Source organism: Heyndrickxia ginsengihumi, assembly GCF_011008565.1.
Lineage (GTDB): Bacteria > Bacillota > Bacilli > Bacillales > Bacillaceae_C > Weizmannia > Weizmannia ginsengihumi.
Genome location: NZ_JAAIWK010000011.1, coordinates 1 through 57671, shown reverse-complemented (window position 1 = coordinate 57671; position 57671 = coordinate 1). Strand labels below are relative to the sequence as shown.

Annotated in this window: 53 protein-coding genes, 1 rRNA gene and 2 riboswitches (1 of these 56 running past the window's edge); of the genes, 15 read left to right on the top strand and 39 right to left on the bottom strand. The window is 37.8% G+C overall.

Features of this window, described 5'->3' with window-relative positions; all coding sequences use genetic code 11:
• The 3 genes from G4D61_RS08490 to G4D61_RS08480 form a co-directional block, all read right to left on the bottom strand.
• Window positions 1-955, bottom strand: the 5' portion of a protein-coding gene (locus G4D61_RS08490) for a sugar ABC transporter ATP-binding protein (RefSeq protein ID WP_163173709.1). The gene continues 584 nt to the left of window position 1, outside the view; 955 of the gene's 1539 nt are visible here — the first part of the coding sequence; its start codon is at window positions 953-955; its stop codon lies beyond the left edge, outside the window.
• Between the two features lie 81 nt (window positions 956-1036).
• Window positions 1037-2068 carry a substrate-binding domain-containing protein gene (locus G4D61_RS08485; RefSeq protein WP_163173707.1) on the bottom strand — a complete coding sequence of 344 codons (1032 nt, stop codon included), beginning with the start codon at window positions 2066-2068 and terminating at the stop codon, window positions 1037-1039.
• 219 nt (window positions 2069-2287) lie between these two features.
• On the bottom strand, window positions 2288-3283 hold the full coding sequence (locus G4D61_RS08480; protein ID WP_163173705.1) for a LacI family DNA-binding transcriptional regulator: 996 nt from the start codon (window positions 3281-3283) through the stop codon (window positions 2288-2290).
• A 235-nt stretch (window positions 3284-3518) separates the two neighbouring features.
• Here G4D61_RS08480 and G4D61_RS08475 point away from each other — a divergent pair, with 235 nt between their 5' ends.
• The gene (locus G4D61_RS08475; RefSeq protein WP_163173703.1) at window positions 3519-4295 is read left to right on the top strand and encodes an acetoin reductase; all 777 of its coding nucleotides are present in this window, start codon (window positions 3519-3521) and stop codon (window positions 4293-4295) included.
• A gap of 55 nt (window positions 4296-4350) precedes the next feature.
• Here G4D61_RS08475 and G4D61_RS08470 read toward each other — a convergent pair whose 3' ends face one another.
• The 5 genes from G4D61_RS08470 to G4D61_RS08450 form a co-directional block, all read right to left on the bottom strand.
• A complete protein-coding gene (locus tag G4D61_RS08470; RefSeq protein WP_035349248.1) occupies window positions 4351-5661 on the bottom strand; it encodes a PTS sugar transporter subunit IIC in 1311 nt (436 codons plus the stop codon).
• A 37-nt stretch (window positions 5662-5698) separates the two neighbouring features.
• Complete coding sequence (locus G4D61_RS08465; protein WP_163173693.1) at window positions 5699-7078, bottom strand: glycoside hydrolase family 1 protein; 1380 nt, start codon at window positions 7076-7078, stop codon at window positions 5699-5701.
• A 68-nt stretch (window positions 7079-7146) separates the two neighbouring features.
• The gene (locus G4D61_RS08460) at window positions 7147-7458 is read right to left on the bottom strand and encodes a PTS sugar transporter subunit IIB (RefSeq protein WP_205603244.1); all 312 of its coding nucleotides are present in this window, start codon (window positions 7456-7458) and stop codon (window positions 7147-7149) included.
• 160 nt (window positions 7459-7618) lie between these two features.
• Window positions 7619-7948, bottom strand: a complete 330-nt coding sequence (locus G4D61_RS08455) for a PTS sugar transporter subunit IIA (RefSeq protein WP_025731410.1) — start codon at window positions 7946-7948, stop codon at window positions 7619-7621.
• Window positions 7949-8087: 139 nt separating this feature from the next.
• On the bottom strand, window positions 8088-10022 hold the full coding sequence (locus G4D61_RS08450; RefSeq protein ID WP_035353442.1) for a BglG family transcription antiterminator: 1935 nt from the start codon (window positions 10020-10022) through the stop codon (window positions 8088-8090).
• Window positions 10023-10214: 192 nt separating this feature from the next.
• Here G4D61_RS08450 and G4D61_RS08445 point away from each other — a divergent pair, with 192 nt between their 5' ends.
• Entirely contained in the window at window positions 10215-10703 is a 489-nt protein-coding gene (locus tag G4D61_RS08445; RefSeq protein WP_025731408.1) for a hypothetical protein, read from the top strand.
• Between the two features lie 246 nt (window positions 10704-10949).
• Here the strand turns inward: G4D61_RS08445 and G4D61_RS08440 are convergent, their stop codons facing one another.
• Window positions 10950-12797: an Ig-like domain-containing protein gene (locus G4D61_RS08440; protein ID WP_081979027.1), complete on the bottom strand. Its 1848-nt coding sequence runs from the start codon at window positions 12795-12797 to the stop codon at window positions 10950-10952.
• 424 nt (window positions 12798-13221) lie between these two features.
• On the opposite strand from G4D61_RS08440, the gene G4D61_RS08435 reads away from it, so the two are divergent.
• The 3 genes from G4D61_RS08435 to mngB all read left to right on the top strand — a co-directional run bounded on the left by G4D61_RS08435 (window position 13222) and on the right by mngB (window position 18658).
• Window positions 13222-13950 carry a MurR/RpiR family transcriptional regulator gene (locus G4D61_RS08435; RefSeq protein WP_035353445.1) on the top strand — a complete coding sequence of 243 codons (729 nt, stop codon included), beginning with the start codon at window positions 13222-13224 and terminating at the stop codon, window positions 13948-13950.
• A gap of 137 nt (window positions 13951-14087) precedes the next feature.
• Complete coding sequence (gene mngA, locus G4D61_RS08430) at window positions 14088-16052, top strand: PTS 2-O-a-mannosyl-D-glycerate transporter subunit IIABC (protein ID WP_052137791.1); 1965 nt, start codon at window positions 14088-14090, stop codon at window positions 16050-16052.
• Window positions 16049-18658, top strand: a complete 2610-nt coding sequence (mngB, locus tag G4D61_RS08425) for a mannosylglycerate hydrolase (protein ID WP_025731402.1) — start codon at window positions 16049-16051, stop codon at window positions 18656-18658. The genes mngA and mngB overlap by 4 nt, the downstream gene beginning before the upstream one ends.
• A gap of 184 nt (window positions 18659-18842) precedes the next feature.
• Here the strand turns inward: mngB and galU are convergent, their stop codons facing one another.
• The gene (galU, locus tag G4D61_RS08420; protein WP_025730903.1) at window positions 18843-19727 is read right to left on the bottom strand and encodes a UTP--glucose-1-phosphate uridylyltransferase GalU; all 885 of its coding nucleotides are present in this window, start codon (window positions 19725-19727) and stop codon (window positions 18843-18845) included.
• Window positions 19728-20250: 523 nt separating this feature from the next.
• The gene (locus tag G4D61_RS08415; protein WP_035355170.1) at window positions 20251-21162 is read right to left on the bottom strand and encodes an LCP family glycopolymer transferase; all 912 of its coding nucleotides are present in this window, start codon (window positions 21160-21162) and stop codon (window positions 20251-20253) included.
• A gap of 231 nt (window positions 21163-21393) precedes the next feature.
• Between G4D61_RS08415 and G4D61_RS08410 the strand changes: the two genes are divergently transcribed.
• Window positions 21394-22182: an SGNH/GDSL hydrolase family protein gene (locus G4D61_RS08410; RefSeq protein ID WP_035355168.1), complete on the top strand. Its 789-nt coding sequence runs from the start codon at window positions 21394-21396 to the stop codon at window positions 22180-22182.
• Window positions 22183-22193: 11 nt separating this feature from the next.
• On the opposite strand, the gene G4D61_RS08405 is transcribed toward G4D61_RS08410, so the two are convergent.
• A complete protein-coding gene (locus G4D61_RS08405) occupies window positions 22194-22688 on the bottom strand; it encodes a sigma-70 family RNA polymerase sigma factor (RefSeq protein WP_035355165.1) in 495 nt (164 codons plus the stop codon).
• Between the two features lie 360 nt (window positions 22689-23048).
• Here G4D61_RS08405 and G4D61_RS08400 point away from each other — a divergent pair, with 360 nt between their 5' ends.
• Complete coding sequence (locus G4D61_RS08400; RefSeq protein WP_025730896.1) at window positions 23049-23522, top strand: competence protein ComK; 474 nt, start codon at window positions 23049-23051, stop codon at window positions 23520-23522.
• Here G4D61_RS08400 and G4D61_RS08395 read toward each other — a convergent pair.
• Entirely contained in the window at window positions 23508-24071 is a 564-nt protein-coding gene (locus G4D61_RS08395; protein ID WP_035355162.1) for an REP-associated tyrosine transposase, read from the bottom strand. The genes G4D61_RS08400 and G4D61_RS08395 overlap by 15 nt on opposite strands.
• 111 nt (window positions 24072-24182) lie before the next feature.
• Window positions 24183-24968 carry a glucose 1-dehydrogenase gene (locus tag G4D61_RS08390; RefSeq protein WP_025730895.1) on the bottom strand — a complete coding sequence of 262 codons (786 nt, stop codon included), beginning with the start codon at window positions 24966-24968 and terminating at the stop codon, window positions 24183-24185.
• A 182-nt stretch (window positions 24969-25150) separates the two neighbouring features.
• On the opposite strand from G4D61_RS08390, the gene G4D61_RS08385 reads away from it, so the two are divergent.
• Window positions 25151-25336: a CsbD family protein gene (locus G4D61_RS08385; protein WP_051476307.1), complete on the top strand. Its 186-nt coding sequence runs from the start codon at window positions 25151-25153 to the stop codon at window positions 25334-25336.
• Between the two features lie 192 nt (window positions 25337-25528).
• Here G4D61_RS08385 and G4D61_RS08380 read toward each other — a convergent pair whose 3' ends face one another.
• The 5 genes from G4D61_RS08380 to G4D61_RS08355 form a co-directional block, all read right to left on the bottom strand.
• A complete protein-coding gene (locus G4D61_RS08380) occupies window positions 25529-26476 on the bottom strand; it encodes an LCP family protein (protein ID WP_025730891.1) in 948 nt (315 codons plus the stop codon).
• Between the two features lie 279 nt (window positions 26477-26755).
• Window positions 26756-27721, bottom strand: coding sequence for a 2-hydroxyacid dehydrogenase (locus tag G4D61_RS08375; protein WP_035355159.1), 966 nt, complete (start codon window positions 27719-27721; stop codon window positions 26756-26758).
• 1175 nt (window positions 27722-28896) lie between these two features.
• Window positions 28897-29496, bottom strand: a complete 600-nt coding sequence (uptA, locus tag G4D61_RS08365; RefSeq protein WP_025730888.1) for an undecaprenyl phosphate transporter UptA — start codon at window positions 29494-29496, stop codon at window positions 28897-28899.
• A 52-nt stretch (window positions 29497-29548) separates the two neighbouring features.
• Window positions 29549-30826 (bottom strand): VTT domain-containing protein, encoded by a 1278-nt coding sequence (locus G4D61_RS08360; protein ID WP_025730886.1) that lies wholly within the window; start codon window positions 30824-30826, stop codon window positions 29549-29551.
• Between the two features lie 238 nt (window positions 30827-31064).
• Window positions 31065-31313 carry a YbyB family protein gene (locus tag G4D61_RS08355; RefSeq protein ID WP_025730884.1) on the bottom strand — a complete coding sequence of 83 codons (249 nt, stop codon included), beginning with the start codon at window positions 31311-31313 and terminating at the stop codon, window positions 31065-31067.
• A gap of 312 nt (window positions 31314-31625) precedes the next feature.
• Here G4D61_RS08355 and G4D61_RS08350 point away from each other — a divergent pair, with 312 nt between their 5' ends.
• Window positions 31626-31946, top strand: a complete 321-nt coding sequence (locus G4D61_RS08350) for a winged helix-turn-helix transcriptional regulator (RefSeq protein ID WP_025730882.1) — start codon at window positions 31626-31628, stop codon at window positions 31944-31946.
• A 39-nt stretch (window positions 31947-31985) separates the two neighbouring features.
• On the opposite strand, the gene G4D61_RS08345 is transcribed toward G4D61_RS08350, so the two are convergent.
• The 4 genes from G4D61_RS08345 to G4D61_RS08330 form a co-directional block, all read right to left on the bottom strand.
• Window positions 31986-33062: a DUF1648 domain-containing protein gene (locus G4D61_RS08345; protein ID WP_035355156.1), complete on the bottom strand. Its 1077-nt coding sequence runs from the start codon at window positions 33060-33062 to the stop codon at window positions 31986-31988.
• A gap of 16 nt (window positions 33063-33078) precedes the next feature.
• The gene (locus G4D61_RS08340) at window positions 33079-33459 is read right to left on the bottom strand and encodes a GntR family transcriptional regulator (RefSeq protein ID WP_025730878.1); all 381 of its coding nucleotides are present in this window, start codon (window positions 33457-33459) and stop codon (window positions 33079-33081) included.
• 129 nt (window positions 33460-33588) lie between these two features.
• A complete protein-coding gene (locus G4D61_RS08335) occupies window positions 33589-34614 on the bottom strand; it encodes an AI-2E family transporter (RefSeq protein ID WP_025730877.1) in 1026 nt (341 codons plus the stop codon).
• Between the two features lie 170 nt (window positions 34615-34784).
• On the bottom strand, window positions 34785-35585 hold the full coding sequence (locus G4D61_RS08330; RefSeq protein WP_035355154.1) for an alpha/beta hydrolase family protein: 801 nt from the start codon (window positions 35583-35585) through the stop codon (window positions 34785-34787).
• Window positions 35586-35680: 95 nt separating this feature from the next.
• Window positions 35681-35785: riboswitch (SAM riboswitch) on the bottom strand.
• 130 nt (window positions 35786-35915) lie between these two features.
• Here G4D61_RS08330 and G4D61_RS08325 point away from each other — a divergent pair.
• Window positions 35916-36371: a GNAT family N-acetyltransferase gene (locus G4D61_RS08325; protein WP_025730874.1), complete on the top strand. Its 456-nt coding sequence runs from the start codon at window positions 35916-35918 to the stop codon at window positions 36369-36371.
• A gap of 51 nt (window positions 36372-36422) precedes the next feature.
• On the opposite strand, the gene G4D61_RS08320 is transcribed toward G4D61_RS08325, so the two are convergent.
• Window positions 36423-36608 (bottom strand): twin-arginine translocase TatA/TatE family subunit, encoded by a 186-nt coding sequence (locus tag G4D61_RS08320; protein ID WP_025730872.1) that lies wholly within the window; start codon window positions 36606-36608, stop codon window positions 36423-36425.
• Between the two features lie 154 nt (window positions 36609-36762).
• Between G4D61_RS08320 and G4D61_RS08315 the strand changes: the two genes are divergently transcribed.
• Window positions 36763-37593: an undecaprenyl-diphosphate phosphatase gene (locus G4D61_RS08315; RefSeq protein ID WP_025730871.1), complete on the top strand. Its 831-nt coding sequence runs from the start codon at window positions 36763-36765 to the stop codon at window positions 37591-37593.
• Window positions 37594-37992: 399 nt separating this feature from the next.
• On the opposite strand, the gene G4D61_RS08310 is transcribed toward G4D61_RS08315, so the two are convergent.
• Together G4D61_RS08310 and G4D61_RS08305 are read right to left on the bottom strand one after the other, a co-directional pair.
• Complete coding sequence (locus G4D61_RS08310) at window positions 37993-39813, bottom strand: potassium transporter KimA (RefSeq protein ID WP_025730870.1); 1821 nt, start codon at window positions 39811-39813, stop codon at window positions 37993-37995.
• A 110-nt stretch (window positions 39814-39923) separates the two neighbouring features.
• Window positions 39924-40070, bottom strand: a riboswitch (cyclic di-AMP (ydaO/yuaA leader).
• 225 nt (window positions 40071-40295) lie between these two features.
• Entirely contained in the window at window positions 40296-41678 is a 1383-nt protein-coding gene (locus G4D61_RS08305) for a glycine--tRNA ligase (protein WP_025730868.1), read from the bottom strand.
• Between the two features lie 403 nt (window positions 41679-42081).
• Here G4D61_RS08305 and G4D61_RS08300 point away from each other — a divergent pair, with 403 nt between their 5' ends.
• On the top strand, window positions 42082-42867 hold the full coding sequence (locus G4D61_RS08300) for a MurR/RpiR family transcriptional regulator (protein ID WP_025730867.1): 786 nt from the start codon (window positions 42082-42084) through the stop codon (window positions 42865-42867).
• Between the two features lie 50 nt (window positions 42868-42917).
• Here the strand turns inward: G4D61_RS08300 and lacD are convergent, their stop codons facing one another.
• From lacD to G4D61_RS08275, 5 genes are all read right to left on the bottom strand, one after another.
• Entirely contained in the window at window positions 42918-43904 is a 987-nt protein-coding gene (gene lacD, locus G4D61_RS08295) for a tagatose-bisphosphate aldolase (protein WP_163173691.1), read from the bottom strand.
• 15 nt (window positions 43905-43919) lie between these two features.
• Window positions 43920-44375, bottom strand: a complete 456-nt coding sequence (locus G4D61_RS08290) for a PTS sugar transporter subunit IIA (protein ID WP_081750067.1) — start codon at window positions 44373-44375, stop codon at window positions 43920-43922.
• A gap of 20 nt (window positions 44376-44395) precedes the next feature.
• A complete protein-coding gene (locus G4D61_RS08285; protein WP_025730862.1) occupies window positions 44396-45829 on the bottom strand; it encodes a PTS fructose transporter subunit IIC in 1434 nt (477 codons plus the stop codon).
• A 1-nt stretch (window position 45830) separates the two neighbouring features.
• Window positions 45831-46763 carry a 1-phosphofructokinase gene (gene pfkB / locus G4D61_RS08280; protein WP_025730861.1) on the bottom strand — a complete coding sequence of 311 codons (933 nt, stop codon included), beginning with the start codon at window positions 46761-46763 and terminating at the stop codon, window positions 45831-45833.
• 167 nt (window positions 46764-46930) lie between these two features.
• The gene (locus tag G4D61_RS08275) at window positions 46931-47377 is read right to left on the bottom strand and encodes a hypothetical protein (RefSeq protein ID WP_025730859.1); all 447 of its coding nucleotides are present in this window, start codon (window positions 47375-47377) and stop codon (window positions 46931-46933) included.
• Between the two features lie 135 nt (window positions 47378-47512).
• Between G4D61_RS08275 and G4D61_RS08270 the strand changes: the two genes are divergently transcribed.
• Complete coding sequence (locus G4D61_RS08270; protein WP_025730857.1) at window positions 47513-48622, top strand: NADH-dependent flavin oxidoreductase; 1110 nt, start codon at window positions 47513-47515, stop codon at window positions 48620-48622.
• 273 nt (window positions 48623-48895) lie between these two features.
• Window positions 48896-49432: a YceI family protein gene (locus G4D61_RS08265; protein ID WP_025730855.1), complete on the top strand. Its 537-nt coding sequence runs from the start codon at window positions 48896-48898 to the stop codon at window positions 49430-49432.
• A 93-nt stretch (window positions 49433-49525) separates the two neighbouring features.
• Here G4D61_RS08265 and larC2 read toward each other — a convergent pair whose 3' ends face one another.
• From larC2 to G4D61_RS08230, 7 genes are all read right to left on the bottom strand, one after another.
• Complete coding sequence (gene larC2 / locus G4D61_RS18340; protein WP_035349038.1) at window positions 49526-49987, bottom strand: nickel pincer cofactor biosynthesis protein LarC2; 462 nt, start codon at window positions 49985-49987, stop codon at window positions 49526-49528.
• A gap of 19 nt (window positions 49988-50006) precedes the next feature.
• The gene (gene larC / locus G4D61_RS18335; RefSeq protein ID WP_268978352.1) at window positions 50007-50831 is read right to left on the bottom strand and encodes a nickel pincer cofactor biosynthesis protein LarC; all 825 of its coding nucleotides are present in this window, start codon (window positions 50829-50831) and stop codon (window positions 50007-50009) included.
• Between the two features lie 19 nt (window positions 50832-50850).
• Window positions 50851-51651 carry an ATP-dependent sacrificial sulfur transferase LarE gene (gene larE, locus G4D61_RS08250; protein ID WP_035355151.1) on the bottom strand — a complete coding sequence of 267 codons (801 nt, stop codon included), beginning with the start codon at window positions 51649-51651 and terminating at the stop codon, window positions 50851-50853.
• A gap of 74 nt (window positions 51652-51725) precedes the next feature.
• The gene (gene larB / locus G4D61_RS08245) at window positions 51726-52508 is read right to left on the bottom strand and encodes a nickel pincer cofactor biosynthesis protein LarB (RefSeq protein WP_035349033.1); all 783 of its coding nucleotides are present in this window, start codon (window positions 52506-52508) and stop codon (window positions 51726-51728) included.
• A 76-nt stretch (window positions 52509-52584) separates the two neighbouring features.
• Window positions 52585-53847 carry a nickel-dependent lactate racemase gene (larA, locus tag G4D61_RS08240; RefSeq protein ID WP_025730846.1) on the bottom strand — a complete coding sequence of 421 codons (1263 nt, stop codon included), beginning with the start codon at window positions 53845-53847 and terminating at the stop codon, window positions 52585-52587.
• Between the two features lie 101 nt (window positions 53848-53948).
• On the bottom strand, window positions 53949-54941 hold the full coding sequence (locus G4D61_RS08235) for a 2-keto-3-deoxygluconate permease (protein WP_025730844.1): 993 nt from the start codon (window positions 54939-54941) through the stop codon (window positions 53949-53951).
• Window positions 54942-55100: 159 nt separating this feature from the next.
• Complete coding sequence (locus G4D61_RS08230; protein WP_163173689.1) at window positions 55101-56255, bottom strand: glycerate kinase; 1155 nt, start codon at window positions 56253-56255, stop codon at window positions 55101-55103.
• A 140-nt stretch (window positions 56256-56395) separates the two neighbouring features.
• Between G4D61_RS08230 and G4D61_RS08225 the strand changes: the two genes are divergently transcribed.
• A complete protein-coding gene (locus tag G4D61_RS08225) occupies window positions 56396-57490 on the top strand; it encodes a CdaR family transcriptional regulator (RefSeq protein ID WP_025730840.1) in 1095 nt (364 codons plus the stop codon).
• An 85-nt stretch (window positions 57491-57575) separates the two neighbouring features.
• Here the strand turns inward: G4D61_RS08225 and rrf are convergent.
• Window positions 57576-57671 (bottom strand): 5S ribosomal RNA (gene rrf, locus G4D61_RS08220); the annotation flags it as partial.

Below are 57671 nucleotides of genomic sequence, written 5' to 3'. Positions count from 1 at the left end.
CAATCTCCCCAGTTGTAACATCTTCCAATCCATACAATGCTCTCGTTAGTTCCCTTCTTCCCGACCCAATTAATCCCGCAACGCCTAATATTTCACCACTTCTTACAGAAAAACTAATATTATTGACAAATTTGGGGACAGTTAAGTTCTTAACTTGGAACATAGGAGAAGCGTCATGTTCATCTAAAAAAGTTGATCGTAATGCAGATTCACTATCAAGTTTTCTCCCAATCATTAGTGTGACTAATTCTTCTTCACTTATCTCACCGGCTGATTTTAAGGCCACTCGCTGTCCATCACGAAATACAGTTATAGAGTCACATAACACAAAAATTTCATTTAATCTATGGGAAACATATAATATTCCAGTTCCATCATTACGTAATTCCTTAACAAGATTCATTAACCTTTCAACCTCTGCAGCATTTAAGGAAGCAGTTGGTTCATCCATAATGATAAGTCTTGCCTCTTCTGCTAATGCTTTTGCAATTTCAACCAGCTGCTGATCTGCGATGCTTAATAGTTCTACAGGTTGATTCACAGATACTTTCATTCCAATCCGATCAAGAATTTCAGAAGCCTTTTTCTTTGCTGTTTTCCAATCAATTTGGCCGAATATTCCCCTTGGTTCTCTGCCTAAAAATATATTTTCAACAATAGATAATTGAGGTACTAATTGAAACTCCTGTGAAATTACACTAATACCAGACTTTTGTGATTCTAAAGGATTACGAAATTTAGTAGGTGTTCCATCGACTCTGATTTCGCCGCTTGTTGGCTGATACAGCCCCGAAAGGATTTTAATAATCGTACTTTTCCCAGCACCATTCTCCCCTACTAGCCCATGCACTTGACCAGGATAAATAGCTATATTTACTCCTTTTAAAGCACGGACTCCAGGAAATTCTTTTACTATATCCGTGGCTTCCAGTATCGGAATATCATCACGTTTCATACGCTTCCCCCTTCTGCTGTTTTTTCATAACCAATACATATTTTAAAGTCATCTGCCTAACGGCAGGTGGACAGGGCAAAATTATTTAAGATATTCATTTATGTTATTAGAGTCCACTAATGTCGTTGGTACGTTATAAACCTTTTTAGCTGAATCTGTAAATTCAACTTTCTTTCCTTTCAGTAAATCTAAAGAAATTTCAACAGTCTTCTTTCCTAAATCTACAGGATGCTGCGCAATCGTTGCTGTCATTTCACCTTTTTTAATAAGTTCCAAAGCAGGTGCATCACCATTAAAGCCAATAACTTCTACTCTTTTTTTACCTTCCAATCTTCCCGCTTGTTTAAGTGCTTGCACAGCCCCTTCAGCCTCCGGATCATTTGCTGCAAAAATAACTGAGATATTTGGGTTCGCTGCCAGTAAGCTTTGAGTTACCTTGAATCCACCATCAACAGAGTCATCACCATTAAGCTGGCCAACTATTTTGAATCCACTGTATTTTTTAATCTTATCGACGAACCCATTAACACGATCCTCACCAACTGCTGATCCAGGGTGAAGTTCAATAACGCCAATTTCCTTCGTTCCTGATTTAGCGCCTAACTTTTTATTTACATATTCAGCCGCTGAAGCTCCCCCACCTTTATTATCAGATAGAACGTAGGCATCATACTTTCCTTCGGCACCTATATCACCAATAACAATAGGTATTTTTGCATTATGTGCCGCTGTAATAGTTGCAGGGAGTGCTGATGGCTGAACAGGTGAGACGATTAAAGCACTTATATTTTGATTAATGAGATTCATTGATCCTGATACTTGTGTTTCTTGACTTCCCTTTTGGTCAGATACAACAACCTTATATCCCTCTTTTTTCGCCGCTTGTTCAATTCCTTTTTCAAAATCCTGCCAGTAAGGTTGTTTCAAATCATATGTTGAATAGCCAATAATTTTATTTCTTTCCTTAAATGTGGAATCGTTTCCATGTTTAGTCGTACTAGTGGCTTGACTTCCACATGCAGCTAATCCTAATGACATTGCACCTACTGCAAAAATTATAGAAAGGGCTTTCATTTTTCCACGTATTTTGCTATTGTTAACTTTTTTACTCATCTTATTTCCCCCTTTTTTCTACCTTTTAATGATTTATAACTTAAAATAGTAAACTTACTGATTCAGAGTATTTCTCTGGTGTATGAAAGAATATAAATAAGTGAGTGAGTTTCTTCGTAAGTTGTTCGAGGCCGAAATAATATATTAAGATTATAACGTATTATGCTTCGTTACCAAATTTGCAGTTTTTCATGAAGGAATAACATAAAAGAAAGGACTTTATCTCATTGTAGACTGTCTTACTATTAATTTAGGAACAAATTCTAATTCTATGTGATTTCGTTTATCAGAAGACATCATATCCATTAACATCTGCCAGCTAGTATTCCCCATTAAATATGCTGGCTGGTCAATCGTTGATAACTTTGGAAAAGTATACTCTCCCATATCGATGTTGTCATATCCAATAATTGCAAGTTCCTCTGGTACAGAAATACCTAACGTTTGTGCTGCTTGGATGACGCCAATCGCCATAATATCATTCGCAGCAAAAATACCATCTGGTTTGTTATCAGACTTCAATAATTTAGTCGCTAAATCAAATCCACCTTTATAGCGAAAATCTCCTTGTAAAACTTCTCCAGTAACATCCATTCCTTCTGACTTGGCTTTTTCTATTGTACGAATAAAGCCTTTTTTTCTTCCAAAAGCAGATGGAGAAAGCCTCGGACCAGACAGATGAATTAATTTTTTACAGCCTATTTCGAATAAGTGCTGTGTGGCAACTTCTCCACCGACTTCATTATTCATCCAAACGGCTCCACCAACAGGATTATCGCGTCTATCAATAACAACAGAAGGTACATCTCCGATTAAATCAAGCAAACTATCAAATTTACTGCGGCTCCCGGCAATAACAATGCCATCCACACGCATTTGCTGGAGTTTTGCTAAATACATTTTTTCACGATCTAATTTCCAATCATAGTTGCAAAGAATTGTTGCAAATCCATTTTGAATAGCAGAGTCCTCAATACCTCTTGCAATTTCTGCATAAAACGGGTTAGCAACATCTGGAATAAGCAATCCTACCGTTTTTGTAGCTCCATTAACCAACCCCCTTGCAACTTCACTCGGTGAAAAATTCAATTTAAGCATAGCCTGATTAACATTTAACCGTGTCTTGTTACTAACATATCCACTGTTATTAATAACACGCGAAACAGTTGAAACAGATACACCTGCTTCTTTTGCTACATCTTTTATAGTTGCCAAAAAATATCACCTTACCTTGTGGAAACGTTTCCTTATTTCGAATAATATCACCGCGATTCTAACAAGTCAATATATTTTGATTTAAAATTATTTTCTAAAAAAGGCGCCTGACCCCTTTTATGCGATCAAAAGGGGTCAGGCACCTTTTTTATGAACGATATTTTATTTAAAAGTTATATTTTTCAACTCTCAATTGTAATTATAGTAAGAATAGATTACAAAGGAGTTGGGAAATATGACGAATTCAAAAGTGGCAGTAGTAACAGGATCTGGTCAAGGTATTGGGAAAGGTATTGCGGAAAGATTAGCTCAAGATGGTTTTGCAATTATTTTAAGTGACCGCAATGGAGAAGTACTTGAACAAACAACAAAAGAATTTAAAAATCAACATGATCAAGTTGCTTCTTTTATTGGCGATGTATCAAACCCTGCGGATCAAAAAGCACTAGTGAAAACAGCGGTTGACCAATTTGGCAGCGTAGATGTGTTTGTCAATAATGCTGGCATCGAGTTAGTATGCCCTTTTGAAGAAATTGCTCCTGAAAACTTAGAAAATATTTTTCGAATCAATGTATTCGGTGTCGTATACGGCATTCAAGCCGCAGCCGAACAAATGAAAACTCAAGAGACAGGTGGAAAAATTATTAACGCCTGCAGTATCGCTGGGCACCAAGCCTTTGACATGTTAAGTGCATACTCGGCTACGAAGTTTGCAGTCCGCGCCTTTACACAAGCAACTGCAAAAGAATATGCTAAATACAATATTACCGTAAACGCGTATTGTCCTGGTATTGTTGGGACAAGCATGTGGGATCGGATAGATGAGGAAATGGTGAAATATATGGGGCTCCAAAAAGGAGAAGCGTTTAAAAAATATGCAGAAGGAATTGCTTTAGGCAGAACAGAGGAACCTACCGATGTTGCAGATTTCGTATCCTACTTAGCCTCACCTGGCTCTAATTACATGACAGGACAATCTATTATGATTGATGGCGGAATTGTCTTTAACTAATAAAAGGTGCCTGACCCCTTTTGTGCTTTATCGCACAAAAGGGGTCAGGCACCTTTTAAAGCTGATTTATGCGTTCGCTAATTTTCATAAATGGCAAGTAGAAGAATGCCCCGCCTACAATGATGATGAGTTGCACGATGACTGCTCTCCAATCACCAGCTGTTGCTAAGTAAGCACTTAGTAACGGAGGCGTCGTCCATGGAATGTACACGACACATTTGCTCATAAAACCTATTACTGTGGCAAAATAGGCAATGATAATGCCAAATGCAGGCAATAAGACGAACGGAATCATCATAGGTATATTAAAGACGATTGGATAACCAAAGATGACAGGCTCATTAATATTAAAGATTCCTGGAGCGGTTGCTAGTTTTGCAATATCTTTCGAAGCTTTGTTCCTGCCAAATAGGAAAGTTGCAATAATTAATGAAATGGTGCTCCCTGTTCCGCCAATCATGCCGAACGTCGGTACGAAAGCGCTATTGATAATATGCGGAATCGCCTGGCCGTGCGCATACGCTAACATATTTTCATTCATATTTGCCAGTAATAATGGATCTAATAATGCTCCATTTACGACACTTTGATGTATCCCTACCGAAAAAAGAAAGTTCCCAATACTATAAATGACGACAGTACCTATTAAACTAGTATTAATCTTTCTTAATGGTTCTTGAATCATCGTGGAAACTAAGCTAATTAAATTTGTATGGAACCCTACTGATAAAATCAAGGAGATGATGCCAAAGAAGGATAACACTAATATAGCAGGAATCATTACACTAAATGATTTTCCTACTGCAGGAGGAATATTTTCTCCTAAGTTTATTTGGAGTTTCTTAATATTAGATATTTTCATGAACAATTCTGTAGACACTAGCCCAACAATGATACCAGCAAACATCCCTGTCGTTCCAATATTTGTGAACGTTAGAACAGCTGATACATCTACAGCTTGTTTCGCTCCATCTGGGATGACCGAAACAGTATTTGGCATAATAATAATGAGTGTTGCCAATGAAATCACTGCCGAGGCTAAAGGATCTTTATAGGATTTATTTCTAGATAAACAGTAAGCAATCATAGGAGCAATTAACAGCCCTGAAATATTTAATGTACCATTTGTAATGACAGTGCCCCAATATTGTACGTTTTTCAGCATTTCTCCTTTAAAAAACCAAGGAAATACAACATTGTTCACTAATACTGCTAAACCAGCCAAGATGAATAGCGGCATAATAACGGCAAAAGCGTCTCTTAGTGAACGTAGATGAATCTGGTTTCCTAATTTCGCAGCAAACATGGTAAATCTATCTAATAATGATAATTTTTCAGTGGATTCCGTCTGTATTTGATTGTTCATCTCCATTATCCCCCTGTGTTTTTCATAGATTCATTATCTAGCTTAGATTCTCACCATTATTTTTAATGACATTTTGCAACCACCAGAAACTTTTCTTCGGCACCCGCTTTAAATCTTTTAAATCATGGTTTTCCCGATTCACATAGACGACTCCGTACCGCTTACGCATATCTCCTTGAGAACTCAATATATCAATCAATCCCCATCCTAAATAGCCAATGACATCGACCCCATCTATGAAAATAGCATCCTTCATTGCTTGAAGATGATCCCGATGATAATTGATTCGATAATCATCCTGAATTTCATGTTCCCCATCCCAAGATTCAATGACGCCAATCCCGTTTTCAATTGGAAAAACCGGAAGCTTATATCTGTTGTATATCTTATTCAAAATATCTCTGAATCCTAGAGGATCGATTTGCCAATTCCATTCAGTTGTATCTAAATAAGGATTATCCTGTTTTCCCTTTTCTAAATAATCATTCACCGCTGTATTCTCCGGAACGAGATCACTATTGATTGTCGTACTTGCATAGTAGCTAAAAGATAGGAAGTCACTTTTCAACTTTGCGATTTCTTCAAGATCCCCTTCTTGAATCCCCATATCAACGCCTTCATTGCGAACATATTGCATTACTTCGCTTGAATACGTTCCGTTCGTAAACGCCTCTAAAAGATTATGGTTGAAAAACTCATCAATCTTCCTTGCATATAGAATGTCCTTCGGTTTACAAGTTGCCGGGTATACTTCTGAATAGGCGAGCATCCCGCCAATTAATGCATCTTGAATGTGATCATGAATATAATTGGCAATGTAAGTGTGGGCCATCATCACATGATGCTGGATTTTATAAAGCTCATCTAATGTTTTCTCACCATTCATGTAGCCACTAATTCTAAACGCAACAGGCATATGGTATAAATTTTGTTCATTGAATGTGATCCAATACTTCACTTTATGTCCGAAGCGATTCACCATTTCCTTGCCGTATTTTACAAAAGCATCCACTACTTCTCTGCTGAGAAATCCATTATATTTTTCTGCAAGATGAAGCGGCATATCAAAATGGTATAAGCAAATCATTGGCTCAATTCCACGTTCAATTAGTGCGTCAATAAATGTATCATAAAATACGATTCCCTCTTCATTAAAATCCCCATCGCCTAAAGGATTTACTCGGCTCCAAGATATTTGAAAGCGGAAACAATTCATCCCAAGCTGCTGCATGAAATCAAAATCTTCTTCGTATCTGTGATAGCTATCTATTGCAACTTTCCAATCTGATGCATGTGTTGATGACTTTCGAATATCGTAAACAGACATTCCTTTTCCACCTTCGTTCCATGCTCCCTCTGTTTGCATACTAGAAACTGAATTGCCCCATAAAAAGTCATCTCTTAATCTATTAGCCATCGTTCATCCTCCTATTTCAGATCGTTTTAATAAAAATCATTTTCACCATACAATAAAGTGCTTATAGCTTAGCCAATCATACTAAGCGCTTGTTCTAACACCTTTTCCCCATTCATCATGCCATAATATTGCATATTAATAGAATCTACTGGAATATTCTTGCTGGCCAATTTCTTTTGAAATTGATTTTTCAAAAATTTAACTTGCGGTCCTAAAAGCAGGACATCAACATTCTTTTGTTCTAAAACTGAATCTGCTTCAGATGCCGAAACAGCAAAAATATCTGTCTCCAATCCTTTTGCCTCTGCTGCTTTCTTCATTTTCATTACTAATAGGCTAGTGCTCATACCTGCCGCACAAACTAACATGATTGTTTTCATCTTTATTCCCCCTAAAGAAATGATTTCCTTTGTACGTTCATTATAATTTAAAGCGCTTTCAATTAAGAGTGGATAAATTTCCGTTTCATAACGGAAATGACTGCAATATAAAATTTTTCAAGAAGCGCCCTTTCGAAAAGAAAACAACTAGTTTCCATCTTTATTTTCCAGTTGTGCTGCCGAATGTTTTATACATGTCAATCATTTCCTTTACTAATTCAGAAATCGTTTCGGCACTCATTAGCTGGTCTTCCGCATGCATAAATATCATCGATAGTTCCAATCGGTCACCGGCAGCTTCTTTTTGAATGAGTGATGCATGAACTTTATGGCCTTCTACAAAAAATTGTTTAGATTCCTGCAATTTTTCTTCTGCCAATTTGAAATCGCCGTCTTTTGCCGCATACAGTGCCTCCATTACACAGCTCTTTGCCATACCAACATTGCTGATAATCTGAAAAGCGATCATCTCCGTTGTTTCCTCGTTCATTGTCTCCACATCCTTTTATCGTCCTTTGTAAAAACATTTACTTTTAATCATTCATTGATTACTGATCTTAATACGATTATTTTATATGAAAAAACGTGAGCGTTACATTTCTTCCATTTCCGTTGAATAGCGGAAAATGTTACCCTTTTTTATATTCCTCCCTGAGGAACAGTTTGATCAAGTCTTCAGCCGAAGCCGTTTGAATGATTTTTTGCACTGTCACTTGATTCTCGATAATCGATATTAAATGCTGATACATGGGGGCAAGGTCGCCTTTTGCATGTTTTGAAATATTTAATAGACAAACAAATTGAACCATCTGTCGTTCATGCCAAATGACTGGCCGCTTCAACGTGCAAACAGTCCAAAATGTTTTTTCTGTGACAGGCGTCATCGGATGTGGAATTGCGACTAAATTACCAAAGCAAGTTGGCGCGAGCATCTCCCGTTCTTGAACAAGATTGATGTAATCTTTTGGGACAAGTCCTTGTGTCAACAATTGATCACATAAAAAAGCAAGCACTGAATCCTTATCATGAAAATCCTGATGAATGAATACTCTCGAAATATCTAAATAAGCCGCAAGTGAACCGTCCGTGGATGCATACAGTTTCCGGTTGATATGCTGAATATCTTCTTCTTCCAGAAAGGTATGAACTACTTGAACAGGAATGCCTAAATCTTCGTGAATAGGGACGGTACTAATAATAAGATCAATAGACGATAAATTAAATTCCCTTAATTTGTAATAGTGAATGGTATCTACAATATCCAATTCATTCCCGAACATACGCTGAAGCCGATAATAAAGCAGTTTCGCACTTCCTACTCCGGACGCACATACAATCAGCACTCTTTTAGCCTCTTGTTTTCTGGCGCTTTTTCTTTCCAAGGCGACACCAATGTGAAGAGCAATATAGGCAATTTCATGTTCTCCTACTTCCTGCGCCAAATACTCTTCCATACATGTACTAGCAACAGCAGCACCTTCAAAAGCAACAGGATATTTCATTTTAATTTCCTTTAGGAAAGGATTGCGAATGTTCATATGGTATCTTAATCGGTTCATCGCCGGCCGAATATGCAAAGTAAGTGCTTGGATGAGTTCATGATCATCCCGAAAATCCCAATTCATCTCTAATCGCAGCTTTTCTAACATGTTTGAAACAATATGGCTAACTTCATCATACTCACCATATTCCGTCAGTTCATCTTGATGTAAAAGTTTCGTTCCTACCAAATGGACAATAATGTAGTCAATCTCAGCATCTGGAAAATGTAAACCCGTCAATGCTTCGACCTCTTTCACTATTTCATGGGCTACAAGCTTCTCAAAAGGATATGTTTTATAAAAATCATGTTCTAATGTTCCAATTAAAAAGCCCTCTTCAATTCGTTTACAGGCAATAGTCAAATGTGTTGCCAAATTTTCAAGGGCAATGTCGGATATTTCTATCTTATAATCATTGACTTTCATAATAATGATATCTTTAATCTTTTTATACAATTGCTCATCCAATAATGAAAATCCATCACGACTTGCACTGAAATCAATATTACGGAAAATATAATTGGATAAACATAGTCTTTTCATATATTCATCCCCTACTACCTTTGTTCCATAATGGGGGCGATTCATTAATGTTAACTGATACTTCTCCAAAACCTCTTTCACCATTTTTAAATCGTGCTGAACAGTAGACTTTGAGATAAACATTTCATCCTCAAATGTTTCTAGTTTAATAAACTCCTTCTCTAGCAAAAATCGTCTAATCATATAGACGACACGGCTTTGCTGATCAGAATAATCGAAACCACTTTCATTTCCATCGTTTCCAATGGTTTCACAAGCCGCTTGGAATTTATTTGGATCAACCATTTTAATCTGATATCCTTTTCCCCTAATGGAATGAATAGCAATACCAAATTGTTCACACTCTGATTGCAGTGCTTTTACCTCACTGCGAATCGTACGATCACTCACCCCAATTTCCTTCGCCAGCCAATCTGCCGTTACTGGCTCACTTGTCTTTATCAATAATTGCAAAATCTCCTTTTGACGGTTTGAAATCATGCAAATTCCTCTTTTCTTTGGTGCCTGACCCCTTTCGTGCGATAAAGCACGAAAGGGGTCAGGCACCTTTGGGGGCTAATTTATTCCATTATACATAAAAAGATGAAAAAGTAACTAACCACTCTTTCATGTTAAAATATCAAATATAAGTGTAGCGATTACAAAACGATGTATGAGCAAAGGAGAATGGTGATGAGTGAAAAAGATGTTGAAGTGTTAAAAAGAGAATTCGTTAGTTTGCAAGAAAAGAATACAAAGTTATTTGAACAAGATGTCCTACCAGCAATTGCTCAGAAAAAACAGGCATTTCTAGATGCATTTGAGGATTATTTTAGAGAACGAGGATTTATCGTAAAGAAAAGAAATGGTGCTGTAAGAGTTTCCTACGATTATACATTGCAATTTAAAGCTTTTTCAAACGAAAGCGACGAGTTATTCATCATGAAGGGAAAAGAACAAATTGCTTGTATTAGCCTTCATTTTAAAGGTGAGGAAAATTCTCAGATCAACAGCCAGCGAAACAATCCAACTGATTCGATCCATCTCCTTGAAAAGGAAATCGAGCGAGAAAAAATGTTATCGATGGATCTTGTTGAACCCGAGATTTATTATGCTCCAACCAATTCACAAATTTTCTTTGATAACCCATACGCCATACTTGAGAGTATTTTTCAAATATAATCCGATAAATCTCCTGTCACTTTAATCCATAAACACAAACGATGTGACGGGAGCTTACCATGGATAAATCCTTTTATCACTTCCGAAATCAGCTATGTTTCATCATATTTGGAGACAGCTTTAATGCTATATCAGGGTATGTCGTTTCGGTGTCTACCCTATAGGAACCCAATGTGAACAATTCTGATGGAGCTGTTACTAAGGAAAAAGGATAGCCATTTAGGCTATCCTCAAACTCTCAAATATCTAGTAAACTGTTACACTTTTAGCTTTACTACTGTTACCTGCTGCGTCTTTTACATAAACGGTAAGTGTTGATTTTTTCTTTTGTGCTTTTATTTTCACTTTGAAATGTCCTTTGCTATCCACTTTTCCAGATCCAAGCTTTTTGCTTTTATTGTAAACATAAACCGTTGCTGATTTTTCGGCACTTCCAGTAATAGTTGTTGATTTGCTTGTTACTTTATTTACTGATGGTGTTGCCGGCGGTGTTTTATCAAGGACTTTAACCGTTCTACTGCCACTCTTATTCCCTGAAGGATCGACTGCATATACAGTAATCACGGTTCCAGCTTTTTGCTTTGAAAGTTTAAGTGAATATTTTCCGCTTTTCGCTGTTGCTTCACCTAGTTTCTTACTTTTTGCATATGCATACACCCTCGCATTTGATTCTGCTGTTCCAGAAATGACAGTAGACCAATCTGAAACGGAACTTACCGTCGGCGTTGTCGGCGGTGTTCTATCAAGGACTTTAACGGTTTTATCAGCACTTCTGTTTCCTGCTGCATCCACTGTATATACAGTAATGACTGTTCCGGCTTTTTGCTTTGGAATTTTTATCGAATATTCTCCGTTAGTTGCTGTTGTTTCCCCTAGCTTCTTACCATTTGCATAAGCATATACTTTTATTTTGGACTCTGCTTTTCCAGTAATTGCAGTAGAATGATCTGATATCGTATTTACTGTCGGTGCTTTATCTAAAAAGGAAGCTTTTAGACGATAACTTGCACTTGTTAGTCCATCCCAATAATACGGTGTGATCACGATATAATATTTACCTTTTTTCAAGCGGTCATTAATGGCAATCGTTTCCCCCGCTGAACTAATACTCTCAGAATCTACATAATTCCCATTTGCATCCTCAATTTCTAATGAAAAACTGCCTGTTGTATGATCAAGGGTGATACTCGCATTTCCGTCTTGGTTCGTTGTAAATTGATACACATCGCGATCAATTTCAGAATAACTGCTAGAACTATAGTATTTTCTGGAAGTAATAGGAAAAGATGTCTCCAATGTATCATTAGACTCAAAGCTTGAAGAATCCCTATTAATTGATCCAGGGTATGTGGCCTTTACGCGATAAGTCGCACTTGTTAGTCCATCCCAATAATATGAATATGGCTTGATCTGTACATAGTACGTTCCTTTTCTCAAGTGCTCATAAAGCTTTGTCGTTTCTCCTGCTGAACTAATACTCTCAGAATCTACATTGTTTCCATATACATCATCAATCTCCAGCGAAAAACTACCTGTTGCATGATCAAGCGTAATATACGCTTCACCATCTTGAGTAGTTGTAAATTGGTATACATCTTTATCAATATTAGATTCACATGTTGACGAATAAAATTGACCTGATTTAATAGCAAAGCTTGTCTCAAAAGTGTCATTAGGTTCAAAACTCGTATTATCCCTTTTTATAGAACCGGGATATGTAGCTTTCAATTGATAACTCGCACTTGTAATTCCATCCCAATAAAACGATGTGATCTTTACATAATACGTTCCTTTTTTCAGGTGTTCATCAAGCTTAATCGTTTCTCCTGCTGAACTAATACTCTCAGAATCTACGTAGTTCCCATTTGCATCATCAATTTCCAGCGATAAGCCGCCTGTTGCATGATCAATTGTGATGTACGCTTCACCATCTTTAGTGGTTGTAAATTGATAAGTGTTCTCGGAACTACTTGAAGCCAACTTACCATTAACAGAAACTCCCGAAGAAATACTTGTATTTGCTGCATATGCAAAATGGCTGAAAAAAATAGTGAAAAAAAGGACAAAAAAAGCTGATCCTACTATTTGCTTCATAATTTATAAACTCCCCCTTTATATTCCATTTTTCTGTGAATGTTGAATATCTAATTGGAAGCATTAAAAAGCCTATATTTAACTATGACCTATAACGATTATTTTGCTTTAGATAGTTCGAACTCTCCCCCCTATTGATTTAACTCTCACTTCCAAATCCTACATTATGACCATTATGAAGTTTTATGACGTGAACACCCCGTCCACTCTTTAATTTTTATAGAGTCATCCCTTAATGGCCTAAAGTTTCAACAATATTCAACCATTCAAATATAGGAAAATTATACCATATATTTAACCAGATTTTATTACTCTTTTATTTAAAGTGCCTGACCCCTTTCGTGCTTTATCGCACGAAAGGGGTCAGGCACCTTTTTGGAATATTTGTTATAATAAGTTAATGCTAATGCTGGGGGTGAGCTGCATGCGCTTTGAAGAACGTATACATAAGTTTGAATACAAGTTAAATGATACAGATGACCAAATTATTGAATATATTATGAGAAACAAACAAGGTTTCGTTCATCAATCCATTCAGGCAATCGCGGCTAATCTGTTTACAGTCCCAAATACGATTACAAGGCTTTCTAAGAAGCTGGGATATGATGGGTTTTCCCACATGAAAAATAGTTTAAAAGAAGAGCTTGATGTAACAACTATTCAAGAAAAGGAAAGCTCCTTCCTTCATATTCAAAAAACATTTGAGCTGATTGACCAAGAAATGATTGAAGCAGCAGCTAAAATGATTCATGATGCGAAGCATGTCCTGTTCTTTGCAGTTGGCGACACAGCCAACTTCTGCGAAATGATCGTCCGGAACTTGCGCGTCGTTGGCAAAATTGCAGAATTTTATCATCATCGTCATGAAATGGTTCGTACGCTTAATGAGTACACGAAGCATGATGTGCTATTTTTAATCAGTCTGACCGGAGAAACTCAGCAAGTGCTTGAAATGGCAGAACTAGCAAAAACGCGGCAAATTCCGATCATTTCGCTGACTCATTTTAGCCGTAATTCTCTACAGCAGGCGGCTGAAATCAATCTATATTGCGATGCACCAAAAAAGATGAAAAACGGCTACAATATTACGGACAGAACGCCAGTGATGATTATTTTACAAACATTATCTCAATATTATTGGGAACATTATTAAATCTGTGTAAAAATACACGAAAAATACGAATCACTGATTCTATATGTGTAAAAATACGAAGAATACCTCTTCTTATTTTTTTATTTGTTAAAATCAAAAATGTAAACACTTACAAATATAAAAAAGGGGGTATTACAATGAAACTACAAGCACTCACCTCGCCAAGCTTAATCAGCACTGGGAATGTATTCCATTCAAAAGTAGAAGTCATTCAGCACTTGGTGAACAAACTGGCTGAGGCTGGAAAAATAGATTCTAAAGAAATATTTTTACAAGCGGTATTAGATAGAGAAACGCATTCCCCTACAGGATTCGAGGGCGGCCTTGCCATTCCCCACGGTAAATCATCAACTGTCAAGGAAGCAGCTTTTGCAGTTGCAGTACTCAAGTCACCGCTGACAGATTGGGAGAGCATCGATCCGAACAATCAAGTACAGCTCGTCATCCTATTAGCAATACCAGAAAGCGAAGCAGGTTCTACACATCTTGCATTATTATCAGAATTAGTAACAAGACTGTCGGATCCATCCTATAAAGAGAAACTATTACACTCAAAAACAAATACTGAGCTATATATGCGGCTAGATAATATGAATACAGCAGAAACAAAGAAAAACGTAAAGAAGCTTGATAAAACAATCATTGCGATTACAGCCTGTCCAGCGGGGATCGCTCACACTTATATGGCTGCTGAGGCACTTGTAAAAGCAGGAAATGAACTAGGTGTCGATGTTTTTGTCGAAAAGCAAGGAGCGAATGGCATTGAAGATCGCCATACAACTGCGCTCTTGAAAAAGGCAGATGCTGTTATTTTTGCCACCGATGTTGCCGTTAAAGATGAGGGGCGCTATGCTCACCTTCCAAAAATGAAAACATCTGTTGCCGCTCCTTTACGAAATGCGAAGGAAATCATTCAACAAGCACTCGAAAAAGCAGAAAGGGAGCCAAAAAAAGAATACGATCCAACTAAGAACACGTCATCTTCTTCCGATGATCTCGGGGGAAAAACCTTTAAAAATGAAATAAAAGATTCGATTTTAACTGGTGTTTCCTATATGATTCCGATCATTGTAGCCGGCGGTATGACATTAGCTGCAGCAGTCCTCATTTCTCAAGCTTTTGGTCTGCAAGATGTATACAATCATGAAGGTTCATGGCTTTGGCTTCTTCGCCAATTAGGCAGCGGGCTGCTTGGACAACTGATGGTGCCGATTTTAGCTGCTTATATGGCCTATTCAATCGCTGATAAACCAGCACTTGGTCCCGGATTTGCAGCCGGTGTCGCCGCAAATCTAATTGGGAGCGGATTTCTTGGCGGGATGCTCGGCGGTTTCTTAGCAGGATTTTTCTTGAAATTTATGAAGAAAAATATCCAGCCAAAAGGAACATTTGCAGGCTTTGTGAGCTTCTGGGTGTATCCCGTTGTCGGCACACTTGTCGTCGGTTCGATTATGCTATTTGTCATTGGCGAACCGCTTGCTTGGATCAATCAAGGATTAGTCAAATGGTTAGGCAGTATGTCTGGCACGAATGCGATTATTTTAGGCGCTATTATCGGGGCGATGGTTTCCTTCGATTTAGGGGGGCCAGTAAACAAAGCCGCCTACACTTTCTGTATTGGCGCAATGGCAAGCGGCAATATCGTTCCTTACGCAGCATTCTCCTCTGTTAAAATGGTTTCGGCCTTTTCAGTTACTGCTGCAACGATTATCGGAAAACAATATTTTAATAAGCAAGAGAAAGAAATCGGCAAACAAACATGGTTGCTTGGACTCGCAGGTATTACGGAAGGGGCCATTCCTTTTATGATTAATGATCCATTCCGTGTCATCCCTTCCTTAATTGCCGGTTCCGCTGTTACAGGCGCCATTGTCGCATACTTTCATATCGGTTTAAGTGTCCCAGGAGCTGGTATTTTTTCCTTAGCATTAGTAAAAGGACAGCCTATCCTCCTAGCCGCCAGTATTTGGCTTGGCGCTGCATTAATTGGTGCACTCATCTCTATGATTCTATTAATTATTACTAGAAAGAACAAACTAAAAAAAGAAGTTCGCAATAACCAATCAGTCGCACTTAATAAAAAAGTTGGAGGGGCATCATGAAAAAAGTTCATATTGTACCACATATGCATTGGGATAGAGAATGGTATTTTTCAACAGAAGAATCGCAAATTTTACTCGTCAATAATATGGAAGAAATCTTAAATATGCTAGAGACAAACCAAAACTACCCTTACTACGTACTGGACGGGCAAACAGCAATTCTTGAAGATTATTTTAAAGTAAAACCAGAAAACAAAGAACGGGTAAAAAAGCTAATCCAAGACGGCCGTCTCATTATCGGCCCTTGGTATACACAAACAGATGAAATGATCGTTGGCGGGGAATCGATTGTTCGCAATCTCCTCTACGGCTTAAAAGATAGTGAAGCATTCGGAACAGCGATGAAGATTGGCTACCTTCCCGACTCGTTCGGCCAATCTTCGCAAATGCCGCAAATTTTAAATGGCTTTGATATTCAATATTCGATTTTCTGGCGCGGCACATCTGAACGTCATGGTACGGATAAAACCGAATTTTACTGGGAAAGTGTTGATGGATCTAAAGTGCTTGTCCAACTGTTTCCGCTTGGCTACGCAATTGGCAAATATTTACCTGAGAACGAGGAACAACTTCAAGAACGAATGAACAAATACTTTCCTGTCTTGGATCGGGGAGCTACGACAGAAAATATTATTCTTCCAAATGGTCACGATCAAATGCCTATCCAAAAAAATATTTTTACCATTATCGAGAAGCTGCAGCGTTTATATCCCGATCGTGAATTTTTCTTAAGTAAATATGAAAATGTTTTTGCGGAATTAGAACAGCATCATGCACTGCCGACGATTCAAGGCGAATTTTTAGACGGCAAATATATGCGGGTTCATCGCAGTATTTATTCAACACGGATGGATATTAAAGCGGCAAACACCCGCATTGAAAATAAAATAACGAACATCCTTGAACCGCTCGCATCTATTGCCTATTCTTTAGGATTCGACTATCATCACGGCTTAATCGAGTCGATATGGAAAGAAATCATGAAGAATCACGCCCATGACAGCATCGGCTGCTGCTGTTCTGATAAAGTTCATCGTGAAATCGCAAATCGCTTTTTCCTTGCAGAAGAAAAGACTGATCGTCTCATTGAATTTTATAAACGAAAAATGACTGATGCGATTAAAACCGATCGTTCTGAAGATCTTCTGACCGCCTTTAATCTGCTTCCATATGACCGTGAAGAAGTCGTTACAACAACTGTGACCACAAAGCTTCATTCTTTTACATTAGAAGATGCAGACGGAACGATCATTCCATTTGAGGTCATCAGCAAAGAAGAATTAGATCCAGGATTAATCGATCGCCAAATCGTTCATTACGGAAACTATGATCCATTCTACAAATATACAATTCAACTAAAAGATTCAATTCCAGCGATGGGCTATAAAACTTATTTTATCGTTCCTACAGATACAGATATGACGCATTCCTTTGCCGAAAAAGAAAGCATCGAAACTGATTATTATCAAATTACCGTTAATCCGAACGGGACACTCAATATATGGGATAAACAGCTGGAAAAGCAATTTAACAATATCCTGCTATTGGAAAATGGCGGAGATGACGGAGATGAATACGACTTCTCTCCCCTGCCAAACGAAACGCTTATCTACAGTGATCAAGTCAAAGCAGATGTACACATCGTTCAACATATGTATGAAGCAGAAATTGACATTCAGTTCAAACTCAATATTCCGCGCAATTTAGACGAACGGAAAAGAAACAATCATAATAGTTTCATAGACGTTCATTGGAAACTAACAATTCCAAAGCACAAGCCAATGATCAACATCAAAGTTGAACTCGATAATCATGCAATGGACCATCGCCTACGCGCATTAATTCCAACAGGGATCGCGTCTAAATGTTCAATTGCGGACAATCAGTTCGGCTTCATTAAGCGCAACGTCTATGACCCTGCGATGGATTACTGGCAAGAGGAAAACTGGGGTGAACGGCCAGACTCCATCTATCCGATGCTTTCATTCGTAGGTTTATGTAATGACGAATATGGTGTGAGCGTCTTAACGAATAGCACGAGAGAATACGAAATAATCGGCAGTCATCATGACACGATTGCGATCACACTTTTCCGCAGTGTCGGTTTTTTAGGAAAAGAAGAAATGTTAAGAAGACCTGGCCGGCCATCAGGAATTAAACTGCCGACTCCCGATTCACAAATGTTAGGGACATTAACGATGGAATTCGCGATCACAACACATCAACAATCAACAACTGCTGCAAATGTCGGCAGAATTGCAAAGCAATATACAACAGCCATTGAAACATATAACAAAATCCCGTTCAATGCGATGAAATTAAATCCATCCAGTGTGCCGACACCGCTGACATATAGCCTGCTGCAAGAAAAGAGCAGCAATACAGTGATCAGCACATTGAAAAAAGCAGAAAAAGAAAACAAACTAGTTTTACGCATATACAATCCAACCGAAACAATCAGCAACAGCACATTCCAATTCAAACAGCCGATTGAACAAGTTGTAGAGGCAAACTTAAATGAAAAAAGCATTGCTCCATTGAACGTAGAACAGAACGAAATAAAGGTTGCTTTAAAGGCGAATCAGGTGAAAACAATTTTGTTTTAAATTAAGAAAAGGCTAATCATATGTGATTAGCCTTTTCTTAAAATATGCTTATAAAAGATGATATTATTCAAACATTTCAAATATACTTGTTCCCCAATCATGAGGTTATTTAGCCATCGCATAAAAAAAGAAATAATAAGAAGGATCTTATGCTGAAGTAATTTATCAGAGCCCTTCTCTTTTATTAGCTTTCTATATGGCTCTTTCGTAAAGTCTTCTCTAAATATGCTAGAAGTTCATCTTTGATTTCCTCATGTTGCAAAGCAAATTCAACTGTTGTTTGCACAAATCCTAATTTTTCACCAACATCATATCTTTTTCCCTCAAATTGATAAGCAAACACACGTTGAATTTGATTCAACTGTTGAATTGCATCTGTTAATTGTATTTCTCCGCCTGCACCTTTTTCTTGTTTGTCAAGAAACATAAAAATTTCTGGAGTTAGTAAATACCGTCCAATAATTGCAAGGTTAGATGGTGCTGTCCCAGGCGCTGGTTTTTCCACAAATGTATCTACTTGATATCTTCTTCCCGCTTGTGATGATGGTGCGATCACACCATAGCGATGTGTTTCATTTTCTGGTACTTCTTGTACACCAATAACAGAAGAACGTGTTTCTTCATATTGATCAATTAGTTGTTTTAAACATGGTGGGTCATTTTGGACAATATCATCCCCAAGTAGCACTGCAAATGGTTCATCACCGATAAAATTACGTGCACACCATACAGCATGACCAAGTCCAAGAGGCTCTTTTTGACGAATATAGTGGATATTTGCTAAATTCGACGCATACCGCACTCTTTCTAACAGTTCATGTTTTCCTTTTTCCTCAAGATTTTGTTCTAATTCCCAGGCATTATCGAAATGGTCTTCTATCGCTCTTTTTCCTTTACCAGTTACGATAATAATATCTTCAATTCCTGAAGCTACTGCTTCTTCAACAATGTATTGAATTGTCGGTTTATCAACAATTGGTAACATTTCTTTGGGCATTGCTTTTGTTGCTGGTAAAAATCTTGTTCCAAGCCCTGCCGCTGGAATAATCGCTTTTTTCACTTTTTTCATCGATAAATCCCCCTAGTAGTTTCTTATAATAGATACTAACTCTTCAAATACTACTTTAATATCTCTTTGCAATTTTCAACTTTAAAACATTATGTATCGCCTTCTATTAAAGTTTTAATATTGGCTATGAGATTATCAACACATCCATTCATATGGTGTAAAGGGCAATAATCGTATAAATGTGTTACGACAGAATATTTATTGATATATTCGTACCCCGTCATCAAGAAGATCTTAATCATTAAAAATCTTCTTTTCTACATATTGTTAAAATCTACGAAATAAAATTTCAACAAAATTCGACAAATTTCTATATTCCCATTTTTTCTAGTATTATCTTATCACTTTAAATAGAGAAATCCTAGAAATTTTATAACTTTTTATAGTAATGTTATAACCGCTTTTTCGATTTTATTTCTATCGCTATACTTCTATTCAGCTACGAAAAGAGTTAAATCTTCCAATGTTCAGACTAAAAACAAGAGCCCCATAAAGAGACTCTCTACTTAACAGTTTTCTATCATTATTTTTCCATATCTTCAACCATATTATGCACTTTTTGTCTTTCCGCATCGCTTACATTTAAGTAATAGATGCCATTTATATTGCCGCCTGTACCTTGTACTTCATATTGTTTAATATGGTCCTTGCTGTCTCGATAATTAGTTGCAATATTTTTCATATCATCAAAGGTTAAGTTTGTTTTTACGTTGTCTTGAATGGCATTGAGAATGTCCATATAGTGTGAAACTGATTTGACACTAGCTGCTTTGTTAATGACTGCCATAATGACATCACGTTCTCTTTGGTTTCTGCCAAAATCGCCTTGTGGATCAAGATGGCGCATGCGTACATATCCGAGTGCCTTTTTACCGGTGTCTAACGTAATGACACCTTTTTTGTAATGATATCCTTTTTTATAATAGCCTTCATCAATCCAGTCAAGCTTATTATTTACGGTAACTCCGCCAACAGCATCAACAAGATCTGCTAATCCTTCCATATTAATGCGGATATACTGTTTAATATTTAAATTTGCAAATTTGTTTACGGTGTTAAGCGCCATGACAGGACCGCCATATGCATAGGCCGCATTAATTTTATTGATTGTTCCTTTTCCGACAATTTCTGTTCTTGTATCACGTGGAATCGAAATCATCTGCATCGTTTTCTTCGCTGGATTTAACGTTAAAATAATTGTCGTGTCTGATCTTCCGACATCACCTTGTCGTTCATCTACGCCCAATAGAAGAATGGAAATCGGCTTTTGATTTTTAATTTGGTTTGATTCGCTCTTTGGTGCTGAAGCATCTGTATCATGGATTTTTTCGGCCGTATTTTTAACCGAATGGTATGAATACCAAGCGAGTCCAGCTCCGGCAACGACAACAATACCAATAATAACCCCTAAAGTAATGAATAGTTTTTTAAACATATGATTCTTCCTTTTTATGTAGTTTTTTGTCATTCATTTGCTATCATATCATAATTTGCGACTTTTCTGATAGATCGTTTCTTTATTGCAATACTTTATTTATACGAAATTTTTGTCGCTTTTTCAATATTTATTAGAACAATTGGCGTATTTCTCTTCCTATCAAAATATTATGCTATCATTTGAATATTCTAACACTACATATATTTTACTAGATAGGAGGTTTGGTAAATGCGGAGTTTTCTCACGCTGATTGCGATCGTCGCAACGATTGCCTTTCTTGTCATCGGGAATCGCCATTGGCAGGAAAAAATTGATGTTTCCCATTTTGCTTCTAGTCAAAAAGCGGAGGCGAGTACGGAGACGAAGAAAGAAAAAACCGCTGCATTAGCTGCTAAGCTCATGCCTTATACTGCCCATTGGCCGCAGCAGGCAAAAAATGATTTTCAACAGGCAATTAAAGATCAGAAGACGTACACTATTGCAATTGTCGGTTCCAAAGCGATGGGGACTGAAAAACAAGGATGGGCAAGCGATTTAAAAAAAGCTTTGCTTCAGGCATATGGGGATCAAGTCGCTGTCACACTATTTCCAAGTGATGTGACATCCAAACAATTTATCTCTAAGAAGCTTGATAAAAAGGTGGCAGATGCACATCCGAATTTAGTTTTATTTGAACCGTTTGTGTTAAATGATAACGGGTCTGTCGCTCCTAAAGATACACACAAAAATTTGCTGAAAGCCGTAAAAACATGGAAAGATGCCGTTGTGATCATCCAGCCGTCGTTCCCGATTTATCAAGCCAGCAATTATCCTGATCAAGTGAAGGAATTGAAAAAGTTTGCCCAAGAGCAGAAGCTTCCATACCTTGATCATTGGAAAGACTGGCCAGGCACGAACAGCAAAGACTTGAAGAAAGACATTGAATTTAAAAACGGCGAGCAAGTGGCGCCAAACGCAAAAGGAAATAAGATTTGGTTTGACTATTTACGCGATTATTTTATTGCTGGACATTCATAATGAAGGTTGCCTTAAGATCGGCAACCTTTTTTCAATTGGTGTTTTAGTTTTTGCAAAGCTCTGCTCCGCCAGCCTTTCACTGCATTAACGGATTTATGCTCACGGCTAGCGATTTCCCCTAATTTGAGCTGATGATAAAAGGTGGCAACCACCCATTTCTTCTCGTTTTCAGTGAGCGTCTCACAATAAGTGAGCAATGTTTCAAGTTCTAGAGGGGTTTTTAATGATGGATCGTTTTCATTTAACCAAAATTCTTCTTTCGGGTACACCATTGTCTCTTCTACCCTTTTATCCTTCGCTAATGCCTTTAATAGATTACCTTTAATCGTTACATAGGCATAACTCGTGAATGAGCCTTTTTGCGGTTGAAAATGCTCATACGCCTCCCAAAGGGCAATCAAACCGATTTGTTCAAATTCCTCGCGATTTTTGTAAATGCCGAGTTTGCGAATGAGATGAGAAATCATTGGCCGATATTGCTCCGCTACCTTTTCGAAACTTTCCATTTTAAGCTCCATTCTGGAAAGCGCGCTTTCGCTGTATTCCCGGGTTGTCTATACGATACAAACTAGTAATCGGGAAAGCGAATGGCCATATGTCATGATTCGCGGGTTAAAGTTTCATATTTTCATAGCAAAAGTTTTAAACTTTCTACAAAAAGTTTGAAGAAACCACATATTTTTTGCAGAGATTCCATTTTTTGATAGAATAATAGAAATTTTACAAATATATGTGGATTTTTTTATGAAAAATAGTATAATATGGCTATCAACTAATATTTGGCTAGTAGGAGTTTAGTCACAGTAAAAATGAAATGATTGTTGTAAACGTTGCAATTTTTGGCTTTGAATAGGAGGAGATAAAGTATGGAGTATCGTATTACTAGATGTTCATATGCCCTTGTGTCTTCCGATCGTCCAGAGTACGTGACGAAAATTTATGACAAGAATGGGATCTTTTACTCGAAAAAGACAAAACTATCTTTACTAGATGAGGCATGCATTCGCATGCGAGGGTGCGATTACAGAGGACAAGTCCGCGCCTTTAAAAAGCTATTCGGTTACAATAAAGCGCCAGTCATTTTAAGCCTGCCGCACATCTTTGCTATTCCAACGAAGTCACCTTCCGTGCACGATTGCCAATGGATCTTTCTGCAACACGTATCAAACCTCATTGAACAAAATGGTCGCCTTATCATCGTTTTCAAAAATAAACAGACACTAGAACTGAACTGTTCACCATATACATTCTTCAAACAGAGAAGCCGCGCCTATGAGTTGATCGTATATTTGGCATTCAAAATGGTGCCTGACCCCTTTAAGGCTTTAAAGTATAAATGAGTCATCATCGTTGTTATCGGATTCTACATATTGCTGATAAGTGAAGGATGAGCGGCCTTTCGTAAAATAGGACAGTGTTTTTTGTTTGTCGATATTTGGATCTTCTTTTCCACTATAGTATGCCAGATAGCTGCTCCAGCGATAATCTTCTGGTCTTTCAACAATATTTGCTTTCACTGGGTTTAAATGAATGTATTTACTGACCGTTAGAAAATAGTCATCATCAAGAATAAGCTTTGCCCCGTATCTTCCTTGAAAAACATGTCCGATTAAATCATATTTGCGGTTAAAATAAATGGCATATTCAGTATGGAGATCTCTAATGATAAAATGTGTGGGATGGTCAATCGTTTCGAGTTGAAGATGAAGGTGGTTTTGCATTAAACAGTAGGAATGGAGAATGAAGGGATAACGATTGCGGACATTGCGCAGAAGTTTTAAATACATGCGATAATCAATGACATCTCGAAAAATAGCATCTCTACGATTTCCTCGGGCAGTAATATGATAGATTGCTCCAGGAAACCATACGCGCCGTTTTCTTGGCATAATCTCACTCCTATTCATAATGTTATGAATAGTATAATATATTTAACGAAAAACATCAAGAGTGCCTGACCCCTTTTGTGTATTAAAGCACAAAAGGGGTCAGGCACCTTTTCATCCTCTTCCTGCTTGGAAGCCTGGATATTTCGTCATGCCTCCATCGGCAAAGAGTGTAAGCCCTGTTACGTAGCTCGCTTCGCTTGATGCGAGCCACACCGCACATGCAGCAATTTCTTCCGGTTTACCGATATACCCAAGCGGAATGAGGTCGATTACACCTTTTTTCTTTTCAGGGTCGGCAAATTTTTCGGCATTGATCGGGGTATCAATTGCCCCTGGTGCAATGTTGTTGACACGGATGCCTTTCGGTGCGTATTCAAGTGCAAGTGTCTGTGACATTAGCTTAACTCCGCCTTTACTCGCTGCGTAATGAACGAAATGCGGCCATGGAATGATTTCATGAACAGATGACATATTGATGATAGAACCTTTAATATTATGTTCAAGCATATAACGGATCGCTTCTCTTGATCCAAGGAATTGTCCTGTTAAATTGGTCTCAATGACCCGATGCCAATCATCTAAAGATAATTCATGTGACGGCACTTCATTTTCTACCCCTGCATTGTTGACCATGACATCAACAGATCCAAATGTTTCAGCTGCGTGGGCGACAAGCTTTTTAATATCATCTTCGGAACGAACGTCACCCTTCAGTGATGTCGCTTGTCCACCAGCTGCCTCAATAGCAGAAATGATATCTTTTGTCGATTCTCTTTCTGAATGATAGTTAATCACTACTTTTGCTTTTTCTTTCCCAAAGCGTTCGCATATTGCCCTACCAATTCCAGTTGCCCCGCCTGTAACAATGACAACTTTCCCTTCTAAATCACTATACATAACGATTTCACCTCTACTATTTTGCATAATATGTAGCCATGCAATGTGTTTCAATAAGCTTATATTAATATTTACCTGAACTGCTATTTTTAAACTATGTTTTTATACAGAAAAAAGTGCAATGTTTATGGGGATTTCCGAAGGGTATACAGATGATAACTCTAACATTAGGAGGAATGCTCATGAGAAATGGCGTAAAAGATCAAATCGATGGTATTAATAAACAGGCTGAAGGTGAAGGAAAAGACAAACTTGGAGCATTAACAGATGATCACGGAAAACAAGCTGAAGGAAAAACTGAGAAAGTTGTAGGAAAAGTCCAAGAAACACTTGGGAAATTAAAAGAAAAGCTTACGAAAGATCGATAATCCTGTACAAAAAAGAGTTCAGTACGAGCAAAAGTGCGTTACTGAACTCTTTTTTCACAAACTAATACAGCAGTCTCCATATCGCGACAGCGCCAGCGCCGGAAATCTTTCACTATTTCCAAGGAAATATTAGCGAATCTGTCGAAAAAGGTGCCTGACCCCTTTAGCAAGCTAAAGGGGTCAGGCACCTTTTTAGTTTTCGTTCAGGAATGATTTAATTGCTTCTGTGTTTTTCTCTGTATCGACATCAAGGACGGCACCTTTTCCAGGGTAAGTTGCATTTGAATAGGAGCCCGCCACTGGAACGGTTAACGTTTTGACATCTGGTGTACCGCCCATTAGCACATCTTTCACTAATCCTAAAATATCCATTTTACTCATATTTGTTGCGATATATGGTTGTATCGTTCCTAATAATTTTGGAGCTTTCGCAAATCCGTTTACACTGATTGCTTCTTTCTCTAATGCTTTTAAGACGGTTTGTTGACGTCTTACGCGGCCAAAGTCGCCTTCTGCATCTTTTCTGAATCGTGCGTATGCAAGCAATTGTTTTCCGTGCATCGTTTGTAATCCAGGATGAAGCGTCATGCCGATGTTTTTAGACATTTCGTGTTCAACATTGATTTTAATTCCTTCTGGTGCAAGTGTATCGACAACTTTTACGAAGCTTTTAAAATCGACAAGCGCATAATATTGGATGTCGATGTCGAAATTATGCTTGATCGTTTGGCGAAGCAATTCTGGTCCGCCTAAAAAGTAGGCTGTATTCAATTTATAGTTATCGTAACCAGGAATTTCTACATACATGTCACGCATGAGAGAAACGAGCTTTACTTTATGTGTTTTCGGATCGATTTGCGCAATCATCATCGTATCCGTCCTTGATTGTTTTTCACCGCGTGTATCAATCCCAAGGAGTAAAATATTAATTCGTCCGTTAGCATCTTTCGTTCCATTGAATTTAATATTGTCCGTATTCAATGCTTCAGATGTTTTCGCTGAATGAAGTCCTTGATAATATTGGGCACCAGCATATCCTGCGCCGCCTAATATAATAATTAAAAAAAGTAATAGAAAAATCCGTTTATATCGGAGTTTTCTACGCTTCTTCTTCTTTTTTGTTATACGTGAATCACTCATATAATCCCTCTTGTTAATTTTATAGTTTTATCATTTTTCTACACTATTATTCACTAAAACTATGCTTTTGTCACTAATATTTTTGTGGAAATTTGGACATATTGTAGAAAAATGATGATGATATGGATCAATTTAACTACAATCGACGTTTTCTGTTAAAAACATATGAGGTTTTTGTCGATTTATTCAATAATGCTTCATAAAGAGGATATCATATTCAAACTTAATTCTTTATTACATTCTCATTAAAATTTTCGTGAGTGATTCACCAAAAAAGTTTTATTCAGTCACAACATGTTTTACTGGCTTTCCGTATAGTCCATTGATAAGATTTTCTGCAGCCAGTTTTGCCATTTTTAGCCGCGTTTGAATACTTGCACTTCCAATATGCGGCACCGCCACGACGTTCGGTAATGTTAATAATGGGTGATCAAGCGGTACCGGCTCTTGTTCAAAAACGTCTAGGCCCGCTCCCCATATTTTCCCCTCTAATAACGCCTGATATAGTGCTTCTTCATTGACGATACCACCGCGAGATGTGTTAATGAGAACGGCGCTGTTTTTCATTAGGGCAAATTGCTCGTAGCTAATGAGATTTCTCGTTTCTTCCGTATACGGCGTAAGTACGCAAATAAAATCAGAAGTCTTTAATAACTGCTCCAGTTCAGCATATTGAATGCCAATCGTTTCTTCCGCTTCCCGTTTGCGGCTGCGATTATGATAGAGGACATTCATATTGAATCCTTTCGCTCGTCTCGCCACCGCTTCTCCGATACGGCCGAGACCGATGATACCGAGTGTTGCCCCGAAAACATCTTGGCCTGTTAACAGCATCGGCGACCATGTTTTCCATTCCCCGGCTTGCAAAAAATGCTCTGCTTCGACAATTCTTCTCGAAACTGCCGTAAGCAGAGCAAATGTAAGATCTGCTGTCGTTTCTGTTAAAACTCCTGGCGTATTCGTGACGATAATCCCCTTTGATGCGGCATATTGAACATCGATATTGTTATAGCCAACCGCCATATTGCTGATCACTTTTAACTTCGGCGCTTGTTCAATTAAGTCGGCGTCTATTTCCTCCGTTAACAAGCAGAAGAGACCATCCACTTCAGCGATTTCTTTCGCCAACACTTCACGCGAAACGGGAATGTCCTCCTCTTCCCACATATTTACATGGCACTGTTCTTGCAACAAGTTCAGTACACCATCTGGAATTTTGCGTGTAATATAAATGCTCGGTTTCAATCATAGTCCTCCTCATCATATATGATTTGCAATGAATAGCTGTCATGATGCCGCCTAATTTTGATAACGTTATCATTTTTTTGCAAAAATTTTTATCGACTTCAACATACTCGCTATGTAACCATATCTAAAGCTTTTTATCTATTATACTAGATTTCTCTATTAAACATTCGAAAGATTAAAGCAAAAAAGGAAAAAATTTCATAGAATTTACAATATATTTATCATTTTTTAAGTAAATTTTTATAATTCCCTTTTATACTAGCACTTGTAAGATAAATGGTGATGAGCTGTTGCTCTAGCGATTTGTTTTAAAGTTTAAACTGTTTAGTACTACCCCCTTTTTTGGCCGCTACTTCATTGCAGCGGTCCTTTTTTATTGGATGTAAAAGATGTCCTTTTAGCAAAGAGTAGTGATTTCCGCTGCAGGGGTTCGCTTTCCGTGGGCGGATGCTGAGCGCTTCACGGATGGCATTAAAAGTTCTTTTCAAGAAAAAAATATGAATGGTTGAAAAAGCAACAACCAAAAATACACTATTTTTCACCTATGAAGTGGGGGATATGTTTTTGAGGTCACTTCAATCACGCTTTTCCCGCCGGAGTCTCACCCTTTCCGCTCCAATCGGCTTTATAAACAGTTTGATAAAAGTAACAAATGTATGATAACAATTTTATAGAACTCCCTTTATGCGAATGACTTTTCCAGCTAACTCTTCTTCAATCATGTGCATGCCGTTTTTGCGATAAAAGGCTTTGGCACGTTTATTTGTTGAGACAGGGAGATGATATTCGCTTACTCTATTTTTTGAAAGAATTGCAAGCCGTATTGATGAAGTTCTTTTCCTAATCCTCGACCACGTTTTTCAGAGATTAAATAATATAAATGTACATAGCCGATTGTTTTTCCCTTTATAGTTCCGGATTGATAGCTCAGTCGGTTTCATTCTCCATCAGCAAAACAAAGCCTGTTTCGATTTTGTCTTCACCTACTCGAGATGTTCCTCATCGCTTCCTGCGTCAGAACCAAAGCTAACCATAAAAGAATCCCTCCGAAATGGAACGATCAACTCCCTATGTTTCTCTACATCAATTGCTTCGAAATGCAATCAATTCCCCCCTTTCCTTTCTATAAAAAAATGGGTCTGATGCTCTTTTGAGAATCGGACCCATCTTGACTACTGTTTACGTTTTTTAAAGAAGGATGTGTAAAGTAAATAAAATACGATCAGCGCAAATGCGATCATGGCAGCTGGCTTAATGAAAGGACCAGCGACTTCATCAATTTGTGACCAGTTTGATGATAGGCGTTCTCCTAAATAGATAAAAAAGCATGACCATACGACACTTGCCAATGTTGTGTAAAAAATAAATTTTGCATAAGACATTTTTGCGATACCCGCTGGAATGGAAATCGCTTGACGGACAACCGGAATGAATCTACCAGTGAAGATGACTCCAGCTCCATATCTATTAAACCAGTTTTCAGCAGTATCGATATGTTTTTCATGAATAAACATATATTTACCGTATTTGAGTAGGAACGGTCTGCCGCCATAGGCACCGATCCAGTAAATAATAAGCTGTGCAACAAGACAGCCGATCGTACCAGCAACTACTGCTCCGGCAAAATTAATTTCCCCTTTTGACACTAAATAGCCTGCATAGGCAAGTACAATTTCACTTGGAATAATTTCAATCATTAACCCGATGGCAATGCCGAAGTAGCCTAAACTCGCTAAAGTAATTAATAGATGTTGTACAAAATCTGAAAACATGATTTCCTCCGAATTTTTTTACTAGAAAACACTCTCTTATCATACCGATTTTTTATAAAAAGCGAAAGATTTCTAGTAATAATATATTAAGTCCGAGCCAAACGCCGCCGAATACATAGCCGCCTGCGATATTGCTTGGCAGTTCTAGTCCAAAGAAAATATGGCTTACAGCAATCGCCAATAAAATAACAAGGAAGAGAATATCCATAAATGTATGGATCCAAATGACCTCGGCATGCCTTACGACAAGGTATACAAAATATCCGTATACGATCAGCACCATAATCGCTTGGCTGTTCGGAAATTCATAGGCAAAATGGGATAAGCTTGTTACACCGCTTAGTGCGACGCGGTGGAAATATCCGTGTAGAATATTTTGATACAATTCTCCCCCAATGGTTGCCATACATAGGATCAATATTTCGTGTGTGCGATCCTTCCCTTTCCATAAAATCCATATGACTGTTAAAGCAATGACGGACAAAAGCACTTTATGGCTTCCGAGTAAAAGAAGCATATGCATAAGGCTTGACCAATGTTTTTCAAATAGTAGAGAAACGATTAAAGAGGTAACTTCATTAAAATCACTAAATTCACCTGCAAACAGATTTTGAACCATTGTGATCATGAGTACGATCAATAGTAACGTCGCCGTAGCGGTTGCAAATATAAATACTTCTGCACGGACTCTGCTTTTAAAGATCATCCCTGTCCAATGAATCAGCCCCATTCCAAGCCAGACAAGGGGCTTGCGATATTTGCGGTAAATGTAATATAAGATGATGCCAGCAGCAATGATGATACCTGCGATCACTAAATATTTTTTGACAGCATCATGGAATTTCTCCCATTGTGGTCCGAGCAGCTTACCGATCGAAATAAATACTGAAACCCATATGAATCCACCTGTGTAGGCGAAAAGAGCAAATGTTTTATACGGAAGCTTCGTGATCCCGGCAAAATATCCCGTTATATGACGGACCCCTGGTATAAAATATGCGACCAATAACAATTTATTACCATACTTTTTAAACCAGTTTGATGTTCGCTCCAATTGTTTCGGGCCGAGATGAATCAAATGCCCGTATTTATGTAAAAATGGCCCTCCTAGTCGTTTTCCAATGAAATAAGAGATGGTCATTCCTATACTTGTCCCAATACCAGCAATGAGTATGCTCATTATCCAATTTAGCTGACCTTGGTGTACCATATAGCCGGTGTAGCTCATGAGTACTTCACCAGGAACTGGCAAAGCAATCATTTCTAATAAAAGGGCTAACATTAGCACAATATAACCATATTGGTCGGCATATGATGTAATCGAAATCATCTATTACCCTCTCCAAAAACTTTCTCTATTTTAAAGGACATTCCCTTTAATGCGAAAGTTCACCTATACTCAGTTTTAGCATAAATACTAAATTTGTCAAAAGATTATAGAAACAGGAGGCGGGATGAAAAGTCGTCAACAAAACAGTCAGTCGAGGTCGAATAGATACATCAAAAAAATCAGATACTACATCACCAGCATGGAATGCAGCATCTGATTCTTTAGCCCATTAAAGGGGTCAGGCACCATTATAGTAGTTGACGCTGTATGAGGAGCCTTCGCTCACCATTTTATTATCAGGAGTATCGTAAGGATCCGGATGACCGATTTTGGTTTCAATTGTGTTTGGATGCTTCAATTGATGAACCAATGATTCTGCACGCTTGTACAAATTATTGGCTGTCACTTTTATTTGTTCGCGATTTCCTTTCACCGCCAAATAAGTGACTCCTGCGATTCCGGCTGTTAATAGTAGAAATTTTTTCATCCTCTAACCTCCTTAGTTTCTTACTTCTTGTTTACCCATTTCATAAATCATTTATGCCTAAATTCTTTTTTATCTTACCACCAGAACATTAAAACATACTTAAAATCGGCCGATGATTTTCTCATATTGCGCTTTTTCCTTTAGCGATTTAAGCTGCGGAAAGTTAGTTACTTTTAGTAAGTGTCAAAATAGTGTATAATATAAATATGATCCAGTCTATACATCCACAACACATATATTTCCTCATGTTTAGATGTCTAGTTGTCGCATAACATCATTCATTGATTTTCAATAGAAAGGTGCGTTAAATTCATGGCTAATGATCATAGTCTATGTCCACGCTTTGAAAAGGCGTTTCAATTATTAGGTAAACGATGGATCGGTGTCATTATTCGGGTGTTATCCGAAGGACCGATGCGTTTTAATGAAATGTTGGAGCACATTCCGCATATCAGTCAAAAAGTCCTTTCTGAACGCTTGAAAGAATTAGAAGAGCAAGACATTATCGTTCGTGAAGTGTATCCTGAAAGCCCGATTCGAATTGAGTACCGTTTATCAGAAAAAGGGCAGGCGATTACACCTGTCCTTGATGAAGTCCAAAAATGGGCCGATAAATGGGTAACCCTCGAATAAAGGTGCCTGACCCCTTTAGTATACTAAAGGGGTCGTTTTTTATAATAACGAGATTAGGAGCGGGATTGTGAGAATGACGAGCAGCAGCAGCCAAGCAAACGGTTGGGCAAAATTCATTGTCCATCCGCTTCCAAATCGTTTTTCCACCCATATGGACGGATCATTGTGATTGAAATAAAAGATCCCCAATTTCCAATAATGATCGTCGTCATAGCCGATGATGCCATTTTCTTCATTAGAAGTTGTTTTAATGTTGCTTCCCCCTTGACCAGTGATCATCGATAGCCCAATTGATCCAATCAAGATGAGGACGATGATTGCGATACCTCCGATCATTACCGCTTTTACACTGACAGCTGCGACTAATGATAATTGAATAAAAAAGAACAGAACGATGATTCCAAGTGATGATAACATTAAAAACAGCGACCATCTGCGGCGGAAACGAACATTTTGCTGGATGGATTTTTCCGGATTTCCTGCATTTAGTTGTTGTTTACTGTTCGCAATCATGTTGTTCATCCAAACAAACAGGACTGTTAAAAATAATTGAACTGCTGGCAATTCAAATACGGCGCTATATGATTTTTCTGTCCAATTCGTCACATTTCCGAACAAATCATAATGTGTCGGATAGCGATTTGGGATCCGATCGTAAAAAACATATGTTAAGACGGTTGTCACTGCAGTCACAAGCACATGAATGATAAACCAAGCATTCGAATATATGAGCTTTTGTTTGCGAAACTCGGTATCAACTGCGATTACTTGTTTTTTTGTGAACTCCCAATTACGCTTGCCTTTCAATGCTTTCATTCGATAATGGAATACGAGATAAATAAGAAAGTGTCCAATAAGATAAGCAATTAGACAACATGTAAATATGATTGTCTGCAATAAAATCTCCTTCATTGCCCACATGACAACCATGATGATAAGGCTAAAAACAACTGTTACGACAGCATATAGTTTTCTCATCTTTTGTAGTTCTTGGTCGTTATAAATATGTTCAGGGATCGTGACACCGAAGCTTTCAGTTTTCCTTGTGACGTATGGCATCATTGCCATCATTACAGCAATTGGGATAAAAATGACGAACATCATTGATACTTCCATTGCGCTCTCCACCTTTTTAAGTTTGAATGTCTTTCCAAATCTTTTGACATATTGTTAAAAATTCATGTTCCTCCATGCCGCGACAAATAGATTCACTAATGAGCGGCCTTAATTGTTCCTTTAACTTTCCTTTATATATATCATCTGCGACAGGCATGTGATCCGGATGAATAACAACCCCTTTTTGGCGATGAATAAGGATAAACTCTTCTTGTTTTAACATTTGATAAGCTTTATTGACGGTATGCATGTTCACCCCTAAATCCGAGGCCATCGTTCGCACGGACGGCAGAGAATCTCCCGGCGCGAGCTGCTTTGATGCAATTCCTTCAATAATTTTGTTGCGTAATTGCTGATAAATGGGCATATCTGACTCTAAATCAATTTCAATCATCATAATGTCATCACCTCGATTCTTATCGATTCTTATCTATATTCTAACTGTTATATATAATATATAACAGTTAGAATAAAAAAACAATAGGTGCCTGACCCCTTTAGGGGACTAAAGGGGTCGACACCTACTCTAATGATTAATTTTATTTGAATGATGGTGGTTTGTGACTTCAAGAACATCAAGGAAGAAGACGATCACAGGTATGCCAAGAATCAGTCCCCAAACACCAAAGAAATGTTCTGAAAAGATTAAAATAAGAAATGTATAAAAAACCGGTAAATTCGTTTTCGATGACATCAGCTTCGGATTCAATACGTACGTTTCAATCGAGTGAATAATCGCAACTAAAATTAATACGTAGACGATTTCGATTGCTCCGCCAATACTATAAGCAATTAAACAAAGAGGGATAAGTGAAATGATCACTCCTGCAACAGGAATGAGCCCTAAGCAGAAAATCATCAAAACTAAACCTAGCAATTGCGGGAATCCTAAGATCGATAAGCCAATCGCTGACAAAATGGCGTTTACGAACGCAATAATAAACTGCGCTTCAATAACCTTTCCAAATGTACCGACAAACTTTTGACCAAAATACTCTAATTCTTCATAAAAGGATGCCAATTTACTATGCTTAAATTGTTTCGTAAAACGAATAATCCGTTCTTTTTCAAGCAAGAAGAATAAGCTTAACAGAAACGACATAAATACTTGCAAGCTTACTTGGCTAATCGTACTGAAGTAAGAAACCAAGACGGTAAATCCTTTTTGAACATAATCCGTAATCTTCTTATCTTGAATGTATTCAACTATATAATTCAAGACGACATTATGCTGCGGTCTCGTATAAAAACTGACAATTTGCTTAACAAGTTCCGTTATTTCATCTATTAGTACAGGTAAATATCGTGTAATCCCAAAGGTTAACAACCCTACAATTAATATGTACAAGATAATAACCGTCAGCTTTCGATTTAACGGAATCCGCTTCGTCACAATTTTTTCGAGCCGATTCATTAAATAAGAAAAAATAAACGTAAGTAAAATTAAATCAATGATGCTCTTTAATAAATAAAGAATGAACGCCATCAGAATAAAGATAATGACTCTCTTCGTCTCTCTTTTCTGAAAAAAGGAAAACAACTGATCTCCCATTTAATATTGCCTCCCCCTTTAGCCAAGTTGCCAAATATTTACTGGTATCCTAAAGGTATGATTCTTTCTATCTTCATAATACCTTATATTAGCATAAATCAACCCCTATACTATAAAAAATTTTTTCTGAAAGATCATTTTACAAAAAAACGGACTGACCATCAGTTTGGTCAGCCCGCATAAGCACTTGAACATTGTATTTTTTTAAGCCACTGTTTTGTCACTGTAAAAAGCTGTGTTTGATGTTCATCACATGTAAAGGTGTGATTTGCATCGTTGATGAATATTTGATCACACTCTCCTCTTACTCGCGAATGAAAAGCATCAGCATAGTCACAACAATATGCAGCAGGAATTTCATCATCATCAGTTCCATGCGCTAACAGCACATCGCCTGTAAAGCGCGCAGCTTCTTTTAGCGGATGGAATTTGTTCATAGAATCAAAAAAGCTTTCCTGCAACGTATATCCTAAGTAATCGACTGCTCCGAATTTACGAAGATCATGACTGCTTTTTCTACCAATAATATCGAAAAGATCTTGTTTCGGATTGCCGACTGCCGACCACATAATCAAGCGCTGGATGTCAGGATGCTTGATCGCTGTTAATAGGGCAACTGCACCGCCTAAACTATGACCGAGCAAAATAATCTGTTTAGAATCAATTCCTACTAATTGGCGGCCAAACGTAATGGCATGTTCTGTTTGACTAATGAAATCTTCGAATCTCGTCTTGCCATAATCGCCGTCACTTTCACCGCAGCCGGCATAATCAAAACGCAAAACAGCATATCCTTGTTCCGTAAAATGTCTTGCCGCCTTGACGAACAAACGGTGGACACCAACTCGGCTGCCGACGAAGCCGTGACAGATGATAACGAGCGGCACTTCTTTTACGATAACTCTCTTAGGATAATGAACAGTTGCCGCTATACGATTGCCTTTCCAATTGAAATGAACTTGTTTTTCCATATGAGACACCCCTATAAATTATGATTTTTTCTGACGGGGTTTTTTCTATGCAAAAACCCCTTCTTAATGTAAGAAGAGGTGGCTGAATAAATCTCTTCTTATCTTTCAAGCGAACATGCTTGTTGGATTTGGCACAGTGTTCTTAGAACCCGCTGCCGAGACTTCATTGGGCCAATTCCCTCCATCTCTCTAGATAAGTATTACTTTTGTATCCTTATAATTCATAGTTGTTTAGTAAGAATTAACGTTTCTTATAATTTACTCGATTTATATCCAACTGTCAAGCTATGTTATGATAATGTTAAGAAAATTTTTTAAAAGGAGAATAGCATGTACATTCGTCCATTACATATACATGAAGAGGTCCCTCTGGAATTACTGTTATTAGCCGATCCTTCAAAAAGCATCGTTGAAGATTATATAAAAAGAGGTGATATCTTTGTTGCTGAAATAGATAGACGTATCATCGGTGAATATGTATTGCTGTCAACAAGGCCGCAAACAGTAGAAATTGTGAATGTCGCAGTAAAGGAGAGCGAACAAGGAAAAGGGATTGGTAAACAGTTAGTTATGCATGCCATTCAACAAGCAAGATTAAAAGGATATAAAATGATTGAAGTTGGGACAGGGAATTCAAGTATCGGTCAGCTTGCACTCTATCAAAAATGCGGTTTTCGGATAAATGCCATTGATAAAGACTTTTTCACGATCCACTACGAAAATGACATTTATGAAAATGGGATACAATGCCGTGATATGATCCGCCTATCACAATATTTATGTTAGTCATAAAAAAAGTCAGATGCTGTCTATGAGCTCTGACTATGTATCTCTATATTATTTGCTTTCCTTTTTTGCCTGTTTGTCACGATCGTCATCGATTACATCGCGTACGCCTCTTTTAAATTCTCTTAATGTTTGCCCTGCAGCCTTTCCAAGTTGCGGTAATTTTGAAGGGCCAAAAATTAATAAGGCAACGACGAGGATAACTAGAATTTCACCAAACCCTAAATTTGGAAACATCAGATCATTCACTCCTCCACCATTTCTTGATTTTATATTAGTCCTAATTGTACTTATATTCAAGGAAATCTGTTTGTAAATATTTTGTAAGCATTATTTTTTGTCCAATTTTCACAATATGATGGTAGAATAAAAAAGTCTGGAGGTGACACATTTGCATTTATGGAATATGTTTGTCGCTGCAATTCTCGGTCTCGTTGAAGGTTTAACAGAATTTGCTCCTGTTTCTTCTACAGGACATATGATTATTGTAGACGACTTGCTATTGAAATCTAACAAACTCTATGGTGAAGAAGCTGCCAATGTGTTTAAAGTAGTAATTCAATTAGGTTCGATTTTGGCTGCTTGTGTTGTGTTCAAGGATCGTTTTTTAAATTTACTAGGATTAAAGAAAGATATTACGAGCGATCAGGTTCATGGCAATAGATTGAAGCTTACGCAAGTTATTATCGGTCTTTTACCGGCCGCTATTCTCGGCTTCCTATTCGAGGATTACATAGATAAGAAGCTATTTTCGGTAAATACCGTATTGGTTGCTTTAATCGTCGGAGCCATTTTAATGATCGTCTCTGACCTTGTTCGTCCGCGCAAGCCAAAAGTTGAAACGGTCGACCAAATGACGTACACACAAGCGTTTATCATTGGTCTCTTTCAATGTCTTGCATTATGGCCTGGATTTTCACGCTCAGGTTCTACCATTTCAGGAGGGGTTCTCCTCGGTCTAAGCCACCGTGCTGCATCGGATTTTACATTCATCATGGCTGTACCTGTCATGTTCGGTGCCAGCATACTTTCTTTGGCTAAACACTGGGATGCGGTAACAGCGGAGACCATTCCATTCTTTATCGTAGGGTTTATCAGTGCCTTTATCTTTGCATTGATTGCCATCCGATTCTTCCTAAGACTCATCAACAAAGTCAAACTCGTTCCATTTGCTATTTATCGGATCATTTTGGCAATTATTTTATATATTGCCGTCATGTAAGTTTGACGCCACAGCTGCCCGCTTTAAGTGAGGCAGCTTAATTTTTTATTCACTATTTGTTGGATCTCGGCCCCGTTTTTGAAAATTCCGTTTTAGATCTGCGGTTATCAGTCAAATATTGCATATTTCGGTCAAAGCACACAATATATCAGTTTTGTCCAAATTCTAATATATAGTTCTGCCTTTCCTTTTTCCGCTTGAAGGACAGTTTACTGATTTTAAGAGGCGATTCACGATCGTTTCAGACTCGTTTTTTTCTTTTGATGACTACAATTAGGGCAAAACCCCCTTCCTCTATCAAATATAATTGTTCCAACATAATTTTTAAATTTTTCCTTTTGATCAATTTCTGGCTTTTTTGGTAAAAAAAACAACCTGGCTTACTGCCAGGTTGTTTGTCTATTTTTTAAAATGGTATGGTAATGTTGCAACGACGACGTCTTTATCCCACAGTAATTTCATACGAATGAGTAAAGCCGATTGGTTGTGCAAAATATATTGCCAACGTTTTTTCGGGATAAATTGTGGTACGAGCACCATAATTTGATAATTGCGCTCTCTTGATTTTCTTTCGATAATTTCTAGGAATTTCGATAACGGATAAATAATACTACGGTATGAAGAATGCAGCGTCACTAGCCGGACACCATTACCCCATTCTTCCCACCTTTTCTCCATCCGTTTTTCTTCTTCATGACTAAAAGCCACGTATACAGCAATGACATTATCTGATAATGATTTTGCATAGTTTATCGATCTTTCAACTACAGAGGTGATACCAGCTACTGGCACAATGATGACATTTTCACGAATTTCATCTTTAAACATGCCCTCGATCCGCAATTGTTCACCAACCGCCTCGTAGTGGCAATTGATTCTTCTAAATATCAAAATGACAATTGGCAGAAAAATGAAGACTGGCCACACTTGTGGAAACTTCGTAATAAATAAAATCATTAAGACGCCAAACGTAATTAACGCGCCGATTAAGTTCGTCATTAATTTTACGATCCAGCCATGCGGTTTTTTGCGAATCCATTGAACGATCATCCCTGTTTGTGCAAGGGTAAATGGAATGAATACACCGACAGCATATAGTGGAATCAAACGTTCTGTGTTTCCTTGGAAAGCTATGATTAAAAGAATGGATGCAACCCCTAAAAAGATAATACCATTTGAATAGCCTAACCGATCTCCGCGAATCGTGAACATACGCGGTAAAAACTTATCCCTTGCTAAGTTGAATGCAAGCTGTGGAAATGCTGAAAATCCTGTGTTTGCAGCAAGCACAAGAATAAGTGCTGTTGTCCCTTGCACGAAATAATAGAGAATATTTCGCCCGAATGTCTCTTCAGCAATTTGGGAAACAACCGTTTCTGTTTCTTTCGGTGCGATACCAAACCAGTATGCTAAAAAGGTAATACCGGATAAAAGAACGGCAAGGATTCCACCCATCATTAACAATGTTTTTGCTGCATTATTCGGTGCAGGGTCTTTAAAGTTTGGAATTGCATTTGAGATTGCCTCAACCCCCGTTAAAGCAGAACAACCAGATGAGAAAGCTTTTAATAATAGAAATAAGGTAATGCCTGCAACAGGTGTGCCAAGATGTGGATGTAAATCTGGCGGCACTTGCCCTGTAGCAATTTTATATATTCCTACTCCCATCATAACTAAGAGCGAAAATACAAATAAGTAAACTGGATAAGCAAGTACTGAAGCTGATTCAGTCAAACCCCGTAAATTTAAAATGGTAATGATGATAACTAAAATAATAGCGATTTCTACAGAATAAGGATGCAAGGTTTGAAATGCTGACGTAATTGCATCGGTACCAGCGGACACACTAACTGCTACAGTTAAAATATAGTCTACAAGTAAAGACCCACCAGAGATTAATCCTGGTAGTAACCCTAAGTTTTCTTTGGAGACAAGATATGCTCCACCACCTTGTGGATACGAAAAAATTACTTGTCGGTAAGACAAAATTAATGCAAGCAGAAGAAATAAAATCCCCACTGTGATTGGAATAGAGTACCAAAATGCTGCAGTACTGATTGTTGCCAATACAATTAAAATTTGTTCCGTGCCGTATGCAACAGATGACAGGGCATCGGATGATAAAATTGCGAGCGCTTTGAGTTTTGTTAATTTCTGTCCCTCTAGCTCATTTGATCGCAGCGGCCTCCCAATTAGAAACCTCTTAATCGTGGTGAACATTGCTAAGTCTCCTTTTTCCCATAAAGTGTTCCATAAATCTTTACCACTTTTTCTAAACAAAAAACCACAGGAGAGTATTATCCCTGTGGTCAGTCACCGATCACAGTTTCATCTCTCTCCCATAACGCTTACGAGGTTAGCTGTCGGGTTCGGGCATAAGAGTAGCCCTATCTTTTATAAAAGAATTCACCCCATTGTAGCATCTCACTGCTACATATTGGTTCCCCCGCTCTTGTTAGATTAAGCGATTAAGTTATGAAACATATTTTTTTGTACGACATCACATTTTACTCTCGTTACCAGTGTTTGTAAAGAGGCAATAGTGCCTGACCCCTTTTGCACAGCGAAGTGATAAAATATCAAACTAATCAAACGTTTGATTAACAATGTTAGTATGCATTAACATTGCAGATTTTATAACAAATAAAAGGTGCCTGACCCCTTTTATGCTGCAAAGCAGCAAAGGGGTCAGGCACCTTTTTTTAAAATTGGATTTTTTCCTCTAAGAATGATTTTAGTTCTGTAATTGGCAGACGAGTTTGTTCCATTGTATCACGGTCACGCACTGTAACCATTTGATCCTCTTTCGAATCAAAGTCGTATGTGATACAGAATGGTGTACCAATTTCATCTTGACGGCGATAACGTTTACCGATTGATCCTGTTTCATCAAAGTCTACCATGAACGTTTTTGCAAGATCGGCAAAAATTTCACGTGCTTCATCAGAAAGTTTTTTCGATAATGGGAGAATCGCTGCCTTATATGGTGCAAGCGCAGGGTGTAAATGCATTACAGTACGAGTTGTACCATCTTCTAATTCTTCCTCATCATAAGCATCAATGAAATAAGCAAGTGTTACACGGTCTGCTCCTAATGACGGTTCAATACAATATGGTACAAAGCGTTCATTTGTTTCTTGATCATGATAAGTGAAATCCTCACCAGAAAATTTCATATGTTGTTTCAAGTCATAATCTGTACGAGATGCAATTCCCCAAAGCTCGCCCCAACCGAACGGGAATTTGTATTCAAAGTCAGTTGTTGCATTACTATAATGAGAAAGTTCTTCCTCAGAATGGTCGCGAAGACGTAATTTTTCTTCATTTAAACCAAGGTTTAATAAGAATTCTTTTGCGTATTGTTTCCAGTAGTCAAACCATTTCAATTCTTCCCCTGGTTTGCAGAAAAATTCTAATTCCATTTGTTCGAATTCTCTTGTACGGAAAGTAAAGTTCCCTGGCGTAATTTCGTTTCGGAAGCTTTTACCAATTTGTGCAATACCAAATGGAAGTTTTTTACGCATTGTTCTTTGGACATTTTTAAAGTTAACGAAAATCCCTTGTGCAGTTTCCGGACGTAAAAATAGTTCATTCGTACTTGATTCGGTAACACCTTGGAATGTTTTAAACATCAAATTAAATTGGCGAATACCTGTAAAATCTTTGCTACCACAATCTGGGCAAGCGATGTCGTATTCTTTAATAAGCTCTTCCATTTTTTCGAAAGGAAGTCCGTCGACAACCATCTCAATGCCTTTTTCTTCAAGTGCATTTTCAATTAGTTTATCGGCACGATGCCTTGCTTTACAATGTTTACAGTCGATCATCGGATCATTGAAATTCCCAATATGGCCACTTGCTTCCCAAGTACGCGGATTCATTAAAATGGCTGCATCGAGACCAACATTGTATGGAGACTCTTGAGTGAATTTTTTCCACCAGGCTTTTTTAATATTATTTTTTAATTCTGTTCCAAGTGGACCGTAGTCCCAAGTATTTGCAAGTCCACCATAAATTTCGGATCCTGGAAAAACAAATCCACGATGTTTAGCATGTGCTACGATTTGATCCATAGTTACACTCATTTACAATTCTCTCCTTTTTATCAATACGATAATAAAAAAGCTCCCATCCCTAGGCTACGATCGCAGCCTGGGGACGAGAGCTTGTATTCCCGCGGTTCCACCCCAGTTGATGCAAATATACATTCACATCCACTTTCGAAAACGCAACTCTGGACTGCCGTTTCACTGATACTCTTGTACGGGCTCACACCATCCCCGACTCGCTTCCAAAGAGGGCAACTCAGCTACTATTCATCCTTCATCGTTACATACTATACTGTTTAATAAAAATACTATACCAAAAAAGGAAATAGCAAGTCAATAAGGCCGACCCCTTTTGTCTATTAAAGCACAAAAGGGGTCAGGCACCTTTAAAAGGGGGGAAAGGTGTTATATAATCGAGGAGGAAGGGGATGATATTTCCATGGCAGAACCATATTTAAATATTTCGAGTGAAGCATATCAGTCTCTTAGTATGGCTGAACGGTATTTATTGGATTATATCTACCACAACATTGATATTATTCCTTCCTTATCTATTGTTAAGTTAAGCGAAATGGCAAATGTCTCTACAGCTACAATCGTAAGAACAATGAAAAAAATAGGCCATGAAGGGTTTACTTCATTTAAGCAGGAGCTTAAAAATAATTTAGCGGATGCTGCTCAATTTGAGATTGTGAGTCAAGTTGATCAGGAAATTAAGCAGGCTATTCTTAAAAATGAAACTGAAGTGATTAATACGATTAAAATGCTAAACAGCGGAACAATCGAAGATGCCATTCAAAAAATTCGAAGTGCTAAAAAGCTGTACATTTTTGCACGCGGTTTTTCAGAGATGATTGCAAGTGAAATGGCCATTAAGTTTCAATTGCTTGAAAAAAACTGTGAAATGCATAATGATCCAAATATTATTCGCTTGATTTCAAAACGTTTGCATGATCATGAAGTTGCTTTATTTGTATCACTAAACGGGAAAACGGAAGAGTTGGTCGAAGCTTGTACAAATTTAAAAATGCGTAACATTAGCACCATTACCATTACAGCAAGTTTCGATTCTCCATTATCAAAGCTTTCCGAAATGCTGTTCGTAGGATATAAAAGTTCTAATTCATACTTTCCAGAATATGAGGTACGCTCTCGTTTACCATTGCAAGTAATTTCACGGATTTTACTTGATGCTTATGCAATACGTACTTCTAAAACAAAATAAAATCCTCCGTTATCTTTAAATAGCAACGAAGGATTTTTGAATTTTTCGAATTATTTAGTGATCTTCCCAGCTTTTTGCCATGGGGTAGCACAAACTTTTAATATCGCATTTAAAGATTCGATATTGTCTCTGCCCTCATCCCTTAACCATTTTTCAGCAGCATCTTTTCCTGCTTCAGCAAACTTTGCAGCACCATCTTTCCATGTTGCTCTGCCGCATAATACTCCATTAAAGCGTGAACCCGAATCTTTTGCAAAATATAATGTGCGTCGGAATAAATCTGCAGAGACACCTGCACTTAGAAAAATAAACGGGAGATCCGTTGACTCTGTTTGTTGCTTGAAGTAGTTTGCCGCTTCTAATCTTGTATAAATTACTTTTTCACCAAAGCCCTCTACATATGCCATGTTGACTGGAACCTCTACTTTTAAAACATCAACTGCATATGCTTCCTGTGAAAATTCCTTCATTGCCCCAATTACTTTATGCGGTTTCACTTTGGCATACTCTTCACTTTTCACATCAGCTATATTTGCATCATATGTGACAATTTCTAAGAAAAAGGGGATATCTTCTGCTTTGCACTCATCACCAATGCGTTCAATAAATGCATGTTTCTGATTGTTTATGACAGTTGGTTCATCTATGTCATAATACAGTAGAACTTTGATTCCATCTGCTCCTTTTGCTTTTAAACGCTTGACTGACCAAAGCGGAAGCAAATCTGGCAATCTGCCTCCCTCATTTGCATCATAACCAGTTTTTTCATATGCCATTAATAATCCTGCATTATGGGCACGAACTTCTGCAGCTGGCCACCCAAACTCTGGATCTAATAAAATAGAAGATGCATAAGGTGTCAATTCTCGTGATACCATCTTTTTAAACTGCTCAATTGTTGCTTTATCTGCCCCTCCATCCTTTGATATCATGTTCCTTAATGAGCCGCGTTGATCGATTGCTAAAGCTCCAATAATACCGTCTTTATCTGCCAGCTTATCCAATCCCGATTTTTTACCTTCTGTTAATTGTTTCAATTTCCCCCGCTCCCCTCAATCATTTAAATATTCGAGTAATATATCGTAAATTTGTTGTTCCTTTTCTGCCTGAATTAGTTGATCCCTAACTTCCTTATGCATCAGCATTTTAGCGATTGTTGATAAATATTTTAAATGGGCTGTTCCCGCTTCGTTGTCAGGTATTAATAAAGCAATAATAAAACGAGCTGGCAGACTGTCTAAAGATTCCCACTCCACTCCCTTTTCCATTGTTTGAACAATAATCCCAGGATGCTGAATGGTCTCATTTTTCGTATGAGGGATGGCAAATCCTTCTAAAAATCCAGTTGTACTTTCCGCTTCACGTTCTAATAAACCTTTAACGACTTTATCTGCACTAATAGCATAGCCATTTTCTACTGCGATCTTTGCGATGATTTGAAACACATCTTCCTTTGTATTTGCTGATATATTACAGTGAATATTGTTTATTGATAATAATTTCATCATTTCAAACTTCACTCCTTTTACTAAGCTACTGAAGAAATATCTGCATCACGTCTAGTCGTCTTCACAGTACGTTTTCTTGAGAATCCATATAGTACACCACCCACAATGGAACCTATTAGAATCGCAACAACCCAAAGTAATCCATGGGTAACAACTGGTAGTACTAAAAAACCTCCATGTGGTGCCGGCACTTGTACTTTAAATAAATATGTTAGAACTGCAGAAATAGATGAACCAATCATTAAAATTGGGATAGTCGTTAACGGACTTTTGGCTGCAAAAGGAATTGCCCCCTCCGTAATATGCGTCGAGCCTAAAATGAAATTAACATATGCTGCATTGCGTTCACCTTGGTCGAAATATTTATGGAAAAGAATCGCGGCAAAACCAGTAATTAATGGCGGAGTGATACATGCCGCAGAGACGCCTGCCATAAAATAATAATTGCCTTGCCCTAAAAGCATCGTTCCTGTTACATATGCTGCTTTGTTCACAGGACCTCCCATATCAAATGCACACATACAGCCGATAATAATGCCAAGTAGGATTGGATTTGAATGTTGAAATCCTGATAGAAAAGACATTAAACTTTTATTAATCGCTTCCATTGGACTAGATAAAACCCACATCAGTAATCCGACAATAAAAAGTCCGATAACAGGATAAAGAAAAATCGCCTTTAAACCGTCAAATGCTTTCGGTAATTTTTTAAATGCCCAAGCGAGACCAAGCATAATATAGCCTGCTAGAAAACCCCCAACAATTCCGCCGAGAAAACCAGTTCCGTTAGTGTAGGCAATCATCCCAGCCACAAAGCCAATGACAAGACCTGGCCGCTTTGCGATTGATTCAGCAATGTAGGCGCAAAGAACTGGTACCATTAAATTCATTCCCATGCCACCTATTGTCTTTAATGTTGCAGCAAATTCATTATATTGGGAGCTTTTAGGATCAAATGAGTAAATACCGAACAAAAATGAAATGGCTGTTAATACACCACCTGCTACTACAAACGGAAGCATATGCGAAACACCATTCATTAAATGTTTATAAATGGTATGGCCAATTGAGTCCCCGCTTCTTGTACTTGTGTTTTTCGTAATCATTTTTTCATTAATGGCACTCGTTTTTTCTTTATAAATAGGGGCTTCTCCATTTATAATTTGCAAAATCAACCCATCTGGATCCTTTATTGCCTTACTGACAGATACGTTGACCAATCTTTTTCCAGCAAAACGCTCTGCCTGTACATCTTTATCCGCAGCAATAATAACACCATCTGCGGAGGCTATTTCTTCAGGGCTCAATTGATTTTCAATCCCTACTTGGCCATGAGTCTCTACTTTAATTTCTACCCCATGTTTTTTAGCCGCCTGTTCTAATGCTTCCTGTGCCATGAACGTATGTGCAATTCCTGTAGGACAACCTGTAGCTGCGACAATTTTCAACACCATTTTAGTTACCTCCTTTATATTCTAATTCTTGTAATTGTACTTGCTTTACTAACTCAGGCACATCTAATAAGTTGCTTAATCCCATCGAAAATGCTGTGGATGAACCAACTGCAGTCGAAAATGCTAAAGATTCTTCGATACTTTTCTCCAATAAAATCGATCCCACAAAGGCTGCTAGCATTGAGTCTCCAGCACACGCTGTATTTACTACTTTCCCTTTTGGTGCTGTTGTCATTATTACTTTATCTTTATTAACAAAGAGAGCTCCTTTTTCACCTAGAGATACGAGAATATTTTGAACACCTCTTTCCATTAATTGATGGGCAGCTTCTATTACCTCTTCACGTGTGAGTAGACGTTTTCCGAACATCGCACTAAGCTCTTCTTCATTCGGCTTAATCAAATAAGGTCTATAAGCTAAACAATCTAGTAATTTAGTTGAACTAACATCTAAAATAAGCCGAAGTTGCTTTTCACGCGCAATTCGAGAAATTTCTATTAAAATATCATCACTAACTCCCCGTGGCAGGCTGCCTGAAACAAATAATATATCTCCAGCGGTAAGTTGATTGATTTTTTCAATCATCAATGTCTCTTCAATCCTTGTAATGTTAGGTCCACGATTGACAATTTTATATTCTTTATCTCTTGATCTTACAAATGTATTAATTCGTGTTGTACCTTCAATTCTCACGAAATCAGTATGAATTCCTTTTTTCTGTAATACCTCTTCAATAAACTGTCCAGTAAAGCCACCTAAGAAACCCATCGCTGTATTTCCAATGCCCATCTTTTTTAAAATAAATGAAATGTTAATTGCCTTCCCATTTGCTTGGTAATCTTCTGTAATCGAACGATTAACAACATATGGCTGAAAATTTTCAAGTTCTACAAATAAGTCAATTGCCGGATTTAATGTACATGTATAAATCATTTATTCACCTTCCTTCTTTGCATTTACTTGATAACTAAAGTATGACATAACAATTATGTAAATGTTTTCAAAAACAGAAAACCTAATTTAATAGTGTAAAATAAAAACACTTAATCCCTTCAATCACGTCTGCTCTATCTGACATGATATGTAGGGTTAAGTGTTCTTTAAACACGTTTTTCTTTTTCCCTTATAAACCGAAGTAGTTCTGCGTAATTACTTGTATAGAAAAGTGGTCGTTCCAGTCTTTTTTTGATCGATTTCGTTTCATCGGATTCTATTAAAATAAAGCCTGGAAGTGCGTTAAAGCAAATGGTTGAGTTCATTCTTTGGATATCTCTTTCCATATATTGGAGTTCTAATGCAATTTTGCTTATATCTACTAAAGGAATGGTTTCTTCCTCTTCCCCAATGACAACTATTAACGTATATTTCCTTGAAGCAACGATCCGTTTTTTTATAATTTTATCACAAATGATTGAGATTACTGCAATAATAACGGCAATCAACGCATATAACCATAGTTTCGAAAAAAATAAGCAAAGTGCTGAAAACATTGCTAACACTGCTACCCTCTTCGAAATAGCGCGTGTGAATAGAAGGAAATCATTCATTTTTCACGACTCCCTATTCTTCAAAATATGTTTTGTTTATTGTATGACGAGTGTATGTTCATAGTGCATTTTATTTCCACATTTTTGTGTTCTATTGGATAATAATAAAAGTAATGACAAAGGAGGTTTAACAAAATGAAATATGATGCATTGTTCCAATCTTTCAATTTTAAAAGTGGCATTGAAATTGAAAATCGCATCGTGATGGCACCAATGACACATTTTGCTTCAAATGATGACGGTTCTATTTCTGATGCCGAATTAAAATATTACAGTGAGCGCGCGAATGGCCCAGGATTGATCATTACTGCTTGTGCAAACGTGACTGCAAATGGAAAAGCTTTTCCAGGTCAACCAGCAGTAGATCGTGATGAAATGATCACTGGCCTCCGTACGTTAGCCGAAACGATCAAAAAAAATGGCGCAAAAGCTGTATTGCAAATTCATCATGGTGGCCGGGAATGCCCGCCTGAATTAGTGCCTAATGGCGATGTTGTTAGCGCAAGTGACGTTGAATCAAGTCAAGGTGTTCAGGCACGCGCTCTTAAAGAAGAAGAAGTCGCGGAAATTATCCGTGCATTTGGAGAGGCAACTCGCCGGGCAATCGAAGCAGGTTTTGACGGTGTAGAAATCCACGGCGCTAATGGATACTTACTTCAGCAATTTTTCTCTCCGTTTTCAAATCGCCGTAATGATAAATGGGGCGGCAGTTTAGAAAAACGCTTATCCTTTCCAATGGCAATTGTCGATGAGGTGAAAAATGCTGTTTCCGCTCATGCGAAAGAACCATTCTTAATCGGCTATCGCCTTTCTCCTGAGGAGCCACATGAACCAGGCATTACAATGAAAGAAACTTTTACATTACTCGATGCCTTAGTTGAAAAAGATCTTGACTATATTCACATTTCTTTACAAGAGTTCTGGTCAAAACCACGCCGCGGTACTACTGATACCCGTTCTAGAATTGAAATTATCCAAGAACGAATTGGCGACAAAGTACCAGTTATAGGAGTCGGTTCGATTTATACTGCTGAAGATGCAATAAAAGCGAAAGAAACAAATATTCCTTTAATTGCGCTTGGACGCGAATTAATTATCGAACCACATTGGGTTGAAAAAATTAAAGCCGGTGAGGAAGCCACAATCCAAACTGCTTTGAAAAAGGACGACCAAGAGCGTCTAGTCATTCCAGCACAATTATGGCAGGCGATTGTAAACGCACCAGGATGGTTCCCATTTAATTGATGAAAGCCTTAAAGGGGTTTGTCCCCTTTAAGGCTTTATTTGTTTAAAGTGTTTGCTCATAAAAAGTTACCTCAATTTGCTTGACAAAAACAGATTACGATAGTAAACTAAGTTACGAAAAGTAATTAATTGGTTTTTTGTTACTTAATTACTTAGCAACAGAATATAAATTGCATGATGTTATGTTATTGCGTATCAAGCTTGTTTTATGCGAGGTTATATCGACCTCATCAAAATAAATATTGAACTATCAAATTCGAGGAGGAATTTTTCATGGCAAACTCAAAATGGGCAGTAGATTACTTACACAGTGGAATTGATTTTACAGTAAAACATATGATGATCTCTAAAGTAAAAGGATCTTTTGACAAATTTGAAGCAAACTTAGAAGGAGATCCACAAGATTTAACGAATGCAACAATTTCTTTTTCAATTGATGCGAGCAGTATTAATACTCGTAATGCCGATCGTGACAATCATTTACGTTCAGCTGATTTCTTCGACGTAGAGACTTATCCAACAATTACATTCGTTTCTAAACAAATTGTTAAAAAAGATGATAATGAATACGATGTAACTGGAGATGTAACAATTCATGGTGTTACAAAGCCAGAAACTTTCAAATTAACATTTGAAGGACTTTCTAAAAATCCAATGTCCGGTGCAGAAACTGCTGGATTCAGTGCTGAAGGTAAAGTAAAACGCAGTGACTACGGTCTAACTTGGAATGCTGCACTTGAAACTGGCGGCGTACTTGTTGGCGATGATATTAAATTCACTGTTGAAATTGAAGCATCTAAAGCTGAGTAATAAACATAAAAAGCTGTCAGGAGCGCCAATCTCCCGGCAGCTTTCTTTCATAATGATAAAGAAAAGCAATCAATTCCTTTTCAATCTCCCCTGTTATAAATGATTCCAGACTTTTTGATAGACTTCTTTTAACGGAATGTTATGCTCCACGGCGATCTTTTTGCAGTCTTCATACTCTGGAGCCACTTGAACAACTTTGCCATTGTGCAGTCCTTCTTTTATTGAAATTTCACCTAGTTCAGTCTGAAGCGAATAAAAACGTCTTTCTAATCTATGTACAGATAAAGGAAAGTAGCGGATTCCCAATGTAGTTGTTTCTCGAAAAATGTAAGACTGGATATCATTGAGCCGTTCATTTGTGCATATTACACTTAGTAATATGGCAGGTCTGTTTTTCTTCATATAAATAGGTGTATAGTAAACATCATTTGCTCCTAAATTAAGCAGCTCATCCATGATGTAGCCTAGCCATTCTCCCAGCGTATCATCTAAATTCACTTCAATCTTTACCATATCGTCGTCAGTATGTTCATACCTATGAGAAAAGCCAGCCAATTTCTTCGCCCCTTTCATGTCATTTACTGCTGTTCATCTCACCTAAAAATACCCTTAAAACATTCGGTCGGTCTGAAAAATCCTTTGTTCCTGCACCATAACCGATTTGACTAACTTGCATAGATGGGATTGTTCCAAATTCTTGGGATAAAGCTGCAATAATCCCTGCCCCAGTTGGTGTTGTTAATTCAAAAGGTATTTCGCATTTCTGTAATGGGATATTCTTTAAAATCTCTAACGTAGCAGGTGCCGGTACAGGATAAATGCCATGATCAATTCTTATTTTTCCAGAGCCAGTTGGGACAGGTGACGATACAATTTTATCTGGTTGTAACTGGTCTATTGCAACTGCAGTTGCAACAATATCTACAATTGAATCAATTGCTCCAACTTCGTGGAAATGTACCTTTTCAAGGGGCAAGTTATGTATGTTCCCTTCAGCCTTTCCTATTCTTTCAAAAATATTTAATGATAGCTGTTTCACCGATTCATTTAATTCGGCGTCTTGAATAAGTTGGACAATCGTATCATAATGACGATGGTGGTGACTGTGATTGTCAACATGATGGTGATAATGGTGCTCATATTCATGATGATGTGCCTCAGCTTCCTGCTGAGATTTTAAAATAACCTTCATCTTCGTTGCTGATATTCCTTTTTTTATAGTCTTTTCCCATTTAAGTTCATATTCATCTTCAAGATTTAGCTTACGAAGTTCCTGCTCAATCATTTTTGGATCAACCCCCAAATCCATAAGAGCGCCAACAGTCATATCACCGCTAATCCCTGAAAAACAATCAAAATATAATACTTTCATATTAAACACCCATCTTTCTTTATTCATTGAAAAGACCACTCCACTGTTACACTAAAACTTGATTCATACTGCCGCTTTTATAACCGGCTAAATCAAGTGAAATATATTGATAGCCAAATTTCTTAAGAGCATTTACAATCTCGCTGTTATAGATCAACATTTTCGCCATATCCTGAGGTTCAACCTCAATTCGCGCAATATCCCCATGTGTACGGACTCTTACTTGCCTAATACCGAAAGATTTAATGTACGCTTCTGATTTATCAACCTTTGTTAGCTTTTCAGCCGTAATTCGCTCACCGTATGCAATTCGCGATGAAAGACAGGCAAACGAAGGCTTGTTCCATGTACTGAGATTCATAGATTTCGATAGTTCACGTATTTCTTCCTTATATAACTCAGCTTCCTGAAGCGGTCCACGTACTCCCTTTTCCTTCGCTGCTCTTACACCAGGCCGATGTTCGCTCATATCATCTGCAATCAAGCCGTAAACAACATTTTTAAATCCTTTAGCCTCCATAATTGGAATCAACTCTTCAAAAAGACTTGCTTTGCAAAAATAGCAGCGGTTCCTATCATTCTCTGCATAACCGGGAATAGAAAGCTCAGATGTTTCGATAACTTGATGCTGAGCACCTATCCACGAAGCTAGTTGTTTAGCCGCTTTCAATTCACTAGAAGGATAAGTCTCAGAATCAGCTGTCACGGCCAAAACGTTTTCCGAACCTAAAACATCAACAGCAACCTTTAACAAAAAGGTACTATCCACTCCGCCAGAGAATGCTACGATGACATTTTTCATTTCTTCAAGAATATGAATGAGTTTCTGGTATTTTTCATCAATCATAAAAAATCCTCCTTTATGAACTTTGACGACCACCTTTATGCAATCTCCTTATCACTCAATGACGTTAGTCTTTGTTATGATAACAATTTTACTTTCTCACCTTGAGCAAGCTTATGAATAAGTGCGGCATTATACCCAGCCCCAAATCCATTGTCTATATTAACAACGCTTATTCCTGATGAGCAGGCATTAAGCATTGATAATAGTGCAGCTAAACCATTAAAATTTGTACCATAGCCAACACTTGTAGGAACTGCAATGATTGGATGCGAAACTAGTCCACCAATGACGCTTGGAAGAGCGCCTTCCATTCCGGCAACTACTACAGTTACTAAACCGCTGCGAATTTTTGGAAGCTTGTCAAATAATCTATGGATACCTGCTACGCCAACATCTGTTATTAATTCTACGCGGCAACCCATTACCTCTAATGTAGTTGCTGCCTCCATTGCAATAGGCAAATCAGAAGTCCCGGCTGAAACAACATTTGTATAACCGTTATAAAGAAAACGTTCTTCATTCGGATTGAGCCAGCAGATTGTTCTGGCTATTTCATTATAAGAGGTTTCCGGTAAAGCTTCCTTGATTACTTTCCCCTTTTCTTCTGAGACGCGTGTAACTAATGTCCTTTGATTTTTTTCTATCATAACCCGAACGATTTCAATAATTTGTTCCGAGGTTTTCCCTTCACCATAGATGATCTCTGGGAATCCTTGGCGTTTTTCTCGATGAGTATCTAATTTAAAGAAGCCATGATCTTCGTATGACTTCATCATCTCCTCTGCTTGTTGCAGATCTATTGCACCTTCTTTAACCTTTTGTAGTATATCTCTGATTGTTAATTCATGTAATGTCACGATTTCACCTCTATTAAACGTTAGTCTCCATTGATAAATTTTTAAATTAAAATTAAGAATGTGTTCATTGCGTCAATTATTCTTCAACGTATGGTATGGTAAGCGGCCCAAGGGGTAAAACAGCAATTGTCATATTTTCTCCGTAAATTTCCTTCAGTTCCTGAAGAGTTTGTTCAATATTATGCGTTGGCTTGAGCATAGCCCCTGATACTTGTTCATCAGTAAGTTTTGAATAAACATAAACATCTGCCCATACTTGAATAACCGCCTGCTTTTGCACTTGCCATTGATCAAACATCTTAAATTCGGGATTATTTATTAAATCAAGCAATGCTTGAGGACTCTCGGCCAATTCAAAAATTTTCGAGTAATTCCCATGGCTTGGTAATCCGTCAGAGCACTCAGAAGCAACGATAATCGCTCCCCCTTTTTTAACAATTTTCTGTGCAGCACTCATTCCTTTAACTGCCTGGTAAAGATTCTGATCAAGCGGATAACCGGAATTTGAAGTAATCACTACATCGAAGCGATTTTCGCAACGGATCATCGCATGCTCTTTAACAAACGAACATCCTTTATCATGTGTCTCATAAAGTTCGCCAGCAAAAACGGATGTAATTTCTTTTTCTTTGTTCAACGTAACATTCAACATAAAATGTGGTTTACAAAGGCCATTCACTTCCCGTGTCATATCCTGTACAGGATTATTCGTCATATTTCCCCATGTTGAAAGTGGATCACCAATCATTCTTGCATTATGAAATGTCATAATCGTTTCAATCCCTGCTATTCCCGGCATAATCCCTTTAGGCCCTCCTGAGAATCCAGCAAAAAAATGCGGTTCAATAAACCCTGTTACAATTCGAAAGTCTGCATTTACATACTCTTTATTTAAGTAGACATCACAGCCAAATCGACTGTGACCGACATTGGATAATGTATCTTTATCATGACAATTATTATTTATAATCCGAATATGATTTACTACCCATTCTCCAAGCATTTGTACAAACTCTTCTTTTGTTTGGTCACGATGAGTCCCTGTACCATTTATCACAACAAAATTTTCTAAAGGCACATGTTTTAGTTCATCAATTAATAGAGGAACAAGAATGTGATTCGGAGTCGGTCTTGTAATATCACTTATTACAATTGCAACCTTATCTGTCGCCTTAACCATTTCCTTTAATGGAGGGGCTCCAATCGGATTTCTTAGTGCTTTTCTTATAGCCTCCCGTTCGTCTACAAGTGCCGGCAAATTTTTAGGCTCCACAATAAATGCTTGGTCAGGCAATTCAATCTCAAGGCCAGCTTTACCGTATAAAAGTTTTGTCTTCATGTAATCACTCTCTTTTTTTAAAAATAATAGTGTTATATTCTCGTAAAAAAATATAAATTTAATAGAATAATAGCTATCAATTTAGTAAAGCTAACTCTATTTTATATGTCGTTTGTCGGAATACTATTCATTCCACTTTGCTCTTGCAGCTTCAACTTCTCTTTTTTCTTAAGTCTATTTGCATACCACGAAACGATAACAGGACAAAGGATAGCGCTTACAATTATACTTGCAGCAACCATAATTGTCGCCGGACCGGCTACAGCTTTGTACGCAGGATTTGCAGCGGCTACTGCGGCAGGGACACCAGCGGCATTACCAGCAGTAGTAGCTGCTGCCAATCCAGCAATTCCGTTCCCGCCAGTTAAACGGTCTACTAGGAATAATACAGATCCAGTAATGACTACAACCGCCACTCCTAACAAAATTCCAGTAATACCAGCAGTAGCCACTTTTTTAAAATCAAGTCCTGCTCCAAGTCCAAATGCAAAGAAAGGAATTAATACAGGCGCTGCTTTTCCAAAAAACTCCCTGCAATCTTTATCTAAGTTACCGACCACCATACCTAGCACCATAGGAAGAATAGCACCAACCATCGTTTGCCAAGGAAAACCGGAGAGGCCTGCAATCCCCAATGAAACCATAGTTAGGAAAGGGCCCGATTCGAGTGACATGATCGAATACGCCCCTGCATCCTCAGCTTTACCGAATTGCCCCATTAAAGCCATGTACATACCGCCATTTGTATCATTCATTGCGGCAACAATAGCCAGAACAGACAACCCGCCAAGAATCATGCCATTACCGATAAACTTTGCAACTATAATACCAACAATCGCGGCAACAGCAATTTTTGCGATGAGTAATGCGCCGCCCTTTTTAAGGATATGAGGCGTAGATTTAAAGCTTAAAGTCGCACCCATACAAAAAAAGAAAACTGCCAAAATCGGAAGAGCCCCTTGCCAAAGCGCACCGGTAAATGAACCAAAAAAGGTCGGTGTACCTGGAAATAATGTGTTTAGAATTGCACCAAGGAGAAGTGGAAAAAGCATCATTGAACCGGGAATCTTATCAAGAGTTGCTTTAATTTTCATAGATAATTACTCCTCTCTAAAATAAACTCATTTATTAGCTTACAACCCTTTTATTAAAAAGGCATAGGCTTGAGCATAAAACTCCTATAGAGCATAAAGTATCTCAATCCTTATAATTGTTACTGAACCGTATTTGATTGTGTACTCCTAAGAATGTTTTCACCCCATCCTGCTATTGATTTTTGTTTGATAAAAGAAGGAACGGACTACTTGCTCTGCTGCAAATTCCGTTAATTCTTTTGCATTATGCATGCATTCCTTTAATTCCATTGGACGATTGATAATACTATGGACACTTACTATCCCATGTTGATAAAGAGTTTCAACTCCTTTTCCAACAGAGCCTGCTATAATAATAGTAGGTACATTTTTCTTTAATGCTGTCTGAGCGACACCCATTGGCGTTTTTCCAGAGGCAGTTTGAAAGTCTACTTTTCCTTCCCCTGTAATCACGAGATCTGCTCCTTCAACCAACTCGTTGAGCTTAGTATATTCAATCACGACATCTATTCCACGTCTCATCTCAGATGGAAAAAAGGCTTGAAAAGCACCACCGATCCCACCTGCTGCTCCGGCTCCTGGAAGATCGTGAAGATGTACTCCCGTTTCTTTTTCGATTACTTCTGCAAAGTTATATAAGCAATGATCGAGAAATGCTACATCTTCTGGTGATGCACCCTTTTGTGGACCAAACACACTAGATGCACCATCCGGACCTATGAAGGGATTTTGGACATCTGATGCGATAAGAAATGTACATTGTGAAATTCTTGAGTCGAAAGAAGAAAGATCTATCGAAGCAACTCTTCTTAATTGCTCACCTCCAAAACCAATTTCCTCACCATTTTCATCCAAAATTTTTAAACCAAGTGCTTGTAACATACCTGCCCCACCATCATTTGTAGCAGAGCCTCCTAAGGCTAGAATGAAAGATTTGTATCCGTCATCCAAAGCCTTTTTAATTAATTCTCCAGTTCCATATGTTGTTGCCTTTAAAGGATTTAACTGAGCTGAAGGCACAAGCACAAGTCCAGAAGCCTTTGCCATCTCAATTACACATGTTTCTCCGTCACCTAAAATACCGTACTCGGCCTCTATCAAGCCCCCTAAAGGACCAGTAACATAAACCGATATTGTTTTTCCGCCCGTAGCTGTTACAAGTGTCTCTAATGTCCCTTCTCCTCCATCTCCAACGGGTAGGAGAATCGTCTCCGCTTGTGGAAAAGCCTGTAATATTCCTTTTTCAATTGAATTTGCTGCTTCTATCGAGCTCATACTTCCTTTGAATGAATCAGGTGCAATGACAATCTTCATAATAACCCCCTAATGAAAGCGTTTTTATTCTTTTATCTGTATTATACGTTTTCTATTTTTCCTTTACATCGTTTATAATAAATAAAAAAGAGGGTAACTTTTCCGTTTATTTTGTTTATTCTTACTAAAAAGGAGGAACTATGCTCACGAACGAAATCGCAGCTAATATTGTTTTAGAAACCTCTCTTCGCTTAAATAGAAACATTAATATAATGAATGAACATGGCGTAATTATCGCTTCCGGTGATGCTTCAAGAATAGGGCATATTCATGAAGGTGCATTAAAAGTATTAAAAACCGGGGAAATCTTAAGTATTTCAGTTGAGAATGCTGAGGTACTGAAAGGCTCACAACCTGGGATCAATCTGCCGATCGTTTTTCAAGAAAGAATTGTAGGGGTAATAGGCATCACGGGTAGTCCTGCTGAAATTCAGGATTTTGGGGGCTTAGTAAAGATGACTACAGAATTGATGATTAAACAGAACTTTATTATAACCCAAATGGAATGGAAGCAAAGAACGAAAGAAATGATTATTGAGGAGTTACTTAAAACTGAACCTTCCTACAATCATATTAAACTAGGCTTAACTCTGTTAAAAAAGCAACTTGACCCACCTTATGTTTCTTGCATCATTCAAATCATTGAACAGCCGATTCCTAACAATACTCTTATTAAAAATTTAGAGTTTATCCTTGGAGAACAACCTGCGATTATAAGTTTTATTAATATAAAGAGAATATTTATAGCATTATCGGAATGTGATCCTTTTGAAATTGAAAACGTTTTTAATAGAATTGCCAAGGAATTAAAACGACTAAAGGTTACTTTTCGTCTTTCTTTTAGCACTCTATTTAACACATTAAACAAATTTTCCGAATCCTATTTTGACTGTGAGCTTGCGCTGAATATTACAGATCATAAAGTTGAAATAATCCCTTATTCCAAATTGGAAGCAAAAGCACTTATTTATAAAACAGAACATGTCGAAGCAGAGAAATTTGCAAAACGAATTATAAATAAGACATTGGAAAAGTATTCAGAAACACTGGAAACCTTTTTTGACCATAATTTAAATATCCAACGTACAGCCGATGCACTTTTCATTCATAGAAATACACTGATCTACAGATTGAATAAAATACAAGAAGAAACAGGATATGATCCAAAATTGTTTAGAGATGCTTTAACATTGCAAATTGCAATATGGGCAGCGAAAAGAGTTAAAAACGACTAAATCAGAAAGGAACCTATCTTTTTCTGATTATCTTTATTTATAAAGCAAAAAAGACAGAAACATTCATTTCTGTCTTTTTACCTTTGCCCGGCAACGTCCTACTCTCACAGGGGGAAACCCCCAACTACCATCGGCGCTGAGAAGCTTAACTTCCGTGTTCGGGATGGGAACGGGTGTGACC

Bases quoted from the DNA above. Each gene is read 5' to 3' on its own strand.
- G4D61_RS08485 (WP_163173707.1), bottom strand. From the start codon at position 2,068: ATGAGTAAAAAAGTTAACAATAGCAAAATACGTGGAAAAATGAAAGCC.
- G4D61_RS08475 (WP_163173703.1), top strand. From the start codon at position 3,519: ATGACGAATTCAAAAGTGGCAGTAGTAACAGGATCTGGTCAAGGTATT.
- G4D61_RS08470 (WP_035349248.1), bottom strand. From the start codon at position 5,661: ATGAACAATCAAATACAGACGGAATCCACTGAAAAATTATCATTATTA.
- G4D61_RS08465 (WP_163173693.1), bottom strand. From the start codon at position 7,078: ATGGCTAATAGATTAAGAGATGACTTTTTATGGGGCAATTCAGTTTCT.
- G4D61_RS08460 (WP_205603244.1), bottom strand. From the start codon at position 7,458: ATGAAAACAATCATGTTAGTTTGTGCGGCAGGTATGAGCACTAGCCTA.
- G4D61_RS08455 (WP_025731410.1), bottom strand. From the start codon at position 7,948: ATGAACGAGGAAACAACGGAGATGATCGCTTTTCAGATTATCAGCAAT.
- G4D61_RS08450 (WP_035353442.1), bottom strand. From the start codon at position 10,022: ATGATTTCAAACCGTCAAAAGGAGATTTTGCAATTATTGATAAAGACA.
- G4D61_RS08445 (WP_025731408.1), top strand. From the start codon at position 10,215: ATGAGTGAAAAAGATGTTGAAGTGTTAAAAAGAGAATTCGTTAGTTTG.
- G4D61_RS08440 (WP_081979027.1), bottom strand. From the start codon at position 12,797: ATGAAGCAAATAGTAGGATCAGCTTTTTTTGTCCTTTTTTTCACTATT.
- G4D61_RS08435 (WP_035353445.1), top strand. From the start codon at position 13,222: ATGCGCTTTGAAGAACGTATACATAAGTTTGAATACAAGTTAAATGAT.
- mngA (WP_052137791.1), top strand. From the start codon at position 14,088: ATGAAACTACAAGCACTCACCTCGCCAAGCTTAATCAGCACTGGGAAT.
- mngB (WP_025731402.1), top strand. From the start codon at position 16,049: ATGAAAAAAGTTCATATTGTACCACATATGCATTGGGATAGAGAATGG.
- galU (WP_025730903.1), bottom strand. From the start codon at position 19,727: ATGAAAAAAGTGAAAAAAGCGATTATTCCAGCGGCAGGGCTTGGAACA.
- G4D61_RS08415 (WP_035355170.1), bottom strand. From the start codon at position 21,162: ATGTTTAAAAAACTATTCATTACTTTAGGGGTTATTATTGGTATTGTT.
- G4D61_RS08410 (WP_035355168.1), top strand. From the start codon at position 21,394: ATGCGGAGTTTTCTCACGCTGATTGCGATCGTCGCAACGATTGCCTTT.
- G4D61_RS08405 (WP_035355165.1), bottom strand. From the start codon at position 22,688: ATGGAAAGTTTCGAAAAGGTAGCGGAGCAATATCGGCCAATGATTTCT.
- G4D61_RS08400 (WP_025730896.1), top strand. From the start codon at position 23,049: ATGGAGTATCGTATTACTAGATGTTCATATGCCCTTGTGTCTTCCGAT.
- G4D61_RS08395 (WP_035355162.1), bottom strand. From the start codon at position 24,071: ATGCCAAGAAAACGGCGCGTATGGTTTCCTGGAGCAATCTATCATATT.
- G4D61_RS08390 (WP_025730895.1), bottom strand. From the start codon at position 24,968: ATGTATAGTGATTTAGAAGGGAAAGTTGTCATTGTTACAGGCGGGGCA.
- G4D61_RS08385 (WP_051476307.1), top strand. From the start codon at position 25,151: ATGAGAAATGGCGTAAAAGATCAAATCGATGGTATTAATAAACAGGCT.
- G4D61_RS08380 (WP_025730891.1), bottom strand. From the start codon at position 26,476: ATGAGTGATTCACGTATAACAAAAAAGAAGAAGAAGCGTAGAAAACTC.
- uptA (WP_025730888.1), bottom strand. From the start codon at position 29,496: ATGTTTTCAGATTTTGTACAACATCTATTAATTACTTTAGCGAGTTTA.
- G4D61_RS08360 (WP_025730886.1), bottom strand. From the start codon at position 30,826: ATGATTTCGATTACATCATATGCCGACCAATATGGTTATATTGTGCTA.
- G4D61_RS08355 (WP_025730884.1), bottom strand. From the start codon at position 31,313: ATGAAAAAATTTCTACTATTAACAGCCGGAATCGCAGGAGTCACTTAT.
- G4D61_RS08350 (WP_025730882.1), top strand. From the start codon at position 31,626: ATGGCTAATGATCATAGTCTATGTCCACGCTTTGAAAAGGCGTTTCAA.
- G4D61_RS08345 (WP_035355156.1), bottom strand. From the start codon at position 33,062: ATGGAAGTATCAATGATGTTCGTCATTTTTATCCCAATTGCTGTAATG.
- G4D61_RS08340 (WP_025730878.1), bottom strand. From the start codon at position 33,459: ATGATGATTGAAATTGATTTAGAGTCAGATATGCCCATTTATCAGCAA.
- G4D61_RS08335 (WP_025730877.1), bottom strand. From the start codon at position 34,614: ATGGGAGATCAGTTGTTTTCCTTTTTTCAGAAAAGAGAGACGAAGAGA.
- G4D61_RS08330 (WP_035355154.1), bottom strand. From the start codon at position 35,585: ATGGAAAAACAAGTTCATTTCAATTGGAAAGGCAATCGTATAGCGGCA.
- G4D61_RS08325 (WP_025730874.1), top strand. From the start codon at position 35,916: ATGTACATTCGTCCATTACATATACATGAAGAGGTCCCTCTGGAATTA.
- G4D61_RS08320 (WP_025730872.1), bottom strand. From the start codon at position 36,608: ATGTTTCCAAATTTAGGGTTTGGTGAAATTCTAGTTATCCTCGTCGTT.
- G4D61_RS08310 (WP_025730870.1), bottom strand. From the start codon at position 39,813: ATGTTCACCACGATTAAGAGGTTTCTAATTGGGAGGCCGCTGCGATCA.
- G4D61_RS08305 (WP_025730868.1), bottom strand. From the start codon at position 41,678: ATGAGTGTAACTATGGATCAAATCGTAGCACATGCTAAACATCGTGGA.
- G4D61_RS08300 (WP_025730867.1), top strand. From the start codon at position 42,082: ATGGCAGAACCATATTTAAATATTTCGAGTGAAGCATATCAGTCTCTT.
- G4D61_RS08290 (WP_081750067.1), bottom strand. From the start codon at position 44,375: ATGATGAAATTATTATCAATAAACAATATTCACTGTAATATATCAGCA.
- G4D61_RS08285 (WP_025730862.1), bottom strand. From the start codon at position 45,829: ATGGTGTTGAAAATTGTCGCAGCTACAGGTTGTCCTACAGGAATTGCA.
- pfkB (WP_025730861.1), bottom strand. From the start codon at position 46,763: ATGATTTATACATGTACATTAAATCCGGCAATTGACTTATTTGTAGAA.
- G4D61_RS08275 (WP_025730859.1), bottom strand. From the start codon at position 47,377: ATGAATGATTTCCTTCTATTCACACGCGCTATTTCGAAGAGGGTAGCA.
- G4D61_RS08270 (WP_025730857.1), top strand. From the start codon at position 47,513: ATGAAATATGATGCATTGTTCCAATCTTTCAATTTTAAAAGTGGCATT.
- G4D61_RS08265 (WP_025730855.1), top strand. From the start codon at position 48,896: ATGGCAAACTCAAAATGGGCAGTAGATTACTTACACAGTGGAATTGAT.
- larC (WP_268978352.1), bottom strand. From the start codon at position 50,831: ATGAATAAAGAAAGATGGGTGTTTAATATGAAAGTATTATATTTTGAT.
- larE (WP_035355151.1), bottom strand. From the start codon at position 51,651: ATGATTGATGAAAAATACCAGAAACTCATTCATATTCTTGAAGAAATG.
- larA (WP_025730846.1), bottom strand. From the start codon at position 53,847: ATGAAGACAAAACTTTTATACGGTAAAGCTGGCCTTGAGATTGAATTG.
- G4D61_RS08235 (WP_025730844.1), bottom strand. From the start codon at position 54,941: ATGAAAATTAAAGCAACTCTTGATAAGATTCCCGGTTCAATGATGCTT.
- G4D61_RS08230 (WP_163173689.1), bottom strand. From the start codon at position 56,255: ATGAAGATTGTCATTGCACCTGATTCATTCAAAGGAAGTATGAGCTCG.
- G4D61_RS08225 (WP_025730840.1), top strand. From the start codon at position 56,396: ATGCTCACGAACGAAATCGCAGCTAATATTGTTTTAGAAACCTCTCTT.